The sequence below is a fragment of the Helicobacter pylori genome, assembly GCA_008032935.1.
Classification (GTDB): Bacteria; Campylobacterota; Campylobacteria; order Campylobacterales; family Helicobacteraceae; genus Helicobacter; species Helicobacter pylori_CX.
This window is the reverse complement of record CP032039.1, coordinates 1,553,782-1,611,452: the sequence shown is the minus strand read 5'-3', so window position 1 is coordinate 1,611,452 and position 57,671 is coordinate 1,553,782. Positions and strand designations below refer to the sequence as shown.

At 39.9% G+C, this 57,671-nt stretch carries 48 protein-coding genes, 2 tRNA genes and 7 pseudogenes (2 of these 57 only partly in view); 30 read left to right on the top strand and 27 right to left on the bottom strand.

The genetic code is table 11. The features are described from left to right. Together D2C78_07940 and D2C78_07935 are read right to left on the bottom strand one after the other, a co-directional pair. Positions 1-443, bottom strand: the 5' end (the start) of a protein-coding gene (locus D2C78_07940; protein ID QEF35767.1) for a glycosyltransferase family 8 protein. It extends 598 nt beyond the left edge of the window; the window shows 443 of its 1,041 coding nt (coding positions 1-443); the start codon lies at positions 441-443; its stop codon lies beyond the left edge, outside the window. A gap of 1 nt (position 444) precedes the next feature. Next, the gene (locus tag D2C78_07935; protein QEF35766.1) at positions 445-573 is read right to left on the bottom strand and encodes a glycosyltransferase family 8 protein; all 129 of its coding nucleotides are present in this window, start codon (positions 571-573) and stop codon (positions 445-447) included. A gap of 162 nt (positions 574-735) precedes the next feature. Here D2C78_07935 and hofA point away from each other — a divergent pair, with 162 nt between their 5' ends. Both hofA and htpG read left to right on the top strand, forming a co-directional pair. Beyond that, a complete protein-coding gene (gene hofA / locus D2C78_07930) occupies positions 736-2,088 on the top strand; it encodes an outer membrane beta-barrel protein HofA (protein QEF35844.1) in 1,353 nt (450 codons plus the stop codon). Between the two features lie 104 nt (positions 2,089-2,192). Next, positions 2,193-4,058, top strand: coding sequence for a molecular chaperone HtpG (htpG, locus tag D2C78_07925; protein ID QEF35765.1), 1,866 nt, complete (start codon positions 2,193-2,195; stop codon positions 4,056-4,058). A gap of 205 nt (positions 4,059-4,263) precedes the next feature. Here htpG and hcpA read toward each other — a convergent pair whose 3' ends face one another. The 3 genes from hcpA to mnmG all read right to left on the bottom strand — a co-directional run bounded on the left by hcpA (position 4,264) and on the right by mnmG (position 8,506). Next, positions 4,264-5,016: a Sel1-like repeat protein HcpA gene (gene hcpA / locus D2C78_07920; GenBank protein ID QEF35764.1), complete on the bottom strand. Its 753-nt coding sequence runs from the start codon at positions 5,014-5,016 to the stop codon at positions 4,264-4,266. A 462-nt stretch (positions 5,017-5,478) separates the two neighbouring features. After that, positions 5,479-6,630, bottom strand: coding sequence for a succinyl-diaminopimelate desuccinylase (locus D2C78_07915; GenBank protein ID QEF35763.1), 1,152 nt, complete (start codon positions 6,628-6,630; stop codon positions 5,479-5,481). A gap of 10 nt (positions 6,631-6,640) precedes the next feature. Further along, a complete protein-coding gene (mnmG, locus tag D2C78_07910) occupies positions 6,641-8,506 on the bottom strand; it encodes a tRNA uridine-5-carboxymethylaminomethyl(34) synthesis enzyme MnmG (protein QEF35762.1) in 1,866 nt (621 codons plus the stop codon). Between the two features lie 95 nt (positions 8,507-8,601). Between mnmG and D2C78_07905 the strand changes: the two genes are divergently transcribed. Genes D2C78_07905 through D2C78_07895 form a run of 3 tightly spaced genes read left to right on the top strand, consistent with a single transcriptional unit; the run spans position 8,602 to position 12,174 of the window. Further along, on the top strand, positions 8,602-10,260 hold the full coding sequence (locus D2C78_07905) for a DASS family sodium-coupled anion symporter (GenBank protein ID QEF35761.1): 1,659 nt from the start codon (positions 8,602-8,604) through the stop codon (positions 10,258-10,260). 12 nt (positions 10,261-10,272) lie between these two features. Continuing rightward, the gene (locus tag D2C78_07900) at positions 10,273-11,073 is read left to right on the top strand and encodes a phosphatidate cytidylyltransferase (GenBank protein QEF35760.1); all 801 of its coding nucleotides are present in this window, start codon (positions 10,273-10,275) and stop codon (positions 11,071-11,073) included. Then, the gene (locus tag D2C78_07895; GenBank protein ID QEF35759.1) at positions 11,074-12,174 is read left to right on the top strand and encodes a 1-deoxy-D-xylulose-5-phosphate reductoisomerase; all 1,101 of its coding nucleotides are present in this window, start codon (positions 11,074-11,076) and stop codon (positions 12,172-12,174) included. 181 nt (positions 12,175-12,355) lie between these two features. Here D2C78_07895 and D2C78_07890 read toward each other — a convergent pair whose 3' ends face one another. After that, positions 12,356-12,907 carry a YbhB/YbcL family Raf kinase inhibitor-like protein gene (locus D2C78_07890; protein ID QEF35758.1) on the bottom strand — a complete coding sequence of 184 codons (552 nt, stop codon included), beginning with the start codon at positions 12,905-12,907 and terminating at the stop codon, positions 12,356-12,358. 126 nt (positions 12,908-13,033) lie between these two features. On the opposite strand from D2C78_07890, the gene D2C78_07885 reads away from it, so the two are divergent. From D2C78_07885 to msrB, 7 genes are all read left to right on the top strand, one after another. Next, positions 13,034-13,513 carry a helix-turn-helix domain-containing protein gene (locus D2C78_07885; GenBank protein ID QEF35757.1) on the top strand — a complete coding sequence of 160 codons (480 nt, stop codon included), beginning with the start codon at positions 13,034-13,036 and terminating at the stop codon, positions 13,511-13,513. A 47-nt stretch (positions 13,514-13,560) separates the two neighbouring features. Next, on the top strand, positions 13,561-13,707 hold the full coding sequence (locus tag D2C78_07880; protein ID QEF35843.1) for a cysteine desulfurase: 147 nt from the start codon (positions 13,561-13,563) through the stop codon (positions 13,705-13,707). Beyond that, positions 13,686-14,849 (top strand): cysteine desulfurase, NifS family, encoded by a 1,164-nt coding sequence (gene nifS / locus D2C78_07875; GenBank protein QEF35756.1) that lies wholly within the window; start codon positions 13,686-13,688, stop codon positions 14,847-14,849. Before D2C78_07880 ends, nifS begins: the two co-directional genes overlap by 22 nt. A 21-nt stretch (positions 14,850-14,870) precedes the next feature. Next, entirely contained in the window at positions 14,871-15,851 is a 981-nt protein-coding gene (locus D2C78_07870) for an iron-sulfur cluster assembly scaffold protein NifU (GenBank protein QEF35755.1), read from the top strand. Positions 15,852-16,009: 158 nt separating this feature from the next. Further along, the gene (locus D2C78_07865; protein ID QEF35754.1) at positions 16,010-16,243 is read left to right on the top strand and encodes a CopG family transcriptional regulator; all 234 of its coding nucleotides are present in this window, start codon (positions 16,010-16,012) and stop codon (positions 16,241-16,243) included. 87 nt (positions 16,244-16,330) lie between these two features. After that, on the top strand, positions 16,331-17,701 hold the full coding sequence (gene radA / locus D2C78_07860) for a DNA repair protein RadA (protein QEF35753.1): 1,371 nt from the start codon (positions 16,331-16,333) through the stop codon (positions 17,699-17,701). A 122-nt stretch (positions 17,702-17,823) separates the two neighbouring features. Continuing rightward, positions 17,824-18,903 (top strand): peptide-methionine (R)-S-oxide reductase, encoded by a 1,080-nt coding sequence (gene msrB / locus D2C78_07855; GenBank protein ID QEF35752.1) that lies wholly within the window; start codon positions 17,824-17,826, stop codon positions 18,901-18,903. A 388-nt stretch (positions 18,904-19,291) separates the two neighbouring features. On the opposite strand, the gene D2C78_07850 is transcribed toward msrB, so the two are convergent. Next, entirely contained in the window at positions 19,292-20,125 is an 834-nt protein-coding gene (locus D2C78_07850; GenBank protein QEF35751.1) for a sulfite exporter TauE/SafE family protein, read from the bottom strand. 217 nt (positions 20,126-20,342) lie between these two features. Beyond that, positions 20,343-22,424, bottom strand: coding sequence for an outer membrane protein (locus D2C78_07845; GenBank protein QEF35842.1), 2,082 nt, complete (start codon positions 22,422-22,424; stop codon positions 20,343-20,345). Between the two features lie 244 nt (positions 22,425-22,668). Here D2C78_07845 and D2C78_07840 point away from each other — a divergent pair, with 244 nt between their 5' ends. Further along, the gene (locus tag D2C78_07840) at positions 22,669-23,841 is read left to right on the top strand and encodes a SulP family inorganic anion transporter (GenBank protein QEF35750.1); all 1,173 of its coding nucleotides are present in this window, start codon (positions 22,669-22,671) and stop codon (positions 23,839-23,841) included. 32 nt (positions 23,842-23,873) lie between these two features. Here D2C78_07840 and D2C78_07835 read toward each other — a convergent pair. The 3 genes and pseudogenes from D2C78_07835 to kdsB all read right to left on the bottom strand — a co-directional run bounded on the left by D2C78_07835 (position 23,874) and on the right by kdsB (position 26,454). Beyond that, positions 23,874-23,948: transfer RNA gene (locus D2C78_07835), tRNA-Asn, on the bottom strand. Between the two features lie 131 nt (positions 23,949-24,079). Next, a pseudogene (locus D2C78_07830) lies at positions 24,080-25,530 on the bottom strand (outer membrane protein). A gap of 192 nt (positions 25,531-25,722) precedes the next feature. Beyond that, positions 25,723-26,454 carry a 3-deoxy-manno-octulosonate cytidylyltransferase gene (kdsB, locus tag D2C78_07825; GenBank protein ID QEF35749.1) on the bottom strand — a complete coding sequence of 244 codons (732 nt, stop codon included), beginning with the start codon at positions 26,452-26,454 and terminating at the stop codon, positions 25,723-25,725. A 114-nt stretch (positions 26,455-26,568) separates the two neighbouring features. On the opposite strand from kdsB, the gene D2C78_07820 reads away from it, so the two are divergent. From D2C78_07820 to D2C78_07805, 4 genes are read left to right on the top strand one after another with little or no spacing between them, the layout of a single operon-like run. Further along, the gene (locus tag D2C78_07820; GenBank protein ID QEF35748.1) at positions 26,569-27,366 is read left to right on the top strand and encodes a DsbA family protein; all 798 of its coding nucleotides are present in this window, start codon (positions 26,569-26,571) and stop codon (positions 27,364-27,366) included. A 15-nt stretch (positions 27,367-27,381) separates the two neighbouring features. Then, positions 27,382-28,032 (top strand): hypothetical protein, encoded by a 651-nt coding sequence (locus D2C78_07815; GenBank protein QEF35747.1) that lies wholly within the window; start codon positions 27,382-27,384, stop codon positions 28,030-28,032. A 23-nt stretch (positions 28,033-28,055) separates the two neighbouring features. Next, positions 28,056-29,228, top strand: coding sequence for a glutathionylspermidine synthase preATP-grasp family protein (locus D2C78_07810; GenBank protein ID QEF35746.1), 1,173 nt, complete (start codon positions 28,056-28,058; stop codon positions 29,226-29,228). Further along, a complete protein-coding gene (locus tag D2C78_07805; GenBank protein QEF35745.1) occupies positions 29,228-29,758 on the top strand; it encodes a hypothetical protein in 531 nt (176 codons plus the stop codon). The genes D2C78_07810 and D2C78_07805 overlap by 1 nt, the downstream gene beginning before the upstream one ends. Positions 29,759-30,531: 773 nt before the next feature. On the opposite strand, the gene hcpE is transcribed toward D2C78_07805, so the two are convergent. The 13 genes and pseudogenes from hcpE to D2C78_07740 form a co-directional block, all read right to left on the bottom strand. Further along, positions 30,532-31,599 carry a Sel1-like repeat protein HcpE gene (gene hcpE, locus D2C78_07800; GenBank protein QEF35744.1) on the bottom strand — a complete coding sequence of 356 codons (1,068 nt, stop codon included), beginning with the start codon at positions 31,597-31,599 and terminating at the stop codon, positions 30,532-30,534. Then, positions 31,514-31,693, bottom strand: a pseudogene (locus D2C78_07795) (hypothetical protein). The gene hcpE and the pseudogene D2C78_07795 overlap by 86 nt, the downstream one beginning before the upstream one ends. A 16-nt stretch (positions 31,694-31,709) precedes the next feature. Continuing rightward, positions 31,710-32,075: a cytochrome c gene (locus D2C78_07790; protein ID QEF35743.1), complete on the bottom strand. Its 366-nt coding sequence runs from the start codon at positions 32,073-32,075 to the stop codon at positions 31,710-31,712. Continuing rightward, a complete protein-coding gene (gene hemC, locus D2C78_07785) occupies positions 32,075-32,995 on the bottom strand; it encodes a hydroxymethylbilane synthase (GenBank protein ID QEF35742.1) in 921 nt (306 codons plus the stop codon). Before hemC ends, D2C78_07790 begins: the two co-directional genes overlap by 1 nt. A gap of 10 nt (positions 32,996-33,005) precedes the next feature. Continuing rightward, positions 33,006-34,738 (bottom strand): annotated as a pseudogene (gene proS, locus D2C78_07780) (proline--tRNA ligase). 3 nt (positions 34,739-34,741) lie between these two features. Next, a pseudogene (locus D2C78_07775) lies at positions 34,742-36,090 on the bottom strand (glutamyl-tRNA reductase). Then, positions 36,090-37,013 (bottom strand): polyprenyl synthetase family protein, encoded by a 924-nt coding sequence (locus D2C78_07770; protein ID QEF35741.1) that lies wholly within the window; start codon positions 37,011-37,013, stop codon positions 36,090-36,092. Before D2C78_07770 ends, D2C78_07775 begins: the two are co-directional and overlap by 1 nt. A gap of 9 nt (positions 37,014-37,022) precedes the next feature. After that, positions 37,023-37,418 (bottom strand): hypothetical protein, encoded by a 396-nt coding sequence (locus D2C78_07765; protein QEF35740.1) that lies wholly within the window; start codon positions 37,416-37,418, stop codon positions 37,023-37,025. After that, positions 37,411-37,695 (bottom strand): DUF2018 family protein, encoded by a 285-nt coding sequence (locus D2C78_07760; GenBank protein QEF35739.1) that lies wholly within the window; start codon positions 37,693-37,695, stop codon positions 37,411-37,413. The genes D2C78_07765 and D2C78_07760 overlap by 8 nt, the downstream gene beginning before the upstream one ends. Positions 37,696-37,716: 21 nt before the next feature. Beyond that, on the bottom strand, positions 37,717-38,151 hold the full coding sequence (locus D2C78_07755; protein QEF35738.1) for a DNA starvation/stationary phase protection protein: 435 nt from the start codon (positions 38,149-38,151) through the stop codon (positions 37,717-37,719). 206 nt (positions 38,152-38,357) lie between these two features. After that, a complete protein-coding gene (locus tag D2C78_07750; GenBank protein ID QEF35737.1) occupies positions 38,358-39,503 on the bottom strand; it encodes a GHKL domain-containing protein in 1,146 nt (381 codons plus the stop codon). Continuing rightward, on the bottom strand, positions 39,500-39,817 hold the full coding sequence (locus tag D2C78_07745) for a hypothetical protein (protein ID QEF35736.1): 318 nt from the start codon (positions 39,815-39,817) through the stop codon (positions 39,500-39,502). Before D2C78_07745 ends, D2C78_07750 begins: the two co-directional genes overlap by 4 nt. Beyond that, a complete protein-coding gene (locus D2C78_07740) occupies positions 39,814-40,842 on the bottom strand; it encodes a flagellar basal body P-ring protein FlgI (protein QEF35735.1) in 1,029 nt (342 codons plus the stop codon). Before D2C78_07740 ends, D2C78_07745 begins: the two co-directional genes overlap by 4 nt. Before the next feature lie 184 nt (positions 40,843-41,026). Here D2C78_07740 and D2C78_07735 point away from each other — a divergent pair, with 184 nt between their 5' ends. The 3 genes and pseudogenes from D2C78_07735 to D2C78_07725 all read left to right on the top strand — a co-directional run bounded on the left by D2C78_07735 (position 41,027) and on the right by D2C78_07725 (position 44,159). Next, complete coding sequence (locus D2C78_07735) at positions 41,027-42,505, top strand: DEAD/DEAH box helicase (GenBank protein ID QEF35734.1); 1,479 nt, start codon at positions 41,027-41,029, stop codon at positions 42,503-42,505. A gap of 20 nt (positions 42,506-42,525) precedes the next feature. Next, positions 42,526-43,613 (top strand): annotated as a pseudogene (locus D2C78_07730) (prohibitin family protein). A 6-nt stretch (positions 43,614-43,619) separates the two neighbouring features. Beyond that, entirely contained in the window at positions 43,620-44,159 is a 540-nt protein-coding gene (locus D2C78_07725; protein QEF35733.1) for a DUF2393 domain-containing protein, read from the top strand. 82 nt (positions 44,160-44,241) lie between these two features. Here D2C78_07725 and D2C78_07720 read toward each other — a convergent pair whose 3' ends face one another. The 3 genes from D2C78_07720 to D2C78_07710 form a co-directional block, all read right to left on the bottom strand. Further along, entirely contained in the window at positions 44,242-45,792 is a 1,551-nt protein-coding gene (locus tag D2C78_07720) for an ABC transporter ATP-binding protein (protein QEF35732.1), read from the bottom strand. 9 nt (positions 45,793-45,801) lie between these two features. Further along, positions 45,802-46,818 carry an ABC transporter permease gene (locus D2C78_07715; GenBank protein ID QEF35841.1) on the bottom strand — a complete coding sequence of 339 codons (1,017 nt, stop codon included), beginning with the start codon at positions 46,816-46,818 and terminating at the stop codon, positions 45,802-45,804. Between the two features lie 108 nt (positions 46,819-46,926). Then, positions 46,927-47,002 (bottom strand) — tRNA-Ala (locus tag D2C78_07710). A 158-nt stretch (positions 47,003-47,160) separates the two neighbouring features. On the opposite strand from D2C78_07710, the gene D2C78_07705 reads away from it, so the two are divergent. The 10 genes and pseudogenes from D2C78_07705 to D2C78_07660 all read left to right on the top strand — a co-directional run. Next, complete coding sequence (locus tag D2C78_07705) at positions 47,161-48,609, top strand: outer membrane protein (GenBank protein QEF35731.1); 1,449 nt, start codon at positions 47,161-47,163, stop codon at positions 48,607-48,609. Positions 48,610-48,621: 12 nt separating this feature from the next. After that, complete coding sequence (locus D2C78_07700; protein ID QEF35730.1) at positions 48,622-50,034, top strand: outer membrane protein; 1,413 nt, start codon at positions 48,622-48,624, stop codon at positions 50,032-50,034. Positions 50,035-50,132: 98 nt separating this feature from the next. Then, positions 50,133-51,368 (top strand): adenylosuccinate synthase, encoded by a 1,236-nt coding sequence (gene purA / locus D2C78_07695; protein QEF35729.1) that lies wholly within the window; start codon positions 50,133-50,135, stop codon positions 51,366-51,368. Continuing rightward, positions 51,365-51,793, top strand: a complete 429-nt coding sequence (locus tag D2C78_07690) for a flagellar FliJ family protein (GenBank protein ID QEF35728.1) — start codon at positions 51,365-51,367, stop codon at positions 51,791-51,793. Before purA ends, D2C78_07690 begins: the two co-directional genes overlap by 4 nt. Beyond that, positions 51,786-52,444, top strand: a pseudogene (locus D2C78_07685) (flagellar protein). The gene D2C78_07690 and the pseudogene D2C78_07685 overlap by 8 nt, the downstream one beginning before the upstream one ends. Then, on the top strand, positions 52,444-53,505 hold the full coding sequence (rseP, locus tag D2C78_07680) for an RIP metalloprotease RseP (GenBank protein ID QEF35840.1): 1,062 nt from the start codon (positions 52,444-52,446) through the stop codon (positions 53,503-53,505). Before D2C78_07685 ends, rseP begins: the two are co-directional and overlap by 1 nt. Positions 53,506-53,517: 12 nt before the next feature. Further along, positions 53,518-54,780 (top strand): exodeoxyribonuclease VII large subunit, encoded by a 1,263-nt coding sequence (locus D2C78_07675; protein QEF35727.1) that lies wholly within the window; start codon positions 53,518-53,520, stop codon positions 54,778-54,780. A gap of 256 nt (positions 54,781-55,036) precedes the next feature. Next, on the top strand, positions 55,037-55,657 hold the full coding sequence (locus tag D2C78_07670; GenBank protein ID QEF35726.1) for a hypothetical protein: 621 nt from the start codon (positions 55,037-55,039) through the stop codon (positions 55,655-55,657). A gap of 89 nt (positions 55,658-55,746) precedes the next feature. Next, the gene (locus D2C78_07665; protein ID QEF35725.1) at positions 55,747-56,505 is read left to right on the top strand and encodes a site-specific DNA-methyltransferase; all 759 of its coding nucleotides are present in this window, start codon (positions 55,747-55,749) and stop codon (positions 56,503-56,505) included. Between the two features lie 72 nt (positions 56,506-56,577). After that, positions 56,578-57,671: pseudogene (locus tag D2C78_07660) on the top strand (AAA family ATPase) (it continues 1,476 nt past the right edge of the window).

Below are 57,671 nucleotides of genomic sequence, written 5' to 3'. Positions count from 1 at the left end.
CCAATGGTTTTTGTGCGCATTTGGCGTAATTCGTATAAATCCTTAGCCGAATTCCTGCTCATAGCGATCAAATCTTTTTCTCTCACAGCCCCAAAATAATGATCATCAAGGGGGATAAAAAAGCTCTCGCTAATATCGCCCACAAACAAAGTGTCCACATCAAACATGATCATCTTTTCGTATTGGGGGAAAAGGGAAGCGAAAAAGAAACGGCACATGATCATTTTAGAAAAGCGTTTTTGACTAAAAGAATTGAGTTTTAAATACAATTTTTTAATTTCATTAGCTATTAAAGGACCAAGCTTATCATAATTATGGCGTGGTTCTAATTCTTCATCAGTAATATCCAAAAACTCTATGCTAGAAAAAGTGCTAAAAGGAGCGATCGTTTCTTCTAATTTGGCTATATTCTCTGGGCTTAAACCCTCCACCAAACAATGAATTTTATAAAAGAGTTTTACTCTCTCTCTCTCTCTCTCGTTTGGCGTTTGCTAGCATGGAAAATAAACTCACGCCAGCAGGGATACAATAATTGTTATCAAAAGCCACAACAATAGGGACAATCTCTTGCATGCATAATCCTTAAATCTTTAAATTGAACCTGCTTTTTGTAAAAAAAGGGGGGTTTGTGATTTTATCGTTTTTTTTTTTTTTTTTTCTACAATGAGCGAGCGACTTGCGAGTTTGTTTTATGGCATAATATCAGACTTCAATAAAAAGGTGTTTGATAAAAGGGTGCTTAATCAAAAAGTTTGGCTAGGGTTTTTGGCTTTGCATGGGGTTTTCCTCAGCGCTTTTGAGTATCAAATCAGCGCTAGAGTGGGATCGTTTTCGCGCATCGCTTTCAACCAGTCAGTCATCAATTCCAAAAAAGGGATTTACCCTACAGGGAGTTATGTAACCACTACCGGGGCTTTGCAAATTGATTCTAGTTTGCTCCCTAAAGGGATTGAAAACCACAAACTGGGTTTTGGGGTGGGGGGCGAAATAGGAGCGTTAGCGTATGATTCCACGAAATTTTTGATTGATGAAGCCAACCCTAAGGCAGGGTTTCAGCCAGCGAACTGGTATTACATGGGGCGATGGGAGGGCTATTTGATGCAACACAGCCAAAATTGGACCAGAGAGCAAAAGGCTCAAAACGCCAGGCCTTATGTGTTATACAATTTGTATTTAGATTATCAATATAAGGATATTTTTGGGATTAAATTAGGGCGTTACCCCTCTAAAGCTTTGTTTTTGAGCGGGTTTAATCAAGGGTTTGAGCTTTTTTACCGGTGGAAAAAATTTAGGATAGAGTGGTTTAGCACCTTTGGAAGGGCTTTAGCTAATGAGCAATCCATTAGAGATTTTTACGCTCCTGTCAATTACAAGCAAAAAACCAACTACGGCATGCACAATTTAAATCTCATTTACGAAAATAAATACATTAGGGTCGTGCCTTTTATTTGGTTTTACCCTAAGAATTTTAACGCTCCTGGATTTGAAATCACCCATGATACAAAGTCTTATTGGAAATCTGGTTGGCGCATCCAAACGACTTTTTACGCATGGTTCCCCCTTTATAGCGATTATTTGTCTAAAGATTATTACAGAGCCTCTTTAGTGGGTAAAAAAAGCGCGAGTTTGTTCGTGTTTCAAAGAGTGAATTTCCGCTCTTATCGTTTTGGCTGGAGCGTGTATAAGAATTTTGGGAACGCGAGCGTTCAATTAGGCTGGAACGGCTCACCCATTGATCCTTTTTACGACACTAAAGATGACACCCCTTATGAAGACGCTTATTCCAATTTTTACAACGCTAATTCCATAACGATTAACGCTTTTGTAGGGAAGAGCGTTAAAAATCTTTTGGTGCAATTGTATGGGAAATTGACCTATTCCCCAAGGGCTGATTCGCAAAGCTTAGGGGTTACTTTTAAATATAACCTTAAAAAACATATCTATTTCATGCTAATGGTTAATGGCTATCAAATCACGATGCATAAGGGTTATAAGGTAGGGTTTTTTACAAGCGGTTATAACCCTGATTTCGCTCAAACCATTCAAGATAGAAGCTATTTGATGAGCTCTATGAGTTATCGTTTTTAAAAAATTAAACATTCTTTCATGTTCTTTTTTTAAGCCATAGTATCCCCCTTTTAAGCGCGCTTTTATTGTATAATCTTAAAAATTTTATTAAAGGAAAAAGTTCAATGTCTAACCAAGAATACACCTTTCAAACTGAAATCAACCAGCTTTTGGATTTGATGATCCACTCTTTGTATTCTAATAAAGAGATTTTTTTAAGGGAGTTGATTTCTAACGCGAGCGACGCTTTGGATAAGCTGAATTATTTAATGCTGACCGATGAGAAATTAAAAGGGCTCAATACCACGCCTAGCATTCATTTGAGTTTTGATAGCCAGAAAAAAACCTTAACGATTAAAGATAATGGTATAGGCATGGATAAAAACGATCTCATTGAGCATCTAGGCACGATCGCTAAATCAGGCACGAAGAGTTTTTTAAGCGCTTTGAGTGGGGATAAGAAAAAAGATAGTGCTTTAATTGGCCAATTTGGCGTGGGCTTTTATTCGGCGTTCATGGTAGCGAGCAAGATTGTCGTTCAAACCAAGAAAGTAACTAGCGAGCAAGCTTATGCATGGGTGAGCGATGGTAAGGGCAAGTTTGAAATCAGCGAATGCGTCAAAGAGGAGCAAGGCACAGAAATCACCCTCTTTTTAAAAGAAGAAGATTCTCATTTTGCGAGCCGTTGGGAGATTGATGGCATTGTTAAAAAGTATTCTGAGCATATCCCTTTCCCTATTTTTTTAACTTACACCGATACGAAATTTGAGGGCGAAGGGGATAATAAAAAAGAAATTAAAGAAGAAAAGTGCGATCAGATCAATCAAGCGAGCGCTTTATGGAAAATGAATAAGAGCGAATTAAAAGACAAGGATTACAAAGACTTTTACCAATCGTTTGCACATGACAACAGCGAGCCTTTGAGTTATATCCACAATAAAGTGGAAGGCTCTTTAGAATACACAACGCTTTTTTACATCCCTAGCAAAGCGCCCTTTGATTTGTTTAGGGTGGATTATAAAAGCGGGGTCAAACTTTATGTTAAAAGGGTGTTTATCACTGATGATGACAAAGAATTGTTGCCGTCTTATTTGAGGTTTGTTAAAGGCGTGATTGACAGCGAAGATTTGCCCTTGAACGTGAGCCGTGAAATCTTGCAGCAGAATAAGATTTTAGCCAATATCCGTTCGGCTTCAGTGAAAAAGATTTTAAGCGAGATTGAACGCTTGAGCAAGGATAACAAAAATTACCATAAATTCTATGAGCCTTTTGGGAAAGTGTTAAAAGAAGGCTTGTATGGGGATTTTGAAAACAAAGAAAAACTTTTAGAATTGTTGAGATTCTATTCTAAAGACAAAGGAGAATTGATTTCTTTAAAAGAATACAAAGAAAATTTAAAAGAAAATCAAAAAAGCATTTACTACCTTTTAGGCGAAAATTTAGACTTACTAAAAGCGTCCCCCATTTTGGAAAAATACGCTCAAAAAGGCTATGATGTTTTGTTATTGAGCGATGAAATTGATGCGTTTGTGATGCCAGGCGTGAATGAATACGATAAAACGCCTTTTAGAGACGCTAGCCATAGCGAGAGTTTGAAAGAGCTTGGTTTGGAAGAAATCCATGATGAGGTGAAAGATCAGTTTAAAGATTTGATGAAAGCGTTTGAAGAAAATCTTAAAGATGAGATTAAAGGCGTAGAGCTTTCCAATCATCTCACTTCAGCGGTGGCTTTAATAGGCGATGAACCAAATGCGATGATGGCTAATTTTATGCGTCAAATGGGCCAAAGCGTGCCTGAAAGCAAGAAAACGCTAGAATTAAACCCTAACCATGCGATTTTGCAAAAACTCTTAAAATGCGAAGATAAAGAGCAGTTGAGCGCTTTTATCTGGTTGCTTTATGATGGGGCGAAGCTTTTAGAAAAAGGGGCTTTAAAAGACGCTAAAAGTTTTAATGAGCGCCTAAATAGCGTGCTATTAAAGGCGTTGTAGGGGTTAAAAACCCTTTTTAAGGGTTTGAACAAACTCGCTTTAACCTTTCAAGCACCAATCTCAAAACGGCGTTTGGAATGAACGGATTCGATAAAAGTCTTTTACGATCATTAAAAGATTGGTTCGTGGGGTTCGTGTTTTTCATTAAAACATTAAAAAGCGTAAAAGCCAGCTAAACGCAGCCTTTAGCTTAACTTCATTAAAACTAAAGTTCTATTTTCAATTCCTTGAGAGCGTCGCATGCTTCTTTAACGCCTGATTTGCAACCTTTTTTAAAGTTTTCTACCGCTTGCTTTTCGTCCTTTGCTGTGCCTTGGGCGTTGTATTGCATAACCCCTAAATTATAACACCCCCTACCATCATTCAATTCGCATGCCTTAGAATAACGAACAATAGCCTCCTTAAAATTCTTTGTTACACCATACATGTATCCCGCATTAATGCACCCGGGGCTGTCTTTTAAATCGCAAGCTTTTTCATACAAATCAAGAGCCTTTCTTAAATCCTTAGGCGTGCCTACACCATAATGGTGTAAGCTTCCTAATACCATACACCCTTCAGCATGGTTTAAGTCGCAAGCTTTAGAGTAATATTGTGAGGCTTTTTTAGAGTCTTTAGAAACGCCTTGTCCGTTATAATATAAATTTCCTAGCAGGCGGCACCCATAACCATCATTTAATTCACAACCTTTAGTGTAAAATTGAATGGCTTTTTTCAAGTCTTTTCCCACTCCTTTCCCTTCTTCATAGAACGCCCCTAAAAAAACACACCCAAAACCTTCTTTTAATTCACACGCTTTTTCAAAATGCGTTTTAGCTTGAGCGAAATCTTGCTTCTTTGTGCTCTCTATGCCTAAATTAACAAGCTCTTTAGCGTCTGGCTCTGCCATTAACCCTCTCAAGCACAACGCGCCCAAACACAAGACCCCAAAAAGGGTTTTTTGAACGCTTCCTAGCATGATATATCTCCTATTAAAAAAATGTAATTCTCTATAATTATAATCAAATATTGACGATTAAAGCTTTATTGAACCTTTATTGATGAGATAAAGAAAAAAATTATTTTTCTTTTAACTGCGTGTTGTTTGAGCTTAATTGCCATGCTAAAAGGGATACTTCTAAAGATAGGGCTTAAAAGAGTTTGTCTTAAAAAGTTGATTGAATCGCCCCTTTTTAAGAGTGGCTTGGTAAAAGCCCTTAAGAATTTTAATTTTTAACAACAGGAGCATGTAAAAACTGCAAAAACAAAAAAGGGTTAAAAAATTTAGCAAGCTTTGGTTACTTTGTCAAGCATTGCCCCACTCTTATAAGGCTATGATAAATGGATACTAGCATGCTAAAGCTTGAGTTGGTTTGGTGGTTTTTGCCAGCGAAAAAGGCGTTGGTATTAAAAATAAAACCCTTACGCCAAAACTCCCCATTCATTTCTCACTCAAATCCTCTAAAACCCCCAAAAACACCTTTTCTAAAAGCTCTAATTCCTTCAAGCTCACCCTTTCATCAATGGCATGGATCCTGTCATTAATAACGCCAAATTCCACCACTTCTATGCCGTGAGCGCTAAAAAATCGCGCATCGCTCGTGCCGCCTTTGGTGTTTAAAAGGGGGGTGGTGCGGCATGTTTTTAAAATATTTTCTTGTAAAACGCTGGTAAGCTTTGAATGAGAAGCCGTGATGAAAGGCGAACTGCTTGATTCTAATTCTAAAGTGTGAGGCAAATTTTTTAAAACCTTTTCTAAATATTCTTTCAAACTTTCTTTGGTGGTTTTTAAAGAATGGCGTGCATTAAAGGTAATTTCTACGCTCCCTGGAGTCACATTATTAGCCCCTAACCCTGCATGCAAGTTGGTGATGACTAATTTTGAAGGGTCAAAATATTCATCGCCATCGTCTAAATGAACTCCTGAAATTAAGGGCAAAACCGAAGCGAGCGCATCAATGGGGTTTTGGCATTTTTGCGGGTAAGCCACATGCCCTTGAATGCCTTTTAAAATGAGTTTGCCATTAATAGAGCCTCTTCGGCCAATTTTGATGCTATCGCCTAAGACTTTTTCGCAAGTGGGTTCAGCCACAATCGCCATATGAGGCAGCAAATCTTTTTCTTTGAGCTTTTCTAACATGAGTTTTGTGCCAAAAATCCCCGGCCCTTCTTCATCGCTTGTGAGTAAAACAGAAAGCAAAAAAGGGGTTTTAGGGTTAAATTGTAAGCTTGCGCTCAAAAACGCCCCCACGCCCCCTTTCATGTCTTGCGCCCCACGGCCGTATAAAAACCCCTCTTTAATGATGGGTTTAAAGGGATCGCTTTGCCAATTATCTCCAGGAGGCACGACATCAATATGCCCTGCAAAAGAAAAATGCAAGGGCTTAACATTTTCTTTTATATGCTTTTCTTTTGCATGTTCTTTTTGGGGGTTAAAAATGCGGTATAAAAAAAGGTTTTTCACGCCATTTTCCCCACATTCTAGGGTTTTAAAAGTGGGAAAAAGCGATTTAATGTATTCAAAAATACCGCATTCTTTGGGCGTAATGGTGGGGTAGCTGATGAGCTTTTGGGTGATTTCTAAAGCGTTCATTAAAAATCCTTTAAGAGTTTTTTCGCAAATAGATATACAAATGCAAAACATCTAAATTCGCCGGGGTGATCCCGCTGATTTCTGAGGCTTCAAAAAGGCTTTTGGGGCGGAATTTTTCTAATTTTTCTACCGCTTCTAAGCTAAGGCCTGGAATGCCTTTAAACACAAAATCTTTAGGGATAGACACTTTGAGCATGCTGTCCATTTTAGCGATATTTTCGTGTTGCTTTTCAATATAAATATTATACTTGCATTCAATTTTAATCTGCTCTAAAACCCGCTCGTTCAAGGGGGCTAAAAAGCTGAAAAAGGAGCGCATTTTTTCTAAATTAAAACTATCGCGCGCTAACAAACTAACGCCATCAACCTTGTCATTGATAGGGTTTTCATCTAATTCATTCAAGCGTTTTAACACTTCTTTGCTAGGGGTAAGGACGCATTCTTTAAGGCGTTTCAAGTTTTCTTGTATTGCTTGTTGGTCTTTTTTTAATTCCTTATAAAAATCTTCTTCCATAAGCCCTAAACGATAGGCATGTTCGCCTAACCTAAAAAGCGTGTTGTCTTCTCTTAAAAGCAAGCGGTATTCGGCACGGCTAGTAAACATTCTGTAAGGCTCATTCGTGCCTTTAGTAACCAAATCATCAATCAAAACGCCGATATAGGCTTCATTGCGCTTTAAAATAAAGGGGGCTTGATTCTTTAAGGCTAATGCCGCATTAATCCCAGCCATAAGCCCTTGAGCCGCCGCTTCTTCATAGCCGGTAGTCCCATTGATTTGCCCGGCCAAATAAAGCCCTTTGATTTTTTTGGTTTCTAAAGTGTGGGTCAATTCTGTAGGCTGGATAAAATCATATTCTATCGCATAGCCATAACGCGTGATGAGGGCGTTTTCTAAGCCTTTGATAGAATGAATGACCTTTTCTTGCACATCTAGGGGCAAAGAAGTGCTTAAGCCATTGATATAATATTCGCTTTTGTGAATGGTTTGAGGCTCTAAAAACAGCTGGTGGCGTTCTTTTTCGCTGAAGCGGTTGATTTTATCTTCAATGCTAGGGCAATACCTGGGGCCTATGCCTTCAATTTGGCCGCTAAAAAGGGGGGCTCGGTGGAAATTATCCCTAATGATTTGGTGGGTAATGGGGTTAGTGTAAGTGATGAAGCAAGAGAGTTGGGTGGGGTTAAAATCTTTGGTTTTATAGCTAAAATAGGGAGGGTTTGTGTCCCCAAAATGCTCTTCTAATCCTTCAAAATCAATGCTATTGCCCGCCACTCTTGGGCAAGTGCCGGTTTTTAACCTCTCCACCTTAAAGCCAAGCTCCCTTAAATTCAAGGCTAAAGAATTAGAGGCGTTTTCCCCAAAGCGCCCGTTTTGGTTTTGGTGCTCGCCAATATGCACCACCCCTTTTAAAAAAGTGCCTGTGGTGATGATCACTTTTTTGGCTCTATAAGTGTTGTTAATGTTCGTAGTTACGCCCACTACCTCATCGTTTTCAAGGATTAAACTTTCGGTCATTTCTTGAGAGACGCTCAAATTAGGGGTGTTTAAAACAAGATTTCTTGCAAAAATGCGGTAAGTATCCATATCAATTTGCGCTCTAGTCCCTCTAACCGCCGGCCCTTTAGAAGCGTTTAACACACGATATTGCAAACCGCTATGATCCGTAATAATCCCCATAGCCCCCCCTAACACATCCACTTCTTTAGTCAAATGCCCTTTACCCAAGCCCCCAATCGCCGGGTTACAGCTCGCCAAACCGATCGTGTCTATGAGCATGGTGATTAAATGCACTCTAGCTCCCATTTTAGCCGCAATCAAGCTCGCTTCAATGCCCGCATGCCCCCCACCAACCACTAAAATATCACTTTCTTTTACCACTCTTTTTCCTGTTTTGATTTTATTTTTCTAAAACCCTAGTTTTAAAAAAGTTTTATTGTAGCATGGAGGTTAGTAATTTTAAAGGGTAAAATAAAATGGAAAATCATTCGCATGCCGATACGCATACCGATACGCGCGCCGATGATAAAAGCACTAAGATCGTGCGCTTGTTGGGGTTAATAGGGGGAGCGTTAATCGCGCTTATTGTCTGTTATGTGCTTAATGTTCAAATGCCTCATATTGTAGAAGAAATCCCCAAGCTCAGTTCCTTAAATTATAAGGCGATGCCTGTTGTGGCTGGGGTGGCTGTTTTAATGGGGATATGGTGGATGACTGAAGCCATTGACTTGCCCGCAACCGCGCTTTTACCTTTGGTGCTTTTTAGCGTCTTTAGCGTGGATCAATTCTCTAGCGTTAGCTCTTCTTACGCATCGCCCATTATCTTTCTTTTTATGGGAGGGTTTATTTTAGCTTTAAGCATGCAAAAATGGAACTTGCACACACGCATCGCTTTAAGCATTATTTTATTAGTAGGCACAAGCCCTAGGAGGTTGATTTTAGGTTTCATGATCGCTACAGGCTTTCTGTCTATGTGGGTGAGCAATACCGCAACGGCGGTGATGATGCTCCCTGTTGGCATGAGCGTTTTGCAATTAGTCGCTAAACTGGTGGGTAAAGAAAACGCCTCTAATGCATTCTATCAAAAAGAAGAAATCACCAAAGCGCATGGGGGTATTATGAGTAATATCGTGCATAAGGGTAAAGATATTACCCAAGTCATTCAAGAAAAGACTACTATCTATCGCACGAATTTCAGTATTTGCTTGATGCTTGGTATCGCTTATTCTGCTTCTATTGGCTCTTTAGGCACTCTGATTGGCACGCCCCCTAACGCTTTATTAGCCGGCTATATGAAAACCGCTTTCAATATTGAAATTGATTTTGCTCAGTGGATGGTGTTTGGAACACCATTAGCCTTCATCATGCTCATTTTAGCGTGGCTCTTGCTCACTTATGCGATTTTCCCTTTAAAGATTAAAGAAATCCCAGGGGGTAAGGAAGTCGTTAAATCGGAGTTAAACAAACTAGGCCGTTTGAGTCAGGCGGAAATCTCTGTGGGCGTTATTTTTATTTTAGCGTCTTTAGGGTGGATTTTTTTAGGCGTAATGTTAAAATCTTGGGGCATTAAGATAGATAAAATTGATTCCGTGATCGCGATGGGGGTTTCTGCGCTTTTATTCATTTTGCCCGCTAACAATCAGGGCGATAGGCTCATTGATTGGGGTGTTGCTAAAAAACTCCCTTGGGATGTGCTGCTTTTATTTGGCGGTGGGTTAGCCTTGAGCGCGCAATTTTCTAAAACCGGGTTGAGTTTGTGGATCGGGCATTTGGTTTCTGGCTTTTCGCATTTACCGATTTTACTCATTATTGTCATGGTCACTTTAATGGTCATTTTCTTAACCGAAATCACTTCTAACACCGCCACCGCTGCGGCGTTTTTGCCGGTGATTGGAGGGGTTGCGATGGGCATGGGTTATGAAAACCACCAAAGCTTGTTATTGACCATTCCTGTAGCTTTGAGTGCGACTTGCGCGTTCATGCTCCCTGTAGCCACCCCACCCAATGCAATAGCTTATGGCTCTGGGTATGTTAAAATAACGGACATGATTAAAGCCGGTTTGTGGCTTAATTTAGTGGGCGTTGTTTTGATTAGCGCGTTTAGCTATTTTTTAGTTTCGTTAATATTTAATTGATTAAGGAAAAAAGTGAAAGAAGAGTTATTTAAAGAAAAGTCTCGTTACATTACAGGGGTTGTTTTAATCGTTGTGGCGGGCTTGATTTTGTATGCGGACAATTTGTTGTTGTTTTGGGCGGTTTTAGGAGGGATTTATGCGGTAGGGTTTTCTGAAGCGTTAAGACTATTCCAGGTTAAAGCGAGCTTTAGCTTGTATCTCATTTTAGTGTTGTCATGGGTAGCGGCGTATTTTAACGGGCATCCTGTAGAATGCGCTCTTATCAGTGCGATGGTCATGGCTAGCGTCATCGCTTATCAAAAAGCGCACCACAGCGAAGCCATTTTACCCTTTTTATACCCGGGCGTTGGGTTTTTTGCGCTTTTTGGGATTTATAAGGATTTTGGTGCGGTAGCGATCATTTGGCTTTTAGTGGTGGTGGTCGCAAGCGATGTGGGGGCGTTTTTTGGAGGCAAGCTTTTAGGCAAAACCCCTTTCACAGCCACTTCGCCGAATAAAACCTTAGAGGGCGCGTTGATTGGCGTTGTTTTGGCGAGCGTTTTGGGATCGTTTGTGGGCATGGGGAAATTGAGCGGAGGCTTTCTTATGGCGCTTTTATTCAGTTTCTTAATCGCGCTTATGGCGGTGTTTGGGGATTTGTATGAAAGCTATCTGAAAAGAAAGGCCGGGATCAAAGATAGCGGTAAGATTTTACCCGGGCATGGGGGCGTTTTAGACCGATTGGATTCCATGCTTTTTGGGGCTTTAGGCTTGCATGCACTGTTGTATTTTTTAGAAGTTTGGAAAGAGACGGCGGTGTTTTTAGGGGATTGAATGGTTGTTTTAGGAAGTACCGGCTCTATTGGGAAAAACGCCTTAAAAATCGCAAAAAAATTTGGCGTAGAAATAGAAGCCTTAAGCTGTGGGAAAAATATCGCTTTAATCAATGAGCAAATCCAAGTTTTCAAACCCAAGAAAGTGGCGATTTTAGATCCTAACGATTTGAATAATTTAGAGCCTTTGGGCGCGGAAGTGTTTGTGGGGTTAGAGGGCATTGATGCGATGATAGAAGAGTGCGTTTCCAATTTAGTCCTTAACGCCATTGTGGGCGTGGCGGGATTAAAGGCGAGCTTTAAAAGCTTACAAAGGAACAAAAAACTAGCCCTAGCGAATAAAGAGAGTTTAGTGAGCGCAGGGCATTTGTTAGACATTTCACAAATCACGCCCGTTGATAGCGAGCATTTTGGCTTGTGGGCGTTGTTGCAAAACAAGGCTTTAAAGCCTAAATCTTTAATCATTAGCGCGAGTGGGGGGGCTTTTAGGGACACGCCTTTAGAATTTATTCCTATTCAAAACGCGCAAAACGCGCTCAAACACCCTAATTGGAGCATGGGATCTAAAATCACCATTGATTCAGCGAGCATGGTCAATAAGCTTTTTGAAATTTTAGAAACTTATTGGCTTTTTGGCATGTCTTTAAAGATTGATGCGCTGATTGAAAGAAGCTCTATCGTGCATGCTTTGGTGGAGTTTGAAGACAACTCTGTCATCGCGCATTTAGCGAGCGCAGACATGCAATTACCCATAAGCTATGCGATCGATCCGAAGTTGGCCTCTTTGAGCGCGTCTATCAAGCCCTTAGATCTATACGCTTTAAGCGCGATTAAATTTGAACCCATTAGCATGGAGCGCTACACCTTGTGGCGTTATAAAGACTTGTTGTTGGAAAACCCCAAGCTTGGCGTGGTGCTGAATGCGATCAATGAAGTGGCGATGAAGAAGTTTTTAAATCAAGAGATCGCTTTTGGTGGCCTGATTAAAACCATTTCTCAAGCCTTAGAATTGTATGCTAAAAAATCTTTCAAGCTCTCTAATTTAGACGAAGTGCTGGAATTAGACAAAGAAGTTAGGGAGCGTTTTAAAAATTATAGGTAGTGTTGAATGAATGGTTTGATAAGGAGTTGATGCGTGTTTAAATCAGCTTTTGGTGCTTTTAGCTCTAATTTCTAGCGTTATAATCCATCTCGTTAGGGTTGCATAAAACCCCACTTTTTAAAAAAATGAAAGAATATTAAAGTTAAACAAGCTCATTGGATTAAAGCTACAAGCTTATAGCCTATTTCCTTACAAACTGCTTGTATAAAAATTCCTTTCTCCCTATGGCGATGATATGGTTGCGCATTTTATCATGCAAATCGCCTAAGAAAAAAGGGGCTTTTAAGGCGAGTTTAGGAATGTCTAGGGCATACACTTGAATTAAGTAATGGTGATCGCCATTAGGGGGCATGGGGCCGATATAGACGCTATTGTTGAGATTGGAGCGTTGTTTTTCGCTTTCATTAAGAGGAGAACGGATAAAGCCTTGAGTGAGCGAATTGACCCCTTGAGTAATCCTTTTATCCATCATGGAAGCGTTTTCTTCTAAAACATTGTAAGAAATATTGCCCACGACCCAATGGACAAACGGCATGCCACACACTTTTTGAGCGTCATGATCGATGAGTTCTAACGCATAGCTTTGAGCGCCTTCTACTTTTTGCCATGAGATTTTAGGCGAATAAGTGGGTAAGCCGTTTGGGTTGAGAAACCCTCTAGGAGCGTTACCGCCAAATTTAGCGTCCAAATACCCTTTTGAATCGGTTTGAATCATTACTTCAAAAGTTTTCATTTTAAGCCCTTTTTCTTTGAAATCGTTTTGCGTTTTTTATTGTAGCATGATCATAAAAACACATCTTAATTTGGAGCATGGTATTAGAATAATCATTTTTAATGATTAAATAGCTATTTATTTTTAGTGGTTAGTATTGAACGCATGGAAAGTAAAATAAATCGTTTGAGCGCCAAGATAGACGCACTATTGGAACAGCAAAAAAGAGTGATTTCTTTACTAGAAACTTATTTGAGCGTTTATCCCACCCAAGAGGCTTCAAATAAGTTTTTTAAAGGCGTTAGTCAAGGGATGGAGTTAGCCCCAGAAATCGCGCAAGAAGATGAAGAAAAACGCCTTTATGTGTTGCAATATTTAAGCCATGTGGATATTACTAAAAACAAGCAAGACTCCCAGCTCAAAAAAGATTGTTTGGAATTTATCCAAAGGTTTAATGTCCCAAAGCCTATTATGGTTACCGCTCTTTATAACCTTAGGGGCATTAAGCCCACTAAAAAAGAAGTGGCGAAACAATTGCAAAAACTCTATGTGTGGGAGAAGCGTTACCAACAAGGGGGGATAGACGCTTTAAAAGACAGGCGTGGGAGACCCCTTAAAAAACCTTAGGCGGGTTGGTAGTGGCTGTTGTTGGTTTTTGATAGGAGGATGTTCGCATTTCTCAAAATGTTTTCAAAAATTCATCTTATTTTAAGTTAAAATTAAGAAAATATCTTGTATTTAATCATAATTTAGACCTAGATAAGAAAATCTATGTAAAATTTTTAAGGAGAACACTCATTTGTTACAACGAATTTATTTAGACAATAACGCTACAACTAGGATTGACCCTAAAGTCAAAGAGACCATGGATCCTTTTTTAAGGGATCATTACGGGAACCCTAGCTCGTTGCACCAGTTTGGCACAGAAACCCACCCAGCCATTGCAGAAGCGCTAGACAAGCTTTATAAGGGCATTAACGCTAGGGATATAGATGATGTGATCATCACTTCTTGTGCGACAGAGAGCAATAACTGGGTGTTAAAGGGCGTGTATTTTGATGAATGCTTGAAAAAAGGCAAAAACCATATTATCACCACGGTTGCAGAGCACCCGGCGGTGCGATCCACTTGTAATTTTTTAGAAAGCTTGGGGGTGGAGGTTACTTACTTGCCCATTAATGAGCATGGGAGTATCACCGCAGAGCAAGTCAAAGAAGCGATCACAGAAAAAACCGCTCTAGTGAGCGTGATGTGGGCGAATAATGAAACCGGTCTCATTTTCCCTATTGAAGAAATTGGGGCTATTTGTAAAGAAAAGGGCGTGTTGTTCCATACCGATGCCGTGCAAGCGATTGGTAAAATCCCTGTAGATGTGTTGAAAGCGAATGTGGATTTCCTTTCTTTTAGCGCGCACAAATTCCATGGGCCTAAAGGCATTGGGGGGTTGTATATTAGAAGTGGGGTGGGATTGACCCCTCTTTTTCATGGCGGAGAGCATATGAATGGCAGGCGCAGCGGGACTTTGAATGTGCCTTATATTGTGGGCATGGGCGAAGCGATGAGATTAGCCGTAGAGCATTTAGACTATGAAAAAGAAGTGGTAGGGAAATTGCGCGACAAATTAGAAGAAGCGCTTTTGAAAATCCCTGATGTGATGGTGGTGGGGGATCGAGTCCATCGTGTGCCTAACACGACTTTAGTCAGCGTGAGAGGGATTGAAGGAGAGGCCATGCTGTGGGATTTAAACCGCTCTAATATCGCCGCTTCCACAGGGAGCGCGTGCGCGAGTGAGGATTTAGAGGCTAATCCTGTCATGGTGGCGATTGGAGCGAGTAAGGAATTGGCTCATACCGCTATCAGGCTCTCATTGAGCCGTTTTAACACGGAAGCTGAAATTGATAAAACGATTGAAGTTTTCTCTCAAGCGGCTATAAGATTGAGAAACATTTCAAGCTCTTATTAAAAAGAATATAAAGGAATCAAAATGGCAAAACATGATTTAGTGGGTTCGGTTCTCTGGGATGCATATTCTAAAGAAGTTCAAAGGCGCATGGATAACCCTACGCATTTAGGGGTCATCACCGAAGAGCAGGCTAAAGCCAAAAACGCTAAGCTCATTGTGGCGGATTATGGCGCAGAAGCATGCGGTGATGCGGTGAGGTTGTATTGGCTTGTAGATGAAAGCACGGATAGAATTGTTGACGCGAAGTTTAAAAGCTTTGGTTGCGGAACAGCGATCGCAAGCTCAGACATGATGGTAGAATTGTGTTTGAATAAAAGAGTCCAAGATGCGGTAAAAATCACGAATTTAGATGTGGAAAGAGGCTTGAGAGACGATCCGGACACGCCGGCTGTGCCTGGGCAAAAAATGCACTGCTCGGTGATGGCGTATGATGTGATCAAAAAAGCTGCCGGCATGTATTTAGGGAAAAACGCTGAAGATTTTGAAGAAGAAATTATTGTGTGCGAGTGCGCTAGGGTGAGTTTAGGCACGATTAAGGAAGTGATTAAGCTCAATGATTTAAAAAGCGTTGAAGAAATCACTAATTACACCAAAGCCGGCGCGTTTTGTAAAAGCTGTGTGAGACCGGGTGGGCATGAAAAAAGGGATTATTACCTAGTGGATATTCTTAAAGAAGTGCGCGAAGAAATGGAAGCTGAAAAACTTAAAGCCGCTGCGAATAAATCCCAAAGTGGGGAATTGGCTTTCAGGGAAATGACTATGGTTCAAAAGATTAAAGTGGTGGATAAAGTCATTGATGAAAATATCCGCGCTATGCTTATGATGGACGGAGGGGATTTAGAGATTTTAGACATTAAAGAAAGCGATGATTACATTGATGTGTATATCCGCTACATGGGGGCATGCGATGGGTGCATGAGCGCGACTACTGGGACTTTATTTGCCATTGAAAACGCCTTGCAGGAATTATTGGATCGCAGTATCAGGGTGTTACCGATTTGATTTGTTCTTTTTAGGGGGTGAAGGCCTTTTTCAAGCGAACGCTAATAAGCTCAAAATGAGGAATGATTAGCGCTTGCGACATTATTCATTATACGCTACTTTTATGCTAATATGCTATTTTGTTTGAAGCGATTTGCGATGATGATTGAAGGAACTTGATGGAAAACGACAAAAACACAGATGAAACTCACTTAAGGGGAACTAAAAATAAACTAGGACGCAAACCAAAAGCAGACGCTAATAAAAAAACTCGTGCGGTAAGCTTGTATTTTTCTGATGAGCAATACCAAAAACTAGAGAAAATGGCTAACGAAGAAGAAGAAAGCGTGGGATCTTATATCAAACGCTATATTTTGAAGGCTTTAAGAAAAATAGAGCAAAATGGCCCTTGATAACTTTTTAACTTGTTTTTAGTTTAGCTTTATGGGTTTTGCTATAGAACAAAACCAAAACCTTGTTTTTATCTGGTCTTTAGCTGTGTGATTTTAAAAAAGAGTGGTATTTTGGCTAAAAAAACTTCTTTATTTGAGTGTCAGCATTGCGGTTTTACAAGCCCTAAGTGGCTGGGTAAGTGCGTTCAATGCAACGCATGGGAGAGTTTTATAGAATTGAACCAAGCCCAAAAGGAAGTTTTACACGCGCTTAAAAAACCGCTCCCACAAGCGCAAAAAAGCGTTTCTATCGCTGAAATTGAGCATGAAGAAGTCATCAAGTTTTCTTCCACGCAAAGCGAATTGGATATTGTCTTAGGTGGGGGGATCGCTAAAGGAGGGCTGTATTTAGTGGGGGGGAGTCCTGGGGTGGGGAAATCCACTCTGCTTTTAAAAGTGGCTTCTGGCTTGGCCAAAAACCAGCAAAAGGTTTTGTATGTGAGCGGGGAAGAGAGCTTGAGCCAGATTAAAATGCGCGCCACTAGATTGGATTGCATAGAAAAAGAATTGTATCTGCTCAATGAAATCAATTGGCCTGTGATTAAGGCGAATATTGAGAGCGAAAATTATTTTGCTTGCGTGATTGATTCTATTCAAACGCTTTATTCGCCAGAGATTTCTTCAGCCCCCGGCTCCATTTCGCAAGTGCGAGAGATCACTTTTGAGCTCATGCGTTTGGCCAAAACAAGAGATATTGCTATTTTTATCATCGGTCATATCACTAAAGAAGGGAGCATCGCAGGGCCTAGAGTGCTAGAGCATATGGTAGATAGCGTGCTGTATTTTGAGGGCGATCCCAGTAGGGAATTAAGGATTTTAAGGAGTTTTAAAAACCGCTTTGGCCCTACGAGTGAGATCGGCTTGTTTGAAATGAAAGAGCAGGGTTTGGTGAGCGCTAAAGAAGCTTCAAGCTTGTTTTTTTCTAAAGAAGAGCCTATGGAGGGGAGCGCCATTACCATCACTTTAGAAGGCTCAAGAGCGTTGATTTTAGAGATTCAGGCGTTGGTGAGCGAGTGCAGTTTTGGAGCGCCCAAACGATTAGCGAACGGGTTTGACACTAACCGCCTTAACATGCTCATCGCTTTATTGGAAAAAAAGCTAGAAATCCCTTTAAACCGCCATGATGTGTTTATTAATGTGAGCGGGGGCATTAAGATTAGCGAGCCGGCTTGCGATTTAGCGGTCATTGCCAGTATCCTTTCAAGCTTTAAAAACAGAAAAATTGACAATAAAACGGCGTTTTTGGGCGAAGTGAGTTTGAATGGCAGGATTTTAGAAGCCCCTAATTTGAACGCTAGATTGAAAGAAATGGAAAATTACGGCTTTTTAAAAGCCATTTTGCCTAAAAAACCCAGTCAAAAAACCTCTATCAAATGCTATGAAGCCAATGCGGTAGGCAAGATTGTTGAATGGATGTGATTTTAACTTTTGTTACCTAATAGAACAGAGCCTTATTGAAATTTAAACTCAATTTAAAGAACAATTGCCATCTTTTTTAGTTATAATGGCGGACACCATTAAAATTAAAACAAAGGTTGTCAATGAAAATATTATCTTATTTGAAAAATTTTTATCTTTTTTTACTAATAGGAGCGATCATGCAAGCGAATGAAAATATGGGGGCTAAACACCCTAAAACCGATGAAAGAGTGATTTACTTGGCTGGGGGGTGCTTTTGGGGGCTAGAGGCGTATATGGAGAGGATTTATGGCGTCATAGACGCAAGCTCTGGTTACGCTAACGGCAAGACTTCAAGCACGAATTATCAAAAGTTGCATGAGAGTGATCATGCTGAAAGCGTGAAAGTCATTTATGATCCTAAAAAGATCAGTTTGGACAAGTTGTTGCGTTACTATTTTAAGGTGATTGATCCGGTGAGCGTGAACAAGCAGGGTAATGATGTGGGCAGGCAGTATCGCACAGGGATTTATTATGTCAATAGCGCGGATAAAGAAGTGATAGACAACGCCCTAAAAGAATTGCAAAAGGAAGTGAAAGGCAAAATCGCCATTGAGGTAGAGCCGTTAAAAAATTATGTGAGGGCTGAAGAATACCACCAAGATTATTTGAAAAAACACCCTGGTGGCTATTGCCATATTGATTTGAAAAAGGCGGATGAAGTGATTGTAGATAGCGATAAATACACCAAACCAAGCGATGAAGTTTTAAAGAAAAAACTCACCAAACTCCAGTATGAAGTAACGCAAAACAAACACACTGAGAAACCTTTTGAAAATGAGTATTACAACAAAGAAGAAGAGGGCATTTATGTGGATATTACCACAGGCGAGCCGTTATTTTCTTCAGCGGATAAATACGACTCCGGTTGCGGGTGGCCAAGCTTTTCTAAGCCCATCAATAAAGATGTGGTGAAATACGAAGACGATGAGAGCCTTAACAGGAAACGCATTGAAGTGTTGAGCCGTATTGGTAAGGCGCATTTAGGGCATGTGTTTAACGATGGGCCCAAAGAATTAGGGGGCTTAAGGTATTGCATCAACAGCGCGGCTTTAAGGTTTATCCCCTTAAAAGACATGGAAAAAGAGGGTTATGGCGAGTTTATCCCTTATATCAAAAGGGGTGAATTGAAAAAATACATCCAAGATAAAAAAACGCATTAAGAGGTAATGACTAAGCTCTCTTAAGGGGGGTTAAAATAGAGGGTTTAAGCGTTTGGGTTGTCTTATGGGTTATTTTAAAAAACGCTAAAAACCGCCTTAAATAATTCATTTTTTAATTACCCTTACCTTGAAAATATTCTTTTTTAAGTTTTATGGTTTTGTTCTCATCAAATAAAGATAACTAAAACTTTTTATTTTTTTAAAAATGGGGTTTTTAATTTTATTTTTTGTTTCAAACTCATTTTTTAAGGGGGTAGGGGGCTATCCCATTACAACCCCCAAACTAAACCCCCCTAACCCTAAAGAAGCGCTTTTTTAGAGATTATCGCTTGCTCATGAAAGCTTTTTGATATTAATTTTAAAAATGCCCTTGAGCGTTTTTAGATTTTTACCCCATAATGAGCTTGTGTAAAGTTGCTAAAATGCTTAAAGCATAAATGAGAAGCAAGAGGATTTTATGCACCTTTTCATTAGCCAAAGCAATCAGCTTAATGCCAATGCCCACCCCTAAAAACGCTCCAACACCGGTAATCACCCCAGCTTGAACGCTTATATCATCAAGAACCTTCCCGTTATAAAGAGAGATGACCCCAGATAAAGAAGCGAACACCACAAAAAATAGCCCCAAAGGCACGATTTTTTTAGAATCGTATTTCAAAAAGTAGCCCAAAAACGGCACCATTAAAATCCCCCCGCCCATGCCTAGCGGGATAGAAAAGATGCCGGTAACAAAACCGGCGAGCATCAAAACCCCATGCGTTCTATCCATAGACACAAAGGGGATTGCGCGCTTTTTTTCGGGCGTTTTGTTATTCGCATGCAAATCAAAATGCATTTCTTCAAAATGCTCTGGTTTCTTGTTGCTAGAAAAAGCGTATTTGATAAAGGTGTAGCACACCACCACCACAAACACGCTCATTAAAATTTTATCGTTAATGATCTTTAAGATAAAGCTCCCTAAAATCGCCCCCATTAGCCCTCCAAGCGCGGCAAATGAGCCTTCTCTCAAATCCAATAAGCCCTTTTTGTAATTGATGATAGAGCCGACCACTGAAGAAAAAAGCATTTGCATGAGCGAAATACCCACCGCATGGCTATAGCTAAAATGGGCAAAAATCGCACTAGGGACGACAATCTCCCCCCCACCAATACCAAAAAACCCGGCGGTAATGCCAGTAAATAGCCCCACAAGAGCCAAAATGAACGCTGTTGATTCTTCCATAAAAAACTCCCTAAATTCTAAATTATTACTTTATCAAAAAAGAGTGGTAATCTTTAAAAAATTTTCTTTAATGATTGCAAAAATAAGGTTTTGATTACTTTAATTTTATCGCTTGAGAGCGATTTATAAGAGATTATCCAAGATCTCTTTATTTGCTTAATTTAAAAAGGCTTTTAAGCGTTTTTAAACAAGCCCCCCTTTTTTTTAAAGAGGGTTTTTAGTAAGCAAACACATAATTGAGATACACGCTATAGAGCCTTCTGTATTTGAGTTCAGCCCCCATGAAAGAGTAATAATCCGTGTTAATGGTGGGGATTTTCACGCCCAATTCCATGCCATGCTGAGCGGCATGATCGCTGTCTTTTTTCTTAGGCCTAGCGAGATTCATCCTCAAGCCTAAATTGAATAAAAATTGGAAATTAGCCACATTCATCTTAGCGCTATAGATATTGCCCACCATGTTCAAATTCACGAATTCAGAATTAAGCCACGAAGTCCCGGCTAACGCAAAGCCACCAAAAAGCCCCACAGAAAGCTTGTTGTTTTTGCCTAAAAAGTTGGTGTTTTTATCGTTGATGAAGTTATAAAGTGCATCCATTCCCACCCCATAAGTCCACACATCAGAAGCGGAGTTAAAAAAATTAGATTTGATATAAGCATGGTTATAATCAAAGAAACCATAATACCTTAACCCCCAATTCCTTTTTTTACCAAAGAATTGCTTATAGCCCACTTGCACGCCGATGCCGTTCATCGCGCCGTTATTGTTTTGATAGTCAATCACGCCGATGCGCCTAAAAGGGTTTTTGCCTAATTCTTGCGCGGTGGTTTGGAGCTGGTTGTATTTGTTGGTATCCAAAGAATAAGTGAGCAAACCTTCTGGGGAATTAGGGTTTTGAGTGGCATGCGTCATGTTTTGAAGTGGCTTAGCGTTAGGCAAGTGAGAGATACCATTATTAATCGCTTTTGAGTCGTTCCCTAAAGTGTTAAGGGCTTCTTTAAAATTCAAAATGGTTTGAGCCAAAGCTTTTTCTTGATTGACCTGGTTGCCATAATAAGCGGTGTGTTGCACCAAAGAGTTTAAAGTTTCCTTCACAAACGCGCAACCTGAACCATAAGTGTTGTCGTTAATCACACCAGCCGATCCTGCGGTGCATTCTTCTAGATCTTGTTGGATAGGCCCTTGAATGCTGTGGAAATTGTTCGCTACTTGTTGGGCTAAATTTAAAATCTCTGCTTGAGCGTTAGCTCTGTTGAGCATTTCTTGAGCGAACCCTTTGTCTTCAGAAGTGTAGGGGTTGAAATTGTTGGGTTGCGTGATTTGGGCGTTTTCATTAGCGTTAAGCTGTTGGGTTTTTGCTAGGGCTGTTTGAGCGTTTTTAATCATCTCGTTAATAGCGTTAAAGCTATCGCCAAAAATATCCATCACAGTCCCAGTCTTGCCGCTAAACCCCCATGCCCCACCGCCACCATTCACATGCGGGTTTTGGGTGGTAAGGACATTGATGATAGTAGCGGCTTGTTGCAAAAGGTTTTCAGCGTCATTGACGCTACTAATCTTTAGCTGGATTGGGATTGATGAACCGCCTGAATAATAATTGCCATTCCCATTAGGGTAAGTGTATTCTGTGGTAGGGTTTTTTGTGAAAGTTTGATTGATATTGACTACCATATTTTTAGAGCTATTCAAGGCAGGCATCCCGCCTCCTTGATTTTGGTTTAAAGCGGTTTGGATGGTTTGATAAGCGGTATTGAGAACTTGGTATTCACTACTAGATAGGATACCATTGGGTCCTACATTGCTGGCTCCATTGCAAGTGGTGGTGGTCGTTCCGCTACCGGTGTTGTAGCTGTAGTTTGGCGTGTTGTCAAACGATCGAACGCCCCCATTTTCTAAATGTTCTGGGCCAAGATTGGGGCCAGGACCGCAACTGATCCCAAAGGCTATGACTTGCCACATGCCCACAGCGGCATTGAGCGCTAAAGCCACAGCTTGATAGGCCGGAGAAGTGGTGGTAGCGCTAGTGAGATTGATCGCGCTTGAGCTTAGATTATCAATCGCACCCGTGATCGCGCTCGGTGTGCTGGCCAGATTGACTAAGGAATTTAAGTAATTGTATTGGTTTAAAAGGTTGCTTAAATTATCGTATCTGTCCGCAAGATTTTGCAATGCTCCCGTGTTTTTCACTTTTTGAACCGCTTCACCGATTTGATAGCCCACACTCATGTAAAATCCGTCATCTTCAGCCCTTGATAATGAGAGCATGAGAGAAAGAGAGAGTAAGAGAGATTTTTTGATTTTCATGTTTTCTCCTTTTATTAGATTTTTGTTGGTTTCACATTCCCATGATAGTCATGTTTATGAAATTTCGCCATTTTACCATAAAATGCTTATTTTTAGCTTAAAATTTATATTTTGAAAAAAAAAAAAACAATTTTAAGTATTTTTTACAATAAAATATCATAGAGCTTGATTTAAGGAAAGGGATTTTATCCGGTTTGAAATTGGTTTTTAAATCTTTGGTTACAATCAAGCCATTCTAATAGGAAAGAAAGGCATGTTGGAAAAGATACAAAAAGAATGGCTGAGCAACATTCAAAAAGATTTGTTGTCTGGTTTTGTGGTGGGGCTTTCTGTGATCCCAGAGACGGCCGGTTTTGCGATCATGGTGGGTTTAGATGTGGGCGTGGCGTTTTATACGACCTTTTACATGGCTTTTGTTTTGTCTCTTTTTGGGGCTAGAAAGGCGATGATTAGCGCAGCGGCCGGCTCAGTAGCACTCATTTTGGTGGGCGTGGTTAAAAACTATGGGCTTGAATACGCGGGCGTGGCGACTCTTATGGCAGGGGTGTTGCAAATTCTTTTAGGCTATTTGAAAATAGGGAATCTTTTGAGATTTATCCCGCAATCAGTGATGTATGGCTTTGTGAACGCGCTAGGCATTTTGCTGTTAATGGAGCAATTCAAATTCCTTCAAAACCAAAATTTAGGGGTGTTTGTCTTGCTTGTTATTGGGATATTGATCATTTACCTCTTCCCCTTAATCACTAAAAAAATCCCCTCTAATCTAGTTTGTATCCTTATAGTGAGTGCGATCGCTTTAATTTTTGATACGCATGCGCCGAATTTAGGGAGCCTTGAGCAAGGGATTTCAGGCTTTCATTATATCATTATCCCAAAAAATTTGGATTTTAAAATTGTGGTAGGATTGTTGCCTTACGCTCTTTCTTTAGCGCTAGTAGGCACGATAGAAAGTTTATTGACCGCCAAAACTTTAGATATGATTTTAAAAGACGGCGTGAGCGATAAAAATAGAGAAACTAAAGCGCAAGGCTTGGGGAATATCATCTCAGGGCTTTTGGGGGGAATGACAGGGTGCGCTTTGGTGGGGCAGTCTATCATCAACGCAAAATCCGGGGCTAAAACCAGGCTTTCTACTTTTTTTGCCGGCTTTTCTTTAATGGTGTTAGTGCTAGTGTTTAATGAATATGTGGTTAAGATCCCCATTGTGGCGGTTGTGGCGGTGATGGTGATGATTTCTTTCACCACTTTTAATTTCCAATCCATTATTAACATTAAAAAAATCAAGCCCTATGACACGCTGAACATGCTCTTAGTCGTGGCGGTGGTTTTATACACGCATAATTTAGCGATGGGGGTTGTGGTGGGGGTTTTAGTCAATGCGTTATGGATCAAATCAAAAGGGATTGCGTGAAGTTTTGCTATAAAAAAGATGAGTTAAAAATATGGCTCCAGATGTAGGATTCGAACCTACGACCAAGCGGTTAACAGCCGCCTACTCTACCGCTGAGCTAATCTGGAATTTCGCTCAAAAAATAAAGAGAAATTTTAGTGTGTTTTTTGTAAAAAGTCAAGTAAAATGATGCCGTTATTCATTGAGAGCCAAAAAATTGGCTTTGTCCTCATTAGCAATGAGAACCGATTCAATATTATTAATAAGCCAAAACATAATTGAAATACAAGCTATAAAGTCTTCTATAGGCTAATTTAGCGCCCATGAAAGAATAGTAATTCGTGTTGATGGTGGGGATTTTCACGCCTAATTCAACGCCATGGTGAATCCCTTGAAGCCTTAAACCGGTATTGAATAAGAATTGGAAATTGGTGTTGTTGATTTTGGCGCTGTAGGCGCTATTGGTGATTTTTAAATTCGCAGATTGGTTGTTAAGCCATGTTGTGCCTGCTAGAGCGATGCCTCCAAAAATGCCAAAAGAGACTTTGCGGTTTTTATCGGATCCGCCATTGATGAAATTCAATAAAAGATCACTGCCTGCGCCATAGGTGAAAACATTGGAAGCGGAGTTAAAAAAGTTGGATTTGATATAGGCATGGTTGTAATCAAAAAAGGCATAATAACGGATCCCAAAAAATTTATTTTTCCCAAAGAATTGCTTATAGCCTAATTGCACGCCCACGCCATTCATCGCCCCGTTATTGCTTTGAGAATTAATTAATCCCACGCTTCTAAAGGGGTTATGGCCAAACTCTTTGGTGGTAGTTTGGAATTGGGAATATTGGGTTTCGTTGAGGGAATAACTATAGCTAGATCGGCTCACCAAACTGTGAAACCCTTTAGAATCGGGCGTTTTTTGAAGGGTGTTATAGATGGTTGCTAAATTGTCCCCTTTGAGGTAAGAGATAGTGTCATCAATAACGCTTGAGACTTGATTAAGGTTTTTAGTGAAATCAGCGTTGGTAAACGCGCTTGGTTGGTTTGGACCTTCTGGGGCAGCTCTTCGGGCTTCTGCGGCGGCTTTTTTAGCGCTATCAATCATGCTAGTAATAGCGCTAAAGGTGCTGCCAAAATATTGCATGCGTTCCCGCTTGCATTAATGCCCCATGGTTTGCCATTGCCTCCGTCTATTCCTGGGCATTGAGTTTGAAGGGTATTAATAATGGTGCTAGCTTGAGTTAAAAGCTGGTCATAGTCATTTCCAATCGTGAGATCATTGTTTTTATTTTCTAGGGTATTTTGGAGCAATTGAGAAATCGCATTGATTTCGTTGTATTTATTAGTGGGTAGCGAGTTATTGGCTAAATTAGAGGCTATCACTTGCCACATGCCCACCGCAGAGCTGAGCGCTGAGGACACGGCTTGATTGGCGGTATTAGGGGTCGTTTTCAATCTACTAGCGCTCTCTTTTAGATTGTCAATCGCTTGAGCGGTACTTGAATTGGTGTTAGAGGCCGTTTGTTTGAGTTCGTTATAGCGGGTTAAAAGATTGTTCAAATTTTCGTAAGCGTTGGAGACTTTTTGGATTTCGCCGGTGTTTTTCACTTGTTGAACCGCTTCGCCGATTTGATAGCCTACGCTCATAAAAACGCCGTCATTTTCAGCAAGGAGCGATGACGCCATAAGAGGAAGTAAAATCGTTTTTTTCATAAAATGTTCCTTAAAGTAATGTTTTATTTGTAAAATCGTATCAAATTGAAACTTTATTTACAATGCGTTTAAATTGTGCCATAAATTTATTGAATTTTTAATAAAATTGAGCAAAAATTAAGAAATTTTGCTTTTTTTTGGATTTTTAAAAAGGTTTTTGATAGTGAAAAATGCCTTGAGTATTTTTGAATTTCACCGCTTAAGGGGATTGGGGCTAAAAATTTTCAAAGCGTTTTGCAAATCTTCTTTGGTGTCAATGCCTATGCTTTCACTTTGAACGATTTTCACTAGAATCTTTTTTTGGTAATACAAAGCCCTTAATTGCTCTAATTTTTCTGTATCCTCTAAAACGCAAGGTTTTAAAGCGCATAATTCTTCTAAGATTTCTTTATTGTGGAAGCCATAGATACCGATATGCCCTAAAAGGGGGGTTTGGCGTTTTGCATCAAAATCTCGTAAAAAAGGGATAAGGGAGCGCGAAAAATACAAGGCGTTATTTTGATTGTCTAAAACCACCTTGACTAAATTGGGGCTTTTGGCTTGCTCTTCATCAATGACTTTAGCGCAAGTCGCCATGAAAGGGGCGTTTTGGGTGGCTTCTAATAAGGCTAAAATGACTTCTTTTTCCAAAAAAGGCTCATCGCCTTGCAAGTTTAAAACCCTTTCATCGTTTTTTAACCCTAAAATTCGCGCCGCTTCCAAACAGCGTTCCGTGCCGCTATTGTGGTGTTTGGAGGTTAGCACCGCTTTAATGTGGAATTTTTGGCATGTTTGCATGATGCTTTCATCATCGCAAGCGACTACGCATTCATCTACTAGATTCGCATTTTTAGCGCAACGCACTACCATAGGCAGGCCAAAAATGTCTTCTAGCACTTTATTCTCAAAACGACTGGATTTTAATCTAGCAGGAATGATAATCATCTTTAAACCTTTTTAAGCCTTATGAAAATAGGGGATTTTTATGGTATTATACCCATTAAAAGCTTATTCCTTTTATTGTAGGGGTTTTAGGCTATTGAATCTTAGGAGTTTTTAATGATATTAAGAGCGAGTGTGTTGAGCGCGTTACTTCTTGTAGGCTTAGGGGCAGCCCCTAAACATTCAGTTTCAGCTAATGACAAACGGATGCAGGATAATTTGGTGAGCGTGATTGAAAAACAAACCAATAAAAAGGTGCGTATTTTAGAAATCAAACCTTTAAAATCCAGCCAGGATTTAAAAATGGTCGTCATTGAAGATCCGGACACTAAATACAATATCCCGCTTGTAGTGAGTAAGGATGGTAATTTAGTCATAGGGCTTAGCAACATATTCTTTAGCAATAAAAGCGAAGATGTGCAATTAGTTGCAGAAACCAATCAAAAAATCCAAGCCCTTAACGCCACCCAGCAAAATAGCGCGAAATTGAACGCTATTTTTAATGAAATACCGGCTGATTATGCGATAGAGTTGCCTTCCACTAACGCTGAAAATAAGGATAAAATCCTTTACATTGTTTCTGATCCCATGTGCCCGCATTGCCAAAAAGAGCTCACTAAACTCAGGGATCACTTGAAAGAAAACACCGTGAGAATGGTTGTAGTGGGGTGGCTTGGGGTCAATTCGGCTAAGAAAGCGGCTTTGATCCAAGAAGAAATGGCGAAAGCTAGGGCTAGGGGAGCGAGCGTGGAAGATAAGATCTCTATTCTTGAAAAGATTTATTCCACCCAATACGATATTAACGCTCAAAAAGAGCCTGAAGATTTACGCACTAAAGTGGAAAATGTTACTAAAAAGATTTTTGAATCTGGCGTGATTAAGGGCGTGCCTTTCTTATACCATTATAAGGCATGATATAAGGCTACTCTCATGAAAAAACCCTACAGAAAGATTTCTGATTATGCGATCGTGGGTGGTTTGAGCGCGTTAGTGATGGTGAGCATTGTGGGGTGTAAGAGCAATGCCGATGACAAATCCAAAGAGCAAAGCTCTTTGAGCCAAAGCGTTCAAAAAGGCGCGTTTGTGATTTTAGAAGAACAAAAGGATAAATCTTACAAGGTTGTTGAAGAATACCCTAGCTCAAGAACCCACATCATAGTGCGCGATTTGCAAGGCAATGAACGAGTGCTAAGCAACGAAGAGATTCAAAAGCTCATCAAAGAAGAAGAAGCCAAAATTGATAACGGCACGAGCAAGCTTATCCAGCCTAATAATGGGGGTGGGAGTAATGAAAGCTCAGGCTTTGGCTTGGGGAGCGCGATTTTAGGGAGCGCAGCGGGGGCGATTTTAGGGAGTTATATTGGCAATAAGCTTTTCAATAACCCTAATTACCAGCAAAACGCCCAACGGACTTATAAATCCCCACAAGCTTACCAACGCTCTCAAAATTCCTTTTCTAAAAGTGCGCCTAGCGCTTCAAGCATGGGCGGTGCGAGTAAGGGACAGAGCGGGTTTTTTGGCTCTAGTAGGCCTACTAGCTCGCCGGCGGTAAGCTCTGGGACAAGGGGCTTTAACTCATAATTTAATCTATTTAAGGCTAAAAAATGCAAGTGATTCCTTTAAAACCTTTAGACAATAAGACCTTAGAAGAAATCGGCTTAGATTGGCACACTAATGACGACATGTCATCTTATATCGCTGATGAAATGGTGGTTGTTTCTCAAAAAGAAGCGGACGCTTATTATGACGCTTGTAATGAGCTTTATGACATGTTTGTAGAGACGGCTGAAGAGGCCATTCAAAACGATCGCTTTTTTGAATTGGATATTCCTAACGCGCTCATTCCTATGATCAAACAGAGTTTTGAAGAAGAAGTGCATTGGCATATTTACGGGCGTTTTGATTTAGCCGGGGGGCTTGATGGCAAGCCCATTAAATTACTGGAATTTAACGCTGATACCCCCACCATGCTTTATGAAACCGCAGTGATTCAATGGGCGTTACTCAAAGCGAATGGCTATGATGAAAACAAACAATTCAATAACCTTTATGAAGCGCTTGGCGAGAATTTTAAACGCATGGTAACTTTAGGCGAAGACACGAGCCGTTTTGAGGAAATGTATGAGGGGTGGAAAATCCTTTTTTCAAGCGTTAGGGGGAATATTGAAGAAGAGCGCACCATGCGTTTTTTGCAAGACGCTGCTCAGAGCGTGGGGTTTGAAACGGATTTTTCTTACATTGATGAGGTGGAGTTTAATGTAGAAGAGGGCGTGTTTAAAAACGGCTTGAATTATGAGTTTTTATTCAAGTTAATCCCATGGGAAAACATCGCTATTGATGAGCCAGAATTAGCCCTTTTGATGCAAGGCATGATGGAAAATAAAAACACGATTTTTTTAAACCCGGCTTATACGATCCTTTTCCAATCCAAGCGTTTTTTAAAGCTTCTATGGGACAGATACCCCAAACACCCCTTATTGTTAGAAACGAGCTATGAACCTTTAACTAATAAAAAGCAAATCAAAAAAGTGGCTTTTGGTAGGGAAGGGGCGAATAGTGAAATCTTTGAAGCCTCCATGCAATCGCTTTTGAAAACGGACGGCGTTTATTCTAACCACAAACCCATTTATCAAGAATTTTACGAGCTCAATTCGTATAACGGGTTGTATTATCAGCCTAATGTGTTTTTTGCTTATGAATCTTGCGCGTTAGGGTTTAGAAAAGGGGGGTTGATCTTGGATAATTTTTCTAAATTCGTGAGCCACAGGTTGCAATAATGACGGCAATGATGCGTTATTTTCACATCTATGCGACCACTTTTTTCTTCCCTTTGGCGCTTCTTTTTGCGGTTAGCGGGCTTTCATTGCTCTTTGGGGTGCGCCAAGACACTGGTGCTACTATCAAAGAGTGGGTTTTAGAAAAATCCTTAAAAAAAGAAGAACGATTGGATTTTTTAAAAGACTTTATAAAAGAAAACCATATCGCTATGCCTAAAAAGATAGAGCCTAGAGAGCATAGGGGAGCACTAGTTATTGGCACGCCTTTGTATGAAATCAACCTTGAAACTAAAGGCGATCAAACCAAAATCAAAACCATTGAAAGGGGCTTTTTAGGCACGCTCATCATGCTGCATAAGGCTAAGGTGGGCGTTGTGTTTAAGGCGCTTTTGGGGATTTTTTGCGTGTTTTTATTGTTGTTTTATGTGAGCGCATTTTTAATGGTGGCTTTTAAGGACACTAAACGCATGTTTATAAGCGTTTTGATAGGGAGTGTGGTGTTCTTTGGAGCGATCTATTGGTCTTTGTAGGGCTTAAAATATTAGCTCTGTTTTGGATATTGGTCATGAAATCTAAAAAATACCTTTTGGGTGTTTTGACAACCAAAATAAAAAAGCTTTCGTAAGCGAGCGATTTTCTCATAACGCGCTCTTAGGGGGTTAGGGGGATTTTAAAAAAGGGGGTTGTAGGGGAATGATTTCAAAAAACCCCTTATCCTTTTATGAGTTTTAAAAGTCCTATTTTTTAAAAAATTAAAGAATAACTAAACCAACACAAAAAACCCCTAAAACTCTATCTTTAAACTAAAAGCGTTTTTACCTGTCTCATCTGACAACAATTTTTAAAAGAACGCTTGAAATTTAACTATTTTTCGTTATTTTTATCAAGTCTTTTTATAGCACATGCATACCGCTCTGTTATCGTGTGATTCGTGTTTGTAGCGTGCTTATAATAGCAACACGCAAAGCCATAAATTAAAACCATTGAAAAACACAACCAAACGCATATCTATCCATAGCGCAAAAACACGCTAAAACATTTTTATAGGACTTTTAAACCTAAAACCCACTTCAAGCTAACCTAACAAAAATTTACACCATAAAAATACACTACAAATACAACCAAACAACCGCAAAAAACATTCAAAAAGTTTTCTTTTTGAAAATAGACAAATCCCTAAAAACACTAAAGATTAAAAAATTAATAGGGTGGGTTTCTGCTTTAGCTCTTAAAACAGAGCCAAATCTTTGAAAAGTTTTGAGTCAAACACGATGATAAATAATTTAGGGGGTTGGTTAAATTTTCAATACCCCCTGAGTTTAGTGAGGTTTTCGCATGCCTGTTTCATGCCTAATTTACAGCCCTTGTCATAAACCATTATGGCGTTTTCTTTATCTTTCATGTTGTAATACATGCCCGCTAGAGCGAAGCAACCCACTTCATCGCCCATATCGCAACCCCTTTCATAATTATCAAGGGCTTTCCTCAAGTCTTTTGGAACAGCGTCCCCTTGGGAATACATAAAGCCCATCCTAGAGCAACTCACCGCACTCCCCATATCGCATGCTTGTTTGAAATAATTAAAAGCCTCTTGGGGATCTTTTTTGACATACCTGCCTAACATATACATAGAGCCTAAACTCGCGCAACCACCAGAATTGTTTAATCTGCAAGCTTTTTGCAAGTAATCAAACGCCACTTCAAAATCTTCATCAAGCCCTGCATCGCCGTTTTCAAACAAACTCCCTAACGCGCGGCAAGCCTGCCCATCGTCCAATCGGCACGCTTTCAAATAATAGATGACGGCTTTATGGTTGCTTTGTTTGACTTCTAAAAAGCCTTTTTCATAAGCCACGCCCAAAACATAACACCCCTTAGCCATATCAAAATTACAGCTTTTTTGGTAGTAGGTAACCGCTTGATCGGCATTGCCTTTGATTTTTCGGTCATAAATAATGCCTAAATTGTAGCAACTCTCAGGGTGTTTTAAAACGCACGCCTTAGCGTAAGCGTCAATGGCTTCTTGATAATTTTGAGTCGTGCCTAACCCCTCATCATAAAGCCCCCCTAAACCAAAACACCCTTCCCTATCATCAGCCTGGCATGCGGTTTTATAATATTCTAGGGCTTTTTTATAATCTATTCTAGTGCCTTGCCCGTTTTCATAAATGATTCCTAATTGCGTGCAACCTTCACTCACCCCATCGTTGCATGCTTTTTTAAAATAAGATGTAGCTTTAGAATAATTCCCGCTTTTATAGGCTCTTTCAGCAACCCCCAAAAAACTATTGTCTTGTTTCCCCCATAAATGGGCATTCAAGCTCCAAAAAAATAACCCACAAACTAATATTTTTAAAATTTTGATATTCATCTTTACCTTCTTTTATAATTTTAATCCTTGAGAGCACTCAATCAGACTTTTTTAAATAACAAAAAAACAAAAATACAACGCCTTATTTTAACATAAATCAAGCGCTTTGATTAAGGCTTAGGAGAATCCTTATGTTCTTCTTTATGCCCTAAAGAGGTGATGTAAAGGTAAATCGCTTGGATTTCTTCTAAATTCAAGTTGTATTTAGGCATCATGCCTTTGCCTAAACTCAAGGCGTCTTTAAAGGTTTTAAAATCCAAATGGTTGATTTTAGGGGCGTAGAGGATTTTTTTTTCGCCTTTTTCATAATAAAAAGTGATTTCTTGTTTTTCACCCTTGATGCCATGGCATTTCGCGCACGCAACACCCCTAGGGTTTTTATAAAGAGCCAGCCCGTATTCAAAATCAGAGATGAAATCCGCTTCTTTAGCGTTCAAGCTTAACAAACTCAAACCTAACGCAATCAACAAACGCATTAAAACAACTGCGCCTTTTCTAAAATCTCTTTCGCCCCGCTTTGTAAAAATTCTTCTAAAAGATCTTGAACTAAATCAAACGCCTTAGTTTTATCCCCTTGCTTTTCTTTAGTGATGACTTCTTTCCCGTTAGGCAAGCCTAAAACCGCCTGGATTTTAACCCTATCGCCCATTAAACTCGCATGCACGCCTATAGGGATCTGACACCCCCCATTAAGCCCCTTGATAAACGCCCTTTCTAAATGGCAGCAAAACGCGCTTTTCTCGTCATTAAGTTTTTGGAGCGTGGCAAAATGCTTGTGGTTTTTGAGCATTTCTACCCCTAAAGCCCCCTGACCCATGCTAGGAATCATTTCTTCTACGCTAAAAGCCTTGCGGTATTTCGCTCCTTGAATGTTTAAGCGGCACAACCCGGCTTCAGCTAAAATGATAGCGTCAAATTCTCCGCATTCAAGCTTTTTCAAACGGGTTTGGACATTCCCCCTTAAGCTTTCTGTGTCTAGATCCTGGCGTTTCAGTTTGAGCTGCATGGAGCGCCTTAAAGAAGTCGTGCCAACCTTGGCTCCTTTAGGCAAGCTCATCAAATCAGGGAATTTCACGCTCAAAAAAGTGTCCCTCACATCAGCCCTTTTGGTGATGCATGCCAAGTCTAACCCCTTTTCAAACACAACCGGCACATCTTTTAAAGAATGCACCGCCAAATCAATTGCGCCTTTTAAAAGCAATTCTTCCAATTCCTTAGTGAATAGCCCCTTACCGCCAATCTTATTTAAAGGCGCGTCTAAAATCTTATCGCCTGTGGTTTTAACGATTTGAATCTCGCTTTCCATAGAGCATTCTTTTTTCAAGCGTTCTTTAATGTGATTCGCTTGCCATAAGGCCAATTCGCTCCCCCTAGAGCCAATCACTAATTTTCCCACTCAATCCCCCTTATTCGCTCGCTAACATTTCTAAAATTTTTTCTTCTAATTCGGTGTCTTTAAGCGTTTGTTTTTCTAAATTAGCGCGTTTGATGCATTCAAATTCTTTATTCTCTAAAGTTTGCTTCCCAACAATCAGCGCCAATCGTTCCCCAATCAATTCAAAATCCCTCATCTTTGCCCCAAAACGCGCGTCTCTGTCATCTAACAACGCATCAACGCCCTTTTGGAGCAGCCTTTCATACACTTCAAAAGCGAGTTTTTTTTGCGCTTCATCTTTCAGGTTAGAAACCACGATCACCACATCAAAAGGAGCGGTATTTTTCGTCCACACACAGCCTAGATCATCGCTTTTTTGCTCTAAAATTGCGCTGAGCAATCGGCTAATGCCTATCCCATAGCACCCCATTTCAAAAAATTGCTCCTTGCCATTCTTATCCAAGAAACTAGCTTTCAAGCTTTTAGCATAGCCTTGCCCGAGTTTGAAAATATGCCCCACCTCCAAACTCTTATGGTATTTCAACGCTCCTTGACAATTAGGGCAACGATCGCTCTCTTTAACCTGAACAATATCCGCATAAACAAGATTCTCAAACCCTTTTAAATCCACGCCCACCGCATGAAAATCCTTTTCATTAGCCCCAACGATCAAGCAATCGCCCTCTTTTAAATCTTCATCAAAAATGATATAAGAAACATGCTTTTTCAAGCCATAAGGCCCTATAAAACCCGCTATTAACCCTGCGTGGTTTAAATCTTCTTCATTGGCCTCTCTTAATTCTAAAGCGTTCGCTCCTATAATGTTCAAAGCGTTTAGGGCTTTAGTCTCTTCTAAATTGTCATCGCCCCTAACAAAAAGCACGCTAGGGTTTCTTTATCTTTATGGATCACTTTTCTAACAAGCGCTTTTAAGACAAAATAAGGCTCTGTTTTAAAAAACTCCGCCACGCTTTGTGCGCTGGTGGTATTAGGGGTAGGGAATTTCGCTAATTGCGCTTTGGGGACATTTAAAGGCTCAGGCCTTTTAGAGCGTTTAGCGATTTCAATGTTGGCGGCGTAATCGCAATTTTGACACACCACGATCGTGTCTTCCCCGCATTCTGTTAAAACGACAAATTCCCTGCTTTTACTCCCTCCAATCGCCCCGCTATCCGCTTCCACAATGCGAAAATCCAAACCCAAGTCGCTTAAAATCTCTTTATAAGCGTTTTGCGTGTTTAAAAATTCCTTATCCAAGCTTTCAGCGTCTTCATGAAAGCTATAACCATCTTTCATGATAAATTCCCTCGCTCTCACTAACCCAAATCGTGGGCGGATTTCATCACGGAATTTCGTGTGAATTTGATAGAGATGCACGGGTAATTGCTTGTAGCTTTTAATGAAATTAGCGGCAATTTCGGTGATATTTTCTTCTAAAGTGGGGCTTAAAACAAAATCATTGTCTTTTCGGTCTTTAAAAACCAATAATTCCTTGCCGTATTTATCCAAACGGCCTGATTTTTCCCACAAACTCGCCAAAACCACAAAACTCATTAAAATATTTTGCGCCCCATGCTCTTGCATGCGTTTGTGCGTGATGTTTTCTATTTTGTCTAGCACTTTTTTAGCTAAAGGCAAAAAATTATAAATCCCGCTGCCTACTTGATAAATGTATCCTGCTTGAGCTAGGTGCTTATGGCTTTTTAACACGGCATCTTTAGGGGGTTCTTTGAGAGTGGGGGCAAAGAGTTTTGAAAATAGCATGCATTATTCCTCGTAATATTCGCATTTATAGAGATTCAAATTCTGGGCATGGTTAGCGTTAGATTTGTCTAAATTAAACAAGTTTTTAATCGCGCCCACAAGCACATCGGATTCTTCTTTTTGAGCGTTCTTTTTTAAAGCGATAGTAGGGTGGTGTAAAAAAGTGTTGAAAGCGTTGTGCAAGATCTTTTCAATATTGCTTTCGTATTCTTTAGGCACATAGCGTTTTTTAAGCGCTTTTTGCAATTCCTTTTGGGCTGAAATCCTAGCCAATTCCCTTAAATCCTTAATCACAGGCTCTACTTCTAAACTTTGGATCCATTGGTAAAACTCCATTGTGGCAAGCCCTACAATCTCATAAGCTTTCGTTCGGCTTTCTTGCCTGTTTCCCACATTTTCTTTCACCATAGGCTCTAAATCATCCACGCTGTATAAGAAATATTATCCAATACCGGCTTTTCAATATTCCGTGGCACGCTCAAATCAAACCAAAAACGCCTGAAAATCGTTTCTTTTAACATGGAATTTCGCACGATAAAGTTCGGCGAAGAAGTGGCGCAAAAAAGCAGTTCGTATTCATTGATATGGGTTTTTAAATTTTCTATATTTTGAAAGCTCACTTTTTTAGGCTCTTCTAATCCTTTGACAAAATCTTCAAATTTAGCCGCATTACGCCCTAAGATAAGTGCTTCAAATTGCTTGTTTAAAAGGTGTTTGATGACCAATTGAGCCATTTCGCCAAGCCCTATCACAAGGGCTTTTTTATCCTTAATCTCTTCTTTTTCAAAAATATTAAGCGCTTCTTTGACCGCCACTGAAGAGATGGAGACCCCTTGCTTGGAAATGCCGGTTAGATTGCGCACTTTAGCGGCACATTTGAAAGCAAAATGGAGCAATCGGGTTAAATCTTTGGAGCAAAATTTCTCTTCAAAAGCGAATTTATAGGCGTTTTTCATCTGCCCTGTGATTTGAGTTTCCCCAACCACCAAGCTATCCAAACTGCTGCACACGCTAAAGACATGATGGACCGCGCTTTCATCAGTATTGATTAAAACGCATTTTTCTAAATCAGACACGCTCATTTTTTTATTTTGAGCCAGGATTTTTAATAACGTGCTTTTTTGTTCATTAGCGTGAGTGCCATGCTTTAGGCTCGCATAGATTTCAAAGCGATTGCATGTGGATAGCACCATGCACTCTTTGATATTAGGGCAATGGTTTTTAATGGTTTGTAAAAATTCTTTAAGCGTTGTGCTCGAATTGATAGCGAGTTTTTCGCGCATTTCCAAGCTCATGCTTTTATGCGTAAAGGCTAGGGTGAAATATTTTGACAAATGAGTTTCTAACTCCATTAAAAAGTCCTATAAATGACATCTTGCGCTAGTTTTTCTAAAATCAAATTGTTTTCCCCTTTAATGGCTTCAAGGGCCTTTTTAGAATAAACTTGAGCGATCTTAAGGGTTTCTTCTATGATAGCATATTGCTTGAATTTTTCCTTAGTCCATTCTATGATTTCATGACTATCTTGTTTGAAATAGGAAATTAAAAGCCCTTGCTCGCTCTTATTGAGTTTTTCATATAAAAGCAAGTAGGGTAAAGTGGTCTTGCCTTCTTTAAAATCGCTAAAATTGGGCTTGCCTAGAGTTTTGGCGTCTTGAGTGATGTCTAACAAATCATCAATGATTTGAAACGCCATGCCAAAATTTAATCCAAAATCCGCATACATTTTGGCGTTTTTATCCAAAAGAATCGCCATGCTCTTTAAGCTCGCTTCCATGAAATGAGCGGTCTTGTCTTCTAAAATACGCCAGTATTTTTGTTTGTCGCTATTAAAACTTTCCCCCACAAACACGTCTTCAATCTCGCCCCTAGAGAGCCTTAAAACCGCATTAGAGAGGATTTGAGCGATTGCTTCGCCCATTTTAGAGAGTTCAAAAAAGGCTTTAGAATAAAACACATCCCCAAGCATCACGGCGTTAAAATTCCCAAAAAGAGCGTTAATACTAGGGAGCTTTCGGCGCATGGTCGCCTTATCAATCACATCATCATGCAATAAAGAAGCGGTCTGTATCATTTCTACAATCGCGCACAAATTGAAGGCTTTATCCAATAAAATAGCGTCTGTTTTTTCGTCTAATAAAGCGAGCATGAGTTTGGAGCGCAACATTTTTGAAGGACCGATCTTAGAAAACAATGCATCGATAAAGCCGCTTTCTATTTCTTTGATCCAAGAAGCGATTTTGTTTTGAATGGCTTGAAGTTGTTTTTCTTGCATGCAAATTCCTTAAGGCTCTTTAGGGGAAAAAACAAGGGGCATAAGGGCTAAAAATCTTAAAGTGGCTTTATCTTCTTTAAAATCTTTAAACACAAGCGACAGAGTGCTGTTAGAAGAAAATTTTTCTTCAAAAACTTTAAGGTTATAGGTGTTTCTCGCATGATCGGTGTATAAAATAAACTGGTAAGGGAAATGGTTAAAACGCATGTTGATGACTAAACCTTTATTTGCATATAGCGTCCAATAGAGCGTGATTTCTTTGGTTTGTTCGTTAGAAGTGTCTTTGATGATCGCTTTAAAGACTTCATCTTTTTTTAATTCTAGCGTTTTATCTATCCCATAATCAAGCCCAAACGCTTCTAAAAAAAAGAGGAATATCAAGCCATAGCGGATAAGCTCATTCATTCCCGCTAAGAATATTCGCCATGGATTGGATCACAATGTCTGTTTTCCTGCTCTCTATTTTTTGCTGCAACTCTTCATCCATTCTTAAAGCTTTAGCGAAAGATTCAAACTTTTCTTCCAAGTCTTCTTTTTCTATAAAAGTTTCCAAAAGAGCCAAAAGCTCTAAAAGCCTTTCTAGCTCTTTTTTAGAAAGCTTTCTGCTCGCATGAAAAATAATGTCATTCCACTTGTCTAAGGGGTTTCCCTCAAAAATTTCAAGCTCGCTGTAATCTCTCATGCTGGGCTTCTTTTTGATAGCTTAAGCCAAATGGGCTTCTAGCATCCAAATGGATTTTTGCAACTTGGCCAATTGATCGTCCGCATAAGTTACGGTTACTTTATCGCCTTCTTTTTCAGCGGTGTTAGAAAGCTCTTTAAATTCTTTTTCTAGGTGTTTGTAATCGCCTAGAATTTCTTTAAAGATGTCTTTAGAGTGGAAGCTCGTTTTAGTTTCTTCTTTAACACGAGTGAGTTTGAGTGCTTCAGATAAAGTGACTAAGGGGTGGTGTCCTAATTGAGCGATCCTTTCAGCGAGATCATCAAACATGTCCGCAAACTCTTCATAAATTTCTTCAGTGGCTTTATGCACATTGAAAAAATCGGTGCCTTTCACATTCCAATGGAAGTTATGCACTTTCATAAATAACACGATCGCATCCGCTTGCAAATGTTTTAAAATTTCAAATGTTTTCATCAAAAGTCCTTTTTTTTATAAAATGTTTTTAGGCTTTTATTTTCATAAAAACCTTGATCGCTATCCTACACCAAAAGAGTTAATGAAAAATTGTTTTGATCTTATTTTTGTCAAATATTGATAAACTCTATTCAATTTAATATTCTTTAATCTTTTTAAAATTTTGTTTTATCGTAAAACTCATTTTTTAAGGGGGATATTATCACTCAAGAAGCGTTAAGAATCTTAATTTCAAAGGTTTTTTCTTGATTTTCTAATAATGCAATGCTCCCTTCATGGGCTTTAACGACTTGTAAAGACAGAGCTAACCCTAGGCCATTACCCTTTAATTTGGTGGTTTCAAAAGGCTCAAATAAAGCGCTTTTGTTTTCCACTTCCTTGCCATTATCAATAATGGTGAAGACGATAAATTCATTTTGAATGAACGCTTCAATCTTCACCTGCCCCTGCTCGCTTTCTTCTAAGGCTTCAATCGCATCAATGGCGTTATACAAGAAATTTTGCAACACAATCCCCATCAAATCAAAGTCAAAAAACCCTTCTTCGTCGCTAAAATTAAAAAGAAAATCAATGTCTTTAGAGTAAGTGTAGCAATTTAGGGCTTCTTTGAGATCGCTCTCTAGCGTTTTCAAACTTTGCTTGGTGCGGTTGGCTTGAATACCTTTAGAAAAAAGCAAGGTGGCTTTAATGATCCTTTCTACGCGCCATAAAGCTTTTTGCAATTCTACAACAATGGGCTTAGTCTTTTCGTTCGCATGCTTTAATAACACCGAAGCTAAAAGGGAGATAGAGCCTACAGGGTTTCTGATCTCATGGGCTAAATGCGCTGAGATTTTCCCCATAGAAGCGAGCCGCTCTTGGCGTTTTTGAGCGCTAATATCGGTTGCGGTGATGATTTGCTTGCCTTGAATGCTGTTTTGCTGGACTAAATAGCTTTTATTTTCATGTTCAATTTCAGTGTTAAAATTTTCTAATTTAGCCTTATTGAACACCTCATGGCTTTGATTGGCTAAAGAATTTTTATAAAAAAAGCTCCCGTTTTCATTCATCACCCAAATGGCTTGCGGTAAAATCTCTATGACCCACTCATAAAGGGCTTTATAATCTTTAAATTCCTTTTCTACCTTGTAGCTTTGCAAAATAAATTGGTTTAAAAGCCCTAGCAATTCTTGCATGTCTTTTTTGTTGGAAAAATTTTCTAATAGATCTTCGCTCTCTTTGGGTTTAAAATTCTCTAATGAAATCACATTATCCTCTTTTTTTAACAACCCCTTGAAAGAAGAAGCCTTATTAGAGTGTTTCAAATGGGAACGCTTTAAATAAGGGCGTTTTAAGCGCTTGGATTTTTTCATGGTTTTTGTTTTTCTTGCTCTTTTAAGAAATTAAACAGCATTTCGCTATAGCCAAAATTCCCGCTCAATTCTTTAGAAAGGGTGTCCTTATACATGGATGTGTAAATCTCATCGCCTGGGGCTTTAGGATACAAAGGGTTATCCATTTTCATAGCGCTATCTAGCATGAATTTTAAAAGCAGTGCTTCAAAAGAATCGGTTTGCTCTTTGAGGAGCTTGTCGTTTTTATTTTGAGCTAACGCTTTTAATTTCTCTTCGCTCGCTAATTTAGAAACGTTGTATTGCTCTAACATGGCTTTATTGTTGTTTATCATAGTATCTCCATTTCAGCGCTAATCGCGCCACTCTTTTTTAGGGCTTGTAAGATTGAAACCATCCCCTTAGCGCTCACGCCAATTTTTTGTAAGGCTTTTACCACCCCGGCAATGGTGATGTTTTTCCCGTTAGAACTCAGCGTGTTGTGAGCGGTGTCTAAGGACATGTTATTGTCTAAATCCTGCGTGTTTTTAGAATCATTTAAAGGCTCTTTAGTGATTTTAAGCGTGATGTCTTGGCTTGTAACCACTATCGGATGCACTATTATATCCACTCCTGAAACGATCGTGCCTGATTTTTCATCTACAATGATCTTATTTTTCGCGCTGTAATTAATAGGGATTTCTTGCACTAAGGCTAAAAACTCCACCATAGAAAAACGCTCTGGGCGAGTGATTTGAATGGTTTTTGGATCTAGCGCTATGGCTACTTTATTGCCAAATACTTTATTTAAGGTGTTTTGCACTTGGATAGCGTTTTTAAAATTAGGGCTTTTTAGGCTTAAAGTCATGGCGTTTTTATGGAACAAATCATACGAAACTTCCCTTTCAATAGTCGCCCCATTGATGATATTGGCTGAGAGCAAGTTATTAGAATTGCCCGAAACGATAGCCCCTTGAGCGAGGGCGTAAATATTCCCATCCACCGCATTTAAAGGGGTCATCACCAAAGTCCCCCCTTGAATGGATTTCGCATCGCCAATAGAAGAAATGTGAATATCAATTTTATCGCCCTGTCTTGCAAAGGGGGGCAAGGAGGCTGTAATCATCACGGCAGCAACATTTTTAGATTTAATATCATCTGCAGAGATCTTGACATTCACGCTCTCTAGCATGTTAGAAATGGATTGCATGGTGAATTTTGAGCCGGATTTATCCCCTGTGCCATTCAAACCAATCACAAGCCCATAACCAATCAGCTGGTTATCCCTTACGCCCACCACGCTCGCTATATCGCCTATTTTTTCGGCCAAAAGCTTGTGGAAGGCTAATACAAAAATAAGACACAAAAACACCCGTTTCAATCAAACCCTTTCATTTATTTACCCCATCATTTTAGCATAAGCCTTTTATAAAAACTTTAAACCTAATTGAGCGTATTTTTATGCTATACTCAAAAATCTTATAAACTTTAAATCAAAGATTTTAATTTTAGCCTTTTATTAACTTTTTATAAAGTTTCAAATTAAATTGAGGTATGAATCTCCCATGGAATTGAATCAACCACCACTCCCTACAGAAATTGATGATGACGCTTATCATAAGCCGAGTTTTAATGATTTGGGCTTAAAAGAATCGGTTTTAAAATCCGTTTATGAAGCCGGTTTCACTTCCCCAAGCCCCATTCAAGAAAAGGCCATTCCGGCTGTTTTGCAAGGCCGAGATGTCATCGCACAAGCCCAAACAGGCACAGGAAAAACCGCCGCTTTCGCTCTGCCCATTATCAACAATCTTAAAAACAACCACACCATAGAGGCCCTAGTGATCACGCCCACTAGAGAATTAGCCATGCAAATTAGCGATGAGATTTTCAAATTGGGCAAACACACCAGGACTAAAACCGTGTGCGTGTATGGAGGCCAGAGCGTTAAAAAACAATGCGAATTTATTAAGAAAAACCCCCAAGTGATGATCGCTACACCAGGAAGATTGTTGGATCATTTAAAAAACGAACGCATCCATAAATTTGTGCCTAAAGTGGTCGTTTTAGATGAAAGCGATGAAATGCTAGATATGGGGTTTTTAGACGACATTGAAGAGATTTTTGACTACCTTCCTAGCGAAGCGCAGATCTTGCTTTTTTCAGCCACGATGCCAGAGCCGATTAAAAGACTAGCGGATAAGATTTTAGAAAACCCTATTAAAATCCATATCGCTCCTTCTAATATCACCAACACCGACATCACCCAACGCTTTTATGTGATCAACGAACATGAAAGATCTGAAGCGATCATGCGCCTTTTAGACACCCAAGCACCCAAAAAGAGCATTGTTTTCACGCGCACTAAAAAAGAAGCCGATGAATTGCACCAATTCCTTGCTTCTAAAAATTACAAAAGCACCGCCTTGCATGGGGATATGGATCAAAGGGATCGCCGCTCTTCTATCATGGCGTTTAAAAAAAATGACGCTGACGTGTTAGTGGCTACGGATGTGGCGAGCCGTGGGCTAGACATTAGCGGTGTAAGCCATGTGTTCAATTACCATTTGCCCCTAAACACCGAGAGCTATATCCATCGCATTGGGAGAACCGGGCGAGCGGGCAAAAAAGGCATGGCGATCACTTTAGTAACTCCTTTAGAATACAAAGAGCTTTTACGCATGCAAAAAGAAATTGATTCAGAGATTGAACTTTTTGAAATCCCCACCATTAACGAAAATCAGATCATCAAAACCTTGCATGACGCTAAAGTGTCTGAAGGGATCATCAGCCTTTATGAACAGCTTACCGAAATTTTTGAGCCGTCTCAATTGGTTTTAAAACTTTTGAGTTTGCAGTTTGAAACCAGCAAAATTGGCTTAAACCAGCAAGAAATTGATGCGATTCAAAACCCTAAAGAAAAAACGCCAAAAACCCCTAACAAAAAAACGCACCCGCATGAGCGAGCGCGTTCTTTCAAAAAGGGTCAGCACAGAGACAGACACCCTAAAACGAACCACCATTCTAAAAAACCCAAACGCCGTTAAAATATTTAAAAAGGAAATTCATGCCCATTGATTTGAACGAACATTTAAAAAAGAAAAATTCTCAAAGAGAAACCCCCACGCCCAACACGCCTAATAATGGGGGGCGTTTCATTCCGCCGTCTAACTCTTTTAATTCTAAAAAACTATCGGTTTTAATTGTTATTGTCCTTTTAGGCGTTATCGCTTTTTTGGCCAAGCCTTTTGAAGTGATCAGCTCAGGAGAAATTGGCATTAAAATCACCGCCGGGAAATACGAACCCACCCCCTTACAGCCAGGAATCCACTTCTTTGTGCCTATCATTCAAGACATTCTCATTGTGGATACAAGGATCAGGAATATCAATTTTTCACGCACCGAAGACATGGGCGTGGCGGGTAAAAACCAGGGGATTTTTAGAAACGACGCTATTAATGTGATGGATAGCAGGGGCTTGACCGTTTCTATTGAACTCACCGTGCAATACCGCCTAAACCCTCAAACCACCCCCAAACGATCGCTACTTATGGCTTATCTTGGGAGCAAAAAATCATCAACCCTGTGGTGCGCGATGTGGTGCGCTCTGTCGTGGGGCGCTACCCGGCTGAAGATTTACCCATTAAGCGCAATGAAATCGCCGCTTTGATTAATAGCGGTATCAATAAAGAAGTTTCTAAGCTCCCCAACACCCCTGTGGAATTAAGCTCTATCCAATTGAGAGAAATCGTCTTGCCCGCTAAGATCAAAGAGCAAATTGAAAAAGTCCAAATCGCGCGCCAAGAATCAGAAAGAGTAAAATACGAGGTGGAGCGCTCCAAGCAAGAAGCTCAAAAACAAGCCGCTCTGGCTAAAGGGGAAGCGGACGCTAACAGGATTAAGGCTCAGGGCGTGGCGGATGCGATCGTGATTGAAGCTAAGGCGAAATCTCAAGCTAATTTAAGCATTTCGCAAAGCTTGAGCGACAAGCTTTTAAGGCTGCGCCAAATTGAAGTTCAAGGCCAGTTTAATGAAGCGTTAAAAACGAATAACAACGCTCAAATCATGCTCACTCCAGGCGGGGCTGTGCCTAACATTTGGATTGACACTAAAAGCAAGGTTAAATCTAGTATTGCCGAGAGTAAAGAGCCTTAAAAACGCATGGCGTCTCTTGCCTTTATCCAAGCTTTTTTGGAGTCTTTTAAGGGATTTTTAAGCCAGGCGACTTTAATCAGCGTTTTAATAGCGAGCGTTTTAATCCTTTTTTGTGCGGTTTTGCTCCTTTTGGCTCTGCTTTTAAGAAACCGCTTAGCTAGCTATATAGCAACAGCAGCTTTTTTGGGCGCGTTTTTAAGCATGCCTTTTGTTTTGAATGTTTTACTCACTCAAACGATTTACCCCATAGAAACACGCATCTTACACGCTAACCCTTTAAGTTATAGCAACGCCTTTTCTTTGCAAGTGGGAGTCAAAAACAATTCCAAATTTACTCTAAACAAATGCGTTTTACGCCTAGAAGTGCTTAAAAACCCTCACAATTTTGTAGAAGAGCATGCGTTTAAATGGTTTGTCAAAAAAAGCTATGAAAAAACCTTTAAAGAAAAGATTTTGCCCAAAGAATCCAAGGTCTTTTCATTTTTCATTGATAACTACCCTTATTCAAAAACGACCCCTTATCAAGTTTCTTTGTTTTGTTTGTAGAAAACTAAAAGATAACACCCAAGATAACATTCATTAAAAAGCGATTAAAAACGCTTAAAGGCATGAATTTTAAAATAAAGCTTTAAAGCCTGGATTCCAACAAACGCTTCGTATAAGCGTGCTTAGGGTTGTCAAACACCTCTTTAATAGCGCCCATTTCTACGACTTTCCCCTCACTTATCACTAACACCTTATCGCAAAACGCTTTGATCACATCTAAATCATGGCTGATAAACAAATAGCTCAAATCTTGCTTTTCTTGTAAATCCAACAATAATTCCAACACGCTTTTTTGAATGCTTTTATCTAAAGCAGAAGTGGGCTCATCTAAAAGAATGATTTTAGGTTTTAAAGCAATCGCTCTAGCGATCGCCACTCTTTGGCGTTCCCCTCCACTGAGTTCATAAGCGTAAAAGTTAAGCAATTCAGAATTCAGGCACACTTCTTCTAAGCAAAGTTCAGCTAAATGATGCCATTCTTGTTGTGAAGCCTTAGGGTAAGCAAAGCGCAGAGCTTCTATTAAAATGCTTTGAATGCTTAAGCGAGGGTTTAATGAAGCGTAAGGATCTTGAAACACCATTTGCAAGATCTTGCGGTAGGGTTTGAACGCCTTAGAATTTAAAGGCCCCACGCTTTGGCCTAAAATCTTTTCTTCCCCGCTATTTAAAGCGAGTTTTAAAAGCCCTAACGCTAAAGAGCTTTTCCCGCTCCCGCTTTCGCCAATGATGCCGATGTTTTCTTTGGCTTTGAGGGAAAAATTGACTGATGCGATAAGGGGTTTTTTTAAAGAAGGCCTAAAAAAGCGTTTTTGCAAGTAATAAACGCTAAAATCCTTCACTTCTAAAAGCGTTTCATCTAGTGCTTTTAAATTTTTAGCGGGCAAGTTTGAAGCTTGAATCAAGAGTTTTGAATATTCGTGCTTGGGGTCATTAAAAAGATCTTTAGTGGAATTGGTTTCTACTATTTCGCCTTTTTTTAGCACATAAACCCTATCAGCCAAGCGTTTGACCGCTTTTAAATCATGGCTAATGAACAAAAGGGCGATGTTTTTTTCCACGCTCAATTGCTTGAGTAAGTCTAAAATCTGGTTTTGGATTTGCGCATCTAGCGCGGTGGTAGGCTCATCGCAAATGAGCAGTTTGGGTGCATTAATAATGCCCATAGCGATACACACCCTTTGGCGTTGCCCTCCGCTCAATTCATAAGGGTAACGATCCAAAAATTTTTCGTCTAATTGGACTTGTTTCATGGCGTTTAAAACTTTTTCTTTAAGGAGCGTTTGAGAAGCGTTTTTATGGTGTAAAAAATAGGCTTCATTCATTTGCTTGCCGATTTTATGCAAGGGGTTTAGGCTGGATAGGGGGTCTTGAGCGATGTAAGCGATAATATTTCCCCTTAAATGCTGCATAAATTCTTCGCTTTCTTTTAAAAGGTTGGTTGTTTCAAACAGCACTTCGCCATTATGGGGTTTGAATCTGGGGTTTAAACGCATGATGATATTAGCGATAGAGCTTTTCCCGCTCCCGCTCTCGCCCACGATTGCCACCCTTTCGCTAGGATTTAACGAAATATTGATGTTTTGGAGCGAAAAATGCGCGTTTAAAACGCAGTTCAAGTTTTTGATTTCTAGCATGTAACCCCCTTATTTGAGCATGTTAGCGTTGAAAGCATCGCGCACCCCTTCGCCAATGAACACCAAAACAGAAAGCAACAAGCTAATGGCTACAAACGCAACGATGGCTAAATGGGGCGTGGTGAGGTTATCCTTACCTTGATTGACCAATTCGCCCAAACTCGCGCTCCCTATAGGCGTGCCAAAACCCAAGAAATCCAAAGACACTAAAGTGGAAATGCTAGCCGCCATTAAAAACGGCACATAAGTGATCGTTGCCACTAAAGCGTTGGGTAAAACATGGTAGAAAATGATTTTTAAATCATTCACCCCAAGCGCTCTAGCGGCTTTGGTGTAGTCCATGTTTCTTGCTTTTAAAAACTCCGTGCGCACGACTTGAGAAAGCCCCATCCAGCTAAAGAGCAAGACTAAAAATAAAATGATCCAAAAATTAGAATTAAACGCGCTAGAAATCACAATGAGTAAAAAAAGCATGGGGATCGCACTCCAAATCTCGCTCAGCCTTTGCCCCAATAAATCCACTAACCCTCCATAATACCCTTGAAACGCTCCCAAACTCACGCCAATAAGAACGCTAAAAAGGGTGAGTAAAATCCCAAACACTAACGAAACCCGATAGCCATAAACCAGCCTGGCTAACACATCTCTGGCTTGATCGTCTGTGCCTAAAAGGTGTTTGAAGCTTGGGGGGGTGGGGGCAGGCGAGTCTAAATCCATAATGATCGTATCGTAGCTATAAGGGATGAGCGCATGGATGATGAAAGCGTCTTTTAAAAGCGTGTTTTGCACATAAGGATCGTTATAGTCCGTAGGGGTGAAAAAATCGCCTCCAAACTCCACTTCCGCATAGTTTTTAAACATAGGGAAATACGCCTTATGATCTTTATAGATGAATAAGGGGCGATCATTCACCCACAAGGGGGCTAAAAGAGAAAGCGCTAATAAAGCGATAAAAAGATAGAGTGAAAACACCGCCCGCTTATTCTTTTTGAAACTCAGAATACGCATTTTAAACAAACTGCTCACGCTCAAACTCCCTTGATGAAAAACAATTCCTAAGATTATAATTAATTATGGGTAATACTAGCAAGAAAATGGGTTTGATCCATTAAAGAAAGAGAATAAGCGTAATAATGGTGGAGTGTAGGGGGTTCGAACCCCTGACCTCAACGCTGCCAGCGTTGCGCTCTCCCAACTGAGCTAACACCCCAAATAAAATTAAGCGATCATTATAACATTTTGCTTAAAAGATGTCAATTTGATGCTTTTTTGAAACACTTAATAGCAAATTAAGAATGATTATCTTAAAATTAGAAAGTTTCTTTTATGGATTAAGTAAAATCACTTATCAAAGCAAAAAGGATATTTTTGAAAAACCACTCCTTTAAAAAAACGATCGCTCTTTCCTTACTAGCGGGCATGTCTTTGTGTGACGCTGAAGAAGATGGGGCGTTTTTTGTCATAGATTACCAGACGAGTTTGGCCAGACAGGAATTGAAAAATCCAGGCTTTACCCAAGCGCAAGAATTAAAGCAATTGATTAGAGATGGGGCTGTGAGATTGCAAACTTCTGCTATCCCCTTATCCTACTACTTGGATATTTTAGGGAATAAAACAAAAGTTCTTTTGAGTGAAAGCCTGAAAAACAATGCGCAACCATCACAGCCAAACGGACAAAGCACACCAAACCCAGCCTTAGTCAATTTAGAGCAATCTCTAGGGATTTTAGGAAAACTATTAGATCTATCCCAACAATACGCTTCAGAAGGTGTCATTAAGCCTTTGGTGGTGGATGTAGGGAAAGAACAAATCGGTATCACTGATAGCATGCTCTTGGTGGCTCAAAATATTGTTTTAGCTTTAGGGCAGGTGGATTTGAGCAAAATCCAACAAAACAATAACGGACAGCTATACGAAAACATCATGAAAGTCATGCTTTTAGGTGCGGACGGGACTAATGGAGCGTATAATGGCGTGAGTGTGGGCGATATTGCCACAGGCATGCAAAATTTTTCTTCGCAAACGGGCTTGATAGGGGCTAATTCTACGGTTAGCGAGCTGAATGCTTTGATTAAGAGCGGGATTTCTTTGGATCGTGAGACTTTGGGGTTAGGGAGTTTTATTGAAAAAAATATCTGCAGCGGTGCATCGTCTTGTTTTACTGGGAGTCAGCTTATTTATAAGAAAGGGCTAGACAGAACCATAAACATCATTAATGCGGTATTAGGTCAGTTTGAATCTTCGGCTAGTTCTCTTTATAAGATTTCTTATATCCCTAACCTCTTTTCGCTCAAAGATTACCAGTCAGCGAGCATGAACGGCTTTGGGGCTAAGATGGGCTATAAACAATTTTTCACCCATAAGAAAAATATCGGCTTAAGGTATTACGGGTTTTTGGATTATGGCTATACGAATTTTGGCGATACGAATTTAAAAGTGGGAGCGAATCTTGTTACTTATGGGGTAGGAACGGATTTTTTATACAATGTGTATGAACGCTCTAGAAGGAGGGAAAGGACTACAATCGGCCTTTTCTTTGGCGCTCAAATCGCAGGGCAAACTTGGAGCACGAATGTAACGAACCTATTGAGCGGGCAAAGGCCTGATGTCAAGTCCAGTTCGTTCCAGTTTTTGTTTGATTTGGGCGTGCGCACCAACTTTGCAAAAACCAATTTCAATAAGCACAGGTTAGACCAAGGGATAGAATTTGGGGTGAAAATCCCTGTTATCGCTCATAAATATTTTGCAACCCAAGGCTCAAGCGCAAGCTATATGAGGAATTTTAGCTTCTATGTGGGCTATTCAGTCGGTTTTTAAGGAAGGCTATTGATGAAAAACACCAATACAAAAGAGATAAAGAATACAAGAATGAAAAAAGGTCAATACCAAGCGCTCAAAAAAGGGCTTTTAAAAACCGCTCTGCTTTTTAGCCTTCCCTTAAGCATGGCGTTAGCTGAAGACGATGGCTTTTACATGGGAGTGGGCTATCAAATCGGCGGTGCGCAACAAAATATCAATAACAAAGGCAGCACCCTAAGGAATAATGTCATTGATGATTTCCGCCAAGTGGGCGTGGGTATGGCAGGGGGTAACGGGCTTTTAACCTTAGCGACAAACACGACCATGGACGCTCTTTTAGGGATAGGCAATCAAATTGTCAATACTAATGCAACTGTTGGCAACAACAACGCAGAATTAACCCAGTTTAAAAAAATACTCCCCCAAATTGAGCGACGCTTTGAAACGAATAAAAACGCTTATAGCGTTCAAGCCTTGCAAGTGTATTTGAGTAATGTGCTGTATAATTTGGTTAATAATAGTAATAATGGCAGCAATAATGGAGTCGTTCCTGAATACGTGGGGATTATAAAAGTTCTTTATGGCTCTCAAAGCGAATTCAGTCTCTTAGCCACGGAAAGCGTGGCGCTTTTAAATGCGCTCACGAGAGTGAATTTAGATAGTAATTCGGTGTTTTTAAAAGGGCTTTTAGCCCAAATGCAGCTTTTTAATGACACTTCTTCAGCAAAGCTAAGCCAGATCGCAGAAAGCTTGAATAAGAGCGGTGGTGCAGGGGCCATGCTTCAAAAGGATGTGAAAACCATCTCGGATCGAATCGCTACTTACCAAGAGAATCTAAAACAGCTAGGAGGAATGCTAAATAATTACGATGAGCCATACCTACCCCAATTTGGGCCAGGCAAAAGCTCTCAGCATGGGGTTATTAATGGCTTTGGTATTCAAATGGGCTATAAGCAATTTTTTGGGAACAAGAGGAATATAGGCTTACGGTATTACGCTTTCTTTGATTATGGCTTTACGCAATTGGGCAGTCTTAGCAGCGCTGTTAAGGCGAATATCTTTACTTATGGCGCTGGCACGGACTTTTTATGGAATATCTTTAGAAGGGTTTTTAGCGATCAGTCCTTGAATGTGGGGGTGTTTGGAGGCATTCAAATAGCGGGTAACACTTGGGATAGCTCTTTAAGAGGTCAAATTGAAAACTCGTTTAAAGAATACCCCACTCCCACGAATTTCCAATTTTTATTTAATTTGGGCTTAAGGGCTCATTTTGCCAGCACCATGCACCGCCGGTTTTTGAGTGCGTCTCAAAGCATTCAGCATGGTATGGAATTTGGCGTGAAAATCCCGGCTATCAATCAAAGGTATTTGAGGGCCAATGGGGCTGATGTGGATTACAGGCGTTTGTATGCGTTCTATATCAATTACACGATAGGTTTTTAAGCTCTTTTTAGGGCTTATAAAGAGGCTTTTTACTTTTTTTTGGTATTCTAACAAGCTTTTAAACCATCCAATCTACTTTGTTTTAAGGATAATATTTTATGGCAGATGTCGTTGTGGGGATCCAGTGGGGAGATGAGGGGAAGGGAAAAATTGTGGATAGGATCGCTAAAGATTATGACTTTGTGGTGCGTTATCAAGGCGGGCACAATGCCGGGCATACCATTGTGCATAAGGGGGTTAAGCATTCTTTACATTTAATGCCCTCAGGGGTTTTATACCCCAAATGCAAGAACATCATTTCTAGCGCGGTGGTCGTGAGCGTTAAGGATTTGTGCGAAGAAATCAGCGCGTTTGAGGATTTAGAAAATCGTTTGTTTATCAGCGACAGAGCCCATGTGATCTTGCCCTATCATGCCAAAAAAGACGCTTTTAAAGAAAAGTCTCAAAACATCGGCACGACTAAAAAAGGCATAGGCCCTTGTTATGAGGATAAAATGGCCAGGAGCGGGATAAGAATGGGGGATTTATTAGATGATAAAATCTTAGAAGAAAAGCTAAACGCTCATTTCAAAGCCATTGAGCTTTTTAAAGAAGCGTATGGTTTGGGCGAGGATTACGAAAAAGATTTGAGGGAGTATTTTAAAACTTATGCTAAAAAAATTTGCCCCTTTATCAAAGACACGACAAGCATGCTGATAGAAGCGAACCAAAAGGGTGAAAAAATCCTATTAGAAGGGGCGCAAGGCACGCTTTTAGACATTGATTTAGGGACTTACCCTTTTGTAACAAGCTCTAACACCACGAGCGCTAGCGCTTGTGTGAGCACCGGCTTAAACCCTAAAGCGATCAATGAAGTCATAGGTATCACAAAAGCCTACTCCACTCGTGTGGGTAATGGGCCTTTTCCTAGCGAAGACACTACACCCATGGGCGATCATTTAAGGACTAAGGGTGCGGAGTTTGGCACGACAACCAAGCGCCCAAGGCGTTGCGGGTGGCTGGATTTGGTGGCTTTAAAATACGCTTGCGCTTTGAATGGTTGCACGCAATTAGCTTTAATGAAATTAGATGTTTTAGACGGGATTGATGCGATTAAGGTGTGCGTGGCTTATGAAAGAAAGGGCGAAAGATTGGAGGCTTTCCCTAGCGATTTGAAAGATTGTGCGCCTATTTATCAAACTTTTAAGGGTTGGGAAAAAAGCGCGGGCGTGAGAAAATTAGACGATTTAGAGCCAAACGCTAGAGAGTATATCCGTTTTATTGAAAAAGAAGTGGGGGTGAAAATTGGCCTTATTTCTACAAGCCCTGAAAGAGAAGACACGATTTTTCTATGAAAAAATTCGCTTCTGTATTGGTGCAATTAAAAACCCTTGCGTTAGAAAAAATAGAGCAAAAGCTTGAAAGCAAGCGTTTAGAGTTGCAACAAAAGGAGCGAGAAATTTTGGACAAACAAGCCCAACTAAGCGCGTTTAAAAACCCTGAATTGGGGGGAATGAGCCTTTTTTTACAAACCCAGCAATTAAAAAGCGCTTTAAGATTGGAGATAGAACATTACCAACAAGAGGGCGAGGATTTAACTAAGGATTTAAAAATTTTAGAAAAAGATTATTTTTTGGCTAACCAGGAATTAGAAAAAGCTAAAATCATTTTAGAAAACGAAAAACAAAAAGAAAAGGAAATTTTGGAAAAAAAAGAGCAGGCCCTTTTAGATGAAAACGCCATGATTTTACACTGGCAAAAAGGGGGCTTGCATGCGTAAGATCTTGTTAATGGGCTTGATTTTACAAGCGCTCTTTAGCGAAGAAGCCGCGCAAGAATTGTTGCAATGCTCTGCGATTTTTGAATCTAAAAAAGCCGAATTGAAAGACGATTTGCGCCAATTGAGCGAAAAAGAGCAGTCTTTAAGGATCTTGCAAACCGAAAACGCCCGCCTTTTAGATGAAAAAAACGATCTGTTAAACCAAAAAGAAAAAGAAGTGGAAGAAAAACTGAAAAATTTAGCCGCTAAAGAAGAAGCCTTTAAAACCTTACAAACGGAAGAAAAAAAACGCCTTAAAAATTTGATAGAAGAAAACGAAGGCATTTTAAGAGAAATCAAGCAGGCTAAAGACAGCAAGATTGGCGAGACTTATTCTAAAATGAAAGATTCTAAATCGGCTCTGATTTTAGAAAATTTACCCACTCAAAACGCCTTAGAAATTTTAATGGCGCTAAAACCTCAAGAATTAGGCAAAATTCTAGCCAAAATGGATCCTAAAAAAGCGGCGGCTTTGACAGAGTTGTGGCAAAAACCCCCAAAAGAAAATAAAGAAAGCCAAAAAATCACAGCACCCACGCCCCCATAGCGCCCATGCCTTTAAAAGAGCCAACCCTAAAAGATCCTAACACCAAAGAGCCTGCAGGGGTATGATGTTCATTGTAGCAATTTTAACGCTGGCGTTTTTAATCTTTGTCCATGAATTAGGGCATTTCACTATCGCTAGGATTTGTGGGGTGAAGGTAGAAGTCTTTAGCATTGGTTTTGGTAAAAAACTCTGTTTTTTTAAGCTTTTTGGCACGCAATTCGCTTTGTCTTTGATCCCGCTTGGGGGCTATGTGAAATTAAAGGGCATGGATAAAGAAGAAAATGAAGAAAATGAAGAAAATGAAATTAATCAAGCGGATGATAGCTACGCGCAAAAAAGCCCTTTCCAAAAGCTATGGATATTGTTTGGGGGGGCGTTTTTTAATTTTCTTTTTGCGATTTTAGTGTATTTTTTTCTGGCATTGAGCGGGGAAAAAGTCTTACTGTCAATCATTGGCGGTTTAGAAAAAAACGCACTAGAGGCCGGGCTGTTAAAGGGGGATAAAATCCTTTCTATCAACCATCAAAAAATAGCGAGTTTTAGAGAGATTAGAAGCGTAGTGGCGCGTTCTCAAGGCGAGTTGGTTTTAGAAATAGAGCGAAACCATCAGATTTTAGAAAAACGACTGACCCCTAAAATCGTGGCGGTAATAAACGAATCTAATGATCCTAATGAAATCATCAAATACAAAGCGATAGGCATTAAACCGGACATGCAAAAAATGGGCGTTGTCTCTTATTCCTTAATTCAGGCGTTCAAGCAGGCCTTGAGTCGGTTTAAAGAGGGCGTTGTTTTGATCGTGGATTCTTTAAAGCGTTTGATTATGGGGAGCGCTTCAGTTAAGGAATTGAGTGGGGTAATAGGCATTGTGGGGGCGTTAAGCCATGCCAATAGCGTGAGCATGCTTTTGTTGTTTGGGGCGTTTTTGTCTATCAATTTAGGGATTTTAAACTTACTACCCATCCCCGCCTTAGATGGGGCGCAAATGCTAGGGGTCGTTTTTAAAAATATTTTTCATATCGCTTTGCCAACGCCCATGCAAAATGCGTTGTGGCTAGCGGGTGTGGGGTTTTTGGTTTTTATCATGTTTTTAGGGCTTTTCAATGACCTCACTCGTTTACTATAAAAGGGGGAGTTGGTGCATGTATTGAGCGTGAGCGAAATCAATGTGCAAATCAAAGCCCTTTTAGAAGCGACTTTTTTGCAAGTTAGGGTTCAAGGGGAAGTGAGTAATTTGACTATCCATAAGGTGAGCGGTCATGCGTATTTTTCGCTCAAAGACAGCCAGTCAGTCATCAGATGCGTGCTGTTTAAAGGGAACGCTAATAGGCTTAAATTCGCTTTAAAAGAAGGGCAGGAAGTGGTTGTTTTTGGGGGCATTAGCGTGTATGTTCCAAGGGGGGATTATCAAATCAATTGCTTTGAAATAGAGCCTAAAGAGATAGGTTCATTAACTTTAGCTTTAGAGCAATTGAAAGAAAAATTACGCCTTAAAGGCTATTTTGATGAAGCCAATAAATTACCCAAACCGCATTTTCCTAAACGAGTGGCAGTCATCACTTCTCAAAATTCAGCCGCTTGGGCGGACATGCAAAAGATCGCTTCCAAACGATGGCTGATATGCGAATTAGTCTGTATCAATACCTTAATGCAAGGGGAAGGGTGCGTTCAAAGCGTGGTGGAGAGCATCGCTTATGCGGATAGTTTTCATGACACAAAAAACGCTTTTGATGCGATTGTAGTGGCTAGGGGTGGAGGGAGCATGGAGGATTTGTATTCTTTCAATGATGAAAAAATCGCTGACGCATTGCATTTCGCTAAAACTTTCAGCATGTCAGCTATTGGGCATGAGAGCGATTTTTTATTGAGCGATTTGGTGGCGGATTTAAGGGCTTCTACGCCTTCAAACGCGATGGAAATTTTGCTCCCTAATAGCGATGAATGGTTGCAAAGACTTGATGGGTTTAATGTGAAATTGCACCGCTCTTTTAAGATTTTACTCCATCAAAAAAAGGCGCATTTAGAGCATTTAGCGGCCTCTTTAAAACGATTGAGTTTTGAAAACAAGCACCATTTAAACACCTTAAAACTAGAGAAATTAACAATCGCTTTAGAAAATAAAACCTTAGAATTTTTACGCTTTAAAAAAACGCTTTTAGAAAAAATCTCTACCCAACTATCCACAAGCCCTTTTTTACAAACTAAAACAGAGCGCTTAAACAGGCTAGAAAACGCCCTCAAACTCGCTTACGCCAATTTGAAACTGCCCCAATTCGGGGCGTTTGTGAGCAAAAACCATCAAGCGATAGAATTAGAGGCATTAAAAGCGGGCGATAAAATTGAATTAAACAATGAAAAAGCCAGAGCGAGCGCTGAAATTTTGAGCGTGGATAGGGTGTAGGGGTTTGAAAATCACTATCAAGACTTATGACTTTAAGCGATTAGTGCGGTTAGTGAATATTGGTGTTTGTTTTTAAAAAAATTTGCTTCTTAAAACTTTGTTTTATCGTTTTAGACTTATTCTATGGCAAAACTCTTAAGAGGATAGAGGGTATTTTGAAATAACTCTTCCCCTTAATCCCTTATATAGAGCCAAAGGGATTTTAAAACACCAGCCATTATCAAAAAGTTTTGTATTATAATTTGATGGATTCCTATTGATTAAGGTGTTTGGATTGAGTTTAGCCGATATTATTTTAGAGCGTTTTAAAGATTTTATGAGAGAACACCCTGAGCCTTACAAGTTTTTACAGGTTTTTTACGCGCAAGAAAAAGAACGCTTTTTGAATAGTAAGATTAGCGATTATATGAAGCGAAATAAAAGCAAGGAAGAGGCCAGTATTTTGGCCAGACAAGGCTTTGTCAGCGCGGTTGGAAGAGCGTTAGAAAAAATCATAGAACTTTTATTAAAAGATTTCTGTATTAAAAACAATGTCAAAATGACGAACGATAAAACCTTAAGGGCTAAGTGCATTAATGGCGAATTAGATAAAGTCAAACGGGCTTTATTGGTGCATTTTGGAGAGTATAGCGTTTTGCCTGATGGAGATATTATTCTTTATCAAACCAACAAGGATAGTATCAAAATTCTAGCGATTTTATCGGTAAAAAATTCGTTTAGAGAGCGTTTTACAGAAACGCCTTATTGGAAATTAAAACTCTTACAATCGCCCATAACTTCTCACATTAAAGTCTTTATGATAACACCGGATAACGATGATGAAATCAGCTTTAAAGACAAGCCTAAAAAGGCTAGGATCGTTATGGAGCATGAATGAGACGGCCTCTATTTAGCCAAAAGCGGTTTTGATCAAAGCCCTAAAATTAAGGGCATAGAGAATTTATTAGAAGATTTAAAAAGGCTTTTATGAAACCTTATTTTAGTTTAGAAAAATTGGATTTATATCATGGCGATGCGAGCGTTTTAGAGACTTTTGAAAAAGGTTTTTATGATTTATGCATCACTTCACCGCCCTATAATTTGAGTATTGAGTATCAAGGGAGTGATGATTTTAGGGCTTATGATGATTATTTGAATTGGTGTAAAAATTGGCTTAAAAATTGTTATTTTTGGGGTAAGGAACAGGCGAGATTGTGCTTGAATGTCCCTTTAGATACGAATAAACATGGCAAGCAAAGTTTGGGGGCTGATATTACTATAGTGGCTAAAGAATGCGGTTGGAAATACCAAAATACGATCATTTGGAATGAAAGCAATATCTCAAGACGCACCGCTTGGGGGAGTTGGCTGCAAGCTAGCGTGCCTTATGCGATCGCTCCTGTGGAGTTGATCGTTGTTTTTTATAAAAACGAATACAAACGCCAAAAACAAACTTCTACGATGAGTAAAGAGGAATTTTTACTCTACACGAACGGGCTATGGAGTTTTAGCGGCGAATCCAAAAAGCGCTTAAAACACCCAGCCCCATTCCCAAGGGAATTACCCAGGCGTTGCATTAAATTGTTTTCTTTTTTAGAAGACACGATTTTTGATCCTTTTAGCGGATCTGGCACGACTATTTTAGAGGCGAACGCTTTAGGGCGTTTTAGCGTGGGTTTAGAGATTGAAAAAGAATATTGCGAGTTGTCTAAAAAGCGTATTTTAGAGAGTTTGTCATTAGTGTGAGCGTTTTAAAAACCTTTGAGGGTTAAAATAGTGTAAAATAGTAAAAATTTTAAAACTCAAAAAGGATTGATAATGAATTTATTTGAAAAAATGACTGACCAATTGCATGAGACTTTAGACAGCGCGCTCGCTTTAGCCTTACACCACAAAAACGCTGAAGTAACGCCCTTGCACATGCTTTTTGCCATGCTCAATAACTCCCAAGGCATTCTCCTTCAAGCCTTACAAAAAATGCCTGTGGATATTGAAGCTTTAAAACTTAGCGTTCAAAGCGAGCTGAATAAGTTCGCTAAAGTCTCACAAATCAGCAAGCAAAATATCCAATTAAACCAAGCTCTAATCCAAAGTTTAGAAAACGCTCAAGGTTTGATGGCTAAAACGGGCGATTCTTTCATCGCTACCGATGTGTATCTTTTGGCGAACATGAGCCTTTTTGAAAGCGTTTTAAAGCCTTATTTAGACACTAAGGAATTGCAAAAAACTTTAGAATCTTTGAGAAAAGGCGCGACTATCCAAAATAAAAACGACGATTCCAATTTGGAAAGTTTAGAAAAATTTGGCATTGATTTGACGCAAAAAGCCTTAGAAAATAAGCTGGATCCCGTGATCGGAAGAGATGAAGAAATCATTCGCATGATGCAAATTTTGATAAGAAAAACAAAAAATAACCCTATTTTACTAGGTGAGCCTGGAGTGGGGAAAACGGCTGTTGTGGAAGGGCTAGCCCAACGCATTGTGAATAAGGAAGTGCCTAAAACGCTTTTAAACAAACGAGTCATCGCTTTAGATTTGAGCTTGTTGGTGGCTGGGGCGAAATACAGAGGCGAGTTTGAAGAACGCTTAAAAAAGGTGATTGAAGAAGTTAAAAAAAGCGCGAATGTGATTTTATTCATTGATGAAATCCACACGATTGTAGGGGCTGGGGCTAGTGAGGGGGCATGGATGCGGCTAACATTTTAAAACCTGCGCTCGCTAGGGGGGAATTGCACACGATTGGAGCGACCACTTTAAAAGAATACCGCAAGTATTTTGAAAAAGACATGGCATTGCAAAGGCGTTTCCAACCCATTTTACTCAATGAGCCTAGCATCAATGAAGCTTTACAGATTTTAAGGGGGTTGAAAGAAACTTTAGAAACGCACCATAATATCACCATCAACGACTCC

Coding starts and splice junctions, on each gene's coding strand:
- D2C78_07935 (QEF35766.1), bottom strand. CDS start 573: ATGCAAGAGATTGTCCCTATTGTTGTGGCTTTTGATAACAATTATTGT.
- htpG (QEF35765.1), top strand. CDS start 2,193: ATGTCTAACCAAGAATACACCTTTCAAACTGAAATCAACCAGCTTTTG.
- hcpA (QEF35764.1), bottom strand. CDS start 5,016: ATGCTAGGAAGCGTTCAAAAAACCCTTTTTGGGGTCTTGTGTTTGGGC.
- D2C78_07915 (QEF35763.1), bottom strand. CDS start 6,630: ATGAACGCTTTAGAAATCACCCAAAAGCTCATCAGCTACCCCACCATT.
- D2C78_07905 (QEF35761.1), top strand. CDS start 8,602: ATGGAAAATCATTCGCATGCCGATACGCATACCGATACGCGCGCCGAT.
- D2C78_07895 (QEF35759.1), top strand. CDS start 11,074: ATGGTTGTTTTAGGAAGTACCGGCTCTATTGGGAAAAACGCCTTAAAA.
- D2C78_07890 (QEF35758.1), bottom strand. CDS start 12,907: ATGAAAACTTTTGAAGTAATGATTCAAACCGATTCAAAAGGGTATTTG.
- D2C78_07870 (QEF35755.1), top strand. CDS start 14,871: ATGGCAAAACATGATTTAGTGGGTTCGGTTCTCTGGGATGCATATTCT.
- D2C78_07865 (QEF35754.1), top strand. CDS start 16,010: ATGGAAAACGACAAAAACACAGATGAAACTCACTTAAGGGGAACTAAA.
- msrB (QEF35752.1), top strand. CDS start 17,824: ATGAAAATATTATCTTATTTGAAAAATTTTTATCTTTTTTTACTAATA.
- D2C78_07850 (QEF35751.1), bottom strand. CDS start 20,125: ATGGAAGAATCAACAGCGTTCATTTTGGCTCTTGTGGGGCTATTTACT.
- kdsB (QEF35749.1), bottom strand. CDS start 26,454: ATGATTATCATTCCTGCTAGATTAAAATCCAGTCGTTTTGAGAATAAA.
- D2C78_07820 (QEF35748.1), top strand. CDS start 26,569: ATGATATTAAGAGCGAGTGTGTTGAGCGCGTTACTTCTTGTAGGCTTA.
- D2C78_07815 (QEF35747.1), top strand. CDS start 27,382: ATGAAAAAACCCTACAGAAAGATTTCTGATTATGCGATCGTGGGTGGT.
- D2C78_07810 (QEF35746.1), top strand. CDS start 28,056: ATGCAAGTGATTCCTTTAAAACCTTTAGACAATAAGACCTTAGAAGAA.
- D2C78_07805 (QEF35745.1), top strand. CDS start 29,228: ATGACGGCAATGATGCGTTATTTTCACATCTATGCGACCACTTTTTTC.
- hcpE (QEF35744.1), bottom strand. CDS start 31,599: ATGAATATCAAAATTTTAAAAATATTAGTTTGTGGGTTATTTTTTTGG.
- D2C78_07790 (QEF35743.1), bottom strand. CDS start 32,075: ATGCGTTTGTTGATTGCGTTAGGTTTGAGTTTGTTAAGCTTGAACGCT.
- D2C78_07770 (QEF35741.1), bottom strand. CDS start 37,013: ATGCAAGAAAAACAACTTCAAGCCATTCAAAACAAAATCGCTTCTTGG.
- D2C78_07765 (QEF35740.1), bottom strand. CDS start 37,418: ATGAATGAGCTTATCCGCTATGGCTTGATATTCCTCTTTTTTTTAGAA.
- D2C78_07760 (QEF35739.1), bottom strand. CDS start 37,695: ATGAGAGATTACAGCGAGCTTGAAATTTTTGAGGGAAACCCCTTAGAC.
- D2C78_07755 (QEF35738.1), bottom strand. CDS start 38,151: ATGAAAACATTTGAAATTTTAAAACATTTGCAAGCGGATGCGATCGTG.
- D2C78_07750 (QEF35737.1), bottom strand. CDS start 39,503: ATGAAAAAATCCAAGCGCTTAAAACGCCCTTATTTAAAGCGTTCCCAT.
- D2C78_07745 (QEF35736.1), bottom strand. CDS start 39,817: ATGATAAACAACAATAAAGCCATGTTAGAGCAATACAACGTTTCTAAA.
- D2C78_07735 (QEF35734.1), top strand. CDS start 41,027: ATGGAATTGAATCAACCACCACTCCCTACAGAAATTGATGATGACGCT.
- D2C78_07725 (QEF35733.1), top strand. CDS start 43,620: ATGGCGTCTCTTGCCTTTATCCAAGCTTTTTTGGAGTCTTTTAAGGGA.
- D2C78_07720 (QEF35732.1), bottom strand. CDS start 45,792: ATGCTAGAAATCAAAAACTTGAACTGCGTTTTAAACGCGCATTTTTCG.
- D2C78_07700 (QEF35730.1), top strand. CDS start 48,622: ATGAAAAACACCAATACAAAAGAGATAAAGAATACAAGAATGAAAAAA.
- purA (QEF35729.1), top strand. CDS start 50,133: ATGGCAGATGTCGTTGTGGGGATCCAGTGGGGAGATGAGGGGAAGGGA.
- D2C78_07690 (QEF35728.1), top strand. CDS start 51,365: ATGAAAAAATTCGCTTCTGTATTGGTGCAATTAAAAACCCTTGCGTTA.
- rseP (QEF35840.1), top strand. CDS start 52,444: ATGTTCATTGTAGCAATTTTAACGCTGGCGTTTTTAATCTTTGTCCAT.
- D2C78_07665 (QEF35725.1), top strand. CDS start 55,747: ATGAAACCTTATTTTAGTTTAGAAAAATTGGATTTATATCATGGCGAT.